Below are 56,575 nucleotides of genomic sequence, written 5' to 3'. Positions count from 1 at the left end.
CGACCGAGTCGACCGAGTCGACCGAGTCGACCGAGTCGACCAGGACACGGTGACCGACTTCCTGGTCGGGTTCGCCGGCTCGCAGGCCTGGAACGGCACCCAGCCGGAGCGGCCGGCGCTGCCCACCTTCGCCGCCTTCTGCCGCGCCGACGCCCGCCGCTTGTTCGCCCTCGCACACCGCCGCCTCGGCAGGTCGCGCTGACCGTCTGGTGCCGCCCTGTCGTTGCTTGCCCGACTTCACCATCGCGGGTCGCCGATGACCAGGTCCGAGATCCGACCGCCGGCGGAACCCAGCCTCCCCCCTTCATCACCGTGGGCAGCCGTTCCGGCCACCGACCGGCACACGCACTGGCCGACGGGACTGATTTTGGTCATACTTGTGACCATGACGATCGTTCCGCTGGGTGAGGCGAAGGCCCATCTCTCCGAGCTCGTTGGCCGGGTTCACGACCACCATGAGCGCGTGACCCTGACCGTGCACGGCGCACCCTCGGCCATGCTGATCGCGATCGAGGATCTCGAACGGTTGGAAGAGACGATCGCGATCCTCCGCGATGCGGACACGATGCGGCGGCTGGCAGAGTCGGACGCGGAGCTGGCGCGCGGCGAGATCGTCGACGCCAGCGAGCTGGAGCAGGCGATGCGTCGCCGGCACTCACGACAGTCGTGACCCACCCGGGCTCCGCGGAGCCATACCAGCTTCGTACCACGCCGACGGTTCGCCGGGCTCTCAGCGAACGGCTCCCGGAGGCCGTCGCGGTCGCCGCATACGAATTCATGACCGGGCCACTCGTGCAGACTCCGTACCGGGTCGGCAAGCAGCTCATGCCGCCGCTCGCCGATCGATACAGCGCACGACGCGGCACCTACCGGATCATCTACCGGATCGACGACCGCGCGCGGACCGTGACCGTCGTCGACGTCGACCACCGTCGAGACGTGTACCGCTGACCGGGCACCGCCGTGGACGTTCGGGTCGCCGGGCTAGTTGGCGGCGCGGGCGTCGGGGACGGAGTCGAACGTCGAGGGGGCGGAGAGCCAGGTCATCCGGTTCAGCGGCCAGTAGGTGGCGAACGCGCGGCCGACGACCGACGACTCCGGCACCGTGGACAGCATCACGTTGTGGCTCTGCAGGTAGTGCTCGCGCGAGTCGGACGAGTTGGACCGGTGGTCGCCCATCAGCCACAGCCGGCCCTTCGGCACCGTCACCGAGAACGGCGCCTCGCTCGGCGGGTCCTGCGCGCCCTGCGCGTTGCGGTAGATGTACGGCTCGTTGATGGCCTTGCCGTTGACGGTGATGCGCCCCTTGGCGTCGTCGTACGCCACCTTGTCGCCGCCGACGGCGATGACCCGCTTGATCCAGTCGCCGCCGTCGCCGGTCTCCTCGGCCCACTGGTGCGGCGCCTTGAACACCACGATGTCGCCGCGGTTCGGGTCGTGGAACCGGTAGCCGAGCTTGTACACCAGCACCCGGTCGTGGATGTCGAGCGTGTGCTCCATCGAGCCGGACGGAATGTAGAACGAGGCGGCGATGAAGGTCCGGACGCCGAAGGCGACCACGACGGCGACCACCACGAGGATGACCAGCTCACGCAGCCAGGACCCGGCGCGCTTCGACCGGGCACGATCGGATCCGGCACGCTCGGACTCGGCGTGCTTCGACTCAGCGTTGGACACGCTGGGAGAATACGGCAGCGACCCGACGTAGCCGCGACCGCCCGGCTGGGAGTTCCCTGTCAGTCTCATCCGACCGCGTCCCGTCGATCATGACGTCAGCAGCGCGGCAAGCGCTTGCCGTACCGGCCGACACCACGATCGACGCCAACGGGGTGGGCGGCGTCACGCGGACACCGCGACGACCCGACGCTGCTCCGGGTAGAAGCAGGCGTGCAGTTGTTCGGGGTCGCCGTGGTGCGCCAGGTCGGGACGCTCGGTGCGACACCGGTCGGTCGCGAACGGGCAGCGCGCCGCGAACAGGCAGCCGGCGTCGGACTGCGTGTCGGCCAGCGGCTCGGTCGGCGTCAACCGGTCGGCCCCCGGTACCTCCAGCCCGTGCAGCACCGGGATCGCCGACAGCAGGCACTGGGTGTACGGGTGGACCGGGTTGGCGATGATCGTCTCGGTCGGGCCGCGCTCGATGATCTGGCCACGGTAGATCACGTACAGGTCGCCGTCCGCGCCGATGTAGCGGGCGGTGGCCACGTCGTGCGTGATGAACAGGACGCTGACCCCGACGGTCTCCCGCAGCTCGCGCAGCAGCCGCAGGATGCCCAGCCGCAGCGAGACGTCGATCATCGACACCGCCTCGTCGGCGACCAGCGCCTCCGGGTCGACGGTCAGCGCCCGGGCGATGACGACGCGCTGCCGCATCCCGCCGGACAGCTGGTGCGGGTACCGGGACAGTACGTAGTCCGGTTCCAGCCCGACCAGCGAGAGCACCTCGCGCTGCCGCTTCGCGATCCACGACTTCGGCCGCCCGGTCTGCCTGGCGCGCAGGGTCAGCGGGTCGGTCAGGATCGCGTCGACCGTCCGGGTCGGGTTGAGTGCCGAGTACGGGTCCTGGTGGATCATCTGGATCCGCCGGAAGTACGGGTCGCGCTTGCGCCTGGACAGCGAGGTCAGGTCGACGCCATTGACCGACAGCGTGCCGGCGTCGTAGTCCTCCAGCCCGGCGAGGATGCGGCCGAGCGTGGTCTTGCCGCAGCCCGACTCCCCGATGAACGAGGCCGCACCGCCGGGCGGGATGTGGAAGTCGACCCCGCGCAGCGCCTGCACCGTCGAGCCGGCCAGCACGTTGCCGCGCGCCTTGAACGTCTTGACGATGCCGCGTCCCCGGATACCGTCACCGGCCGCCGAAACCACATCGTCCACTGTGGACTCGCTCATCGGCCCTCCTCCTTCGCCGGCAGTCCGACGAGGCACCAGGCGCGGCATCCCTGCCGCGCTCGCGCACGCGCGCTCATCGGCCTTCCTCCACCGAGACCTCGACCGGCAGGCCCGCCGCCACCGGATGGCAGGCGACCAACCGACCGGGCGTGATCTCACTCGCCACCGGGTCGGTGGTCTCGCAGTCCTCCCGCGGATCGGCCGCGTAGCGGGCGCACCGCTCCCGGAACACGCAACCCTGCTTCGGGATCGTGCCCAGCGTCGGCGGCCGGCCCGGCAGCGGCTGCGCCACCTCCGGATCGCCGGTCAGCCGCGGGATCGCGTTGATCAGGCCCCGGGTGTACGGATGCTTCGGGTCCTTCAGCACCTCGGTGGTCGGGCCCTGCTCCACCAGCCGCCCGCCGTACATCACGGCCACCCGGTCGGCGACCTCGGCGACCACGCCGATGTCGTGCGTGACCACCAGCGTGGTCAGCCCGCGCTCGGCGTGCACGTCCCGGATGATCGACAGGATGTTCGACTGCGAGATCATGTCCAGCGCGGTGGTCGGCTCGTCGAGCACCAACAGGTGCGCGTTGAGCACCAGCGCCAGCATGATGCCCACCCGCTGCCGCATCCCGCCGGACAGCTCGTGCTGGTACGAGTCGAGCACCCGGTCGCCGGACAGCCCCATCCGGGACAGCAGCTCCTTGGCCTGCCGTACCAGGGCGCGCTTGTCCTCGACGTGGTGCGAGCGGGCCAGGTCCAGCAGCTGCTTGCCGACCGTCTTCAGCGGGTTGAGCGAGTTCTGCGCGGCCTGGAAGACGTAGCCGATCTCGCCACCGCGCGCCTCGCGCAGTCGCTTGCCGGCCAACGACACCACGTCGCCGAGGCCGTCGATCTCGATCGAGCCGTCGGTGATCCGGCCCGGCTTCTGTACCGCGTTGAGCATGGCCAGCGCCATCGTCGACTTGCCCGAACCGGACTCGCCCACCAGGCCGGTGATCGAGCCCGGCGCCAGCTCCAGGTTGATCCTGGACACCGCCGGCAGCTCGCCGGCCGGCGTCCGGTACGCGACGGTCAGGTCGCTGATCCGCACCGCCGGGCCGACCTTCTTGCCGTCCACTTCGGACGGTTGGGTGACCGCAGTCATCAGTCCTCCCGCAGCCGGGGGTTGAACACCTCGTCCAGCGCGTCGACCAGCAGCACGACGCCCAGCGTCAGCAGCAGGATCGACACCAGCGGCGCCATCAGGTACCCCAGTCCGGCGCCGGTCTGGGTCACCCCGTTGGTGACCGCGAGCTGGATCATCACGCCCCAGTTGTTCGACGTGAACGGGAGCACGCCCAGGTAGAACAGGCCGACCTGGGAGTAGATGAACGTGGTCACGCCGATCAGCAGGTTCATCGCCACGTACGGGGCGATGTTCGGCAGCAGCTCGCGGGTGACGATGTGCCGGGTCGGCATGCCCAGACCGCGCGCCGCCTCGACGAATCCCCGCTCCCGCAAGGAAAGCGTCGCCGACCGGACCGAGCGGGCCAGGCCGCCCCAGCCGGTGAGCCCCAGTACCAGGCCCATCTGCAGTGCGGACGAGAACTTCCACACCGTGGACAGCACCAGCAGCAGCGGGAACCCGGGAATGGTCAGCACGAAGTCGGTGATGCGCATCAGCACCGAGTCGGGCGCGCCGCGCCGGTAGCCCGCGTACAGGCCGAAGGCGGTACCGATGAGCACCGTGATCAGCGCCGCGAACGCCGCGGCGACCAGCACGTACCGGGTGCCCGTGATCAGCAGGGCGAGCACGTCGGTGCCCTCGAAGTCGGTACCCAGCAGGTGCGACGCGCTCGGCCCGGCGAGGATCTGGTCGCTGTCTCGCGGCAGGTTGTCCGGGTACAGCCACGGGCCGACGATGCCGGTCAGGACGAACACCGCCACGATCGCGGCGCCGACCATCCGGCTCGGCTTGCGCTTGAGCACCTTCCACAGGTTGCGCCAGAACCCGGTCCGCCGGGCCGGGACCACCGCAGGCCCCGACACCGGCAGATCAACGGTCGTACTCATGCCGCCTCCGCGGTAGGGATTACGTCGGCGGTGCTGCCTGCCGCCTCCGCGGTAAGGATTACGTCGGCGGTGCTGCCTGCCGCCTCCGCGGTAAGGATTACGTCGGCGGGCATCATGTCGCTCCTCCGTGCCGCACCCGGGGGTCGATCGCGCTGTACAGCAGGTCGGCGGCGATGTTCGCGAGGATCACCGCGCCGGTGATCAGCAGGAACGCCCCGGACATCTCCGAGTAGTCACGGTTGCCGATGCTGTCGATCAGCATCGCGCCCATGCCCGGATAGTTGAACGCGTGCTCGATGAACACCGCGCCGCCGATCATGAAGCCGAGCGACAGCGCGAGCACGGTGAACAGCGGCAGCAACGCGTTGCGCGCCACGTACCGGAAGATGATCGAGGGTTTGATGCCGCGTAGCTCCGACGCCAGGATGAAGTCGTCCCCGAGCACCGACACCACGCTCGACTTCATCGTCAGCAGGTAGCCACCGAAGCTGGACAGCGCGAACGCCGCCGCCGGAAGCACCGCATGACTGATGATCGAGGCGAGGTACGGGCCGTTGAAGCCGGGGTCGATCAGCCCGTTCACCGGGCCGGTCGAGAACAGCTTCAGCTTCACCGTCAGGAACGTCACCAGTACCAGGGCCATCACGTACTGCGGGATGCCGTGCAGCAGCGACCCGATCAGCGACAGGATGCTGCCGACGTGACCCTCGCGCTTCATCGCGGCGATCACGCCCAGCACCACGCCGATCACGAAGCTCAGCAGGGTACCCGCGAGCACCAGACCGATCGTCCACTTCGCCGCGCCGAGGACCTCGGTGGTCACCGAGACCCCCTGCGCGGACACCGACTTGCCCAGATCGAAGTGCAGCAACTTCCACAGGTAGTCGCCGTACTGCGAGATCCAGGAACCGTGCGGCACGAACCCGTACGTCACCTGCACCTGGGCGCGCGCCTGTTCGGCGGACACGCCCTGCGCGAGCAGCTTCTCGTACTGGGTCTGCACCGGGTCCCCGGGCATCAGCCGGACCAGCACGAACGTGAACGTCGTGACGACCCAGATCATGACGACCCCGCGGACCAGGTGGCCCGCGAGGCGCCGGAGGAACGCAAGCACGTCGGCCCTACTTCTTCTTCTGGATGTAGCCGAGCTGCATCCACATGCCCGGGTGCAGCCGGAGCACGTCGGAGTCGTTCTTCGGGTAGTTGGTGAACCGGGACTCGTTCACGAACTGGATGTTCGTGTAGTCCCAGATCTGGATCGCCGGCAGCTGGTCGTTGCTGTAGGCGGCCAGCTTCGCGACGATCTCCTTCTGCTGCGCCTCGTTCGCCTGGGCCAGCTTGTTGGTCAGCTCGCCCGGGTTGATCGTGCCGAGGCCCGGGATCGTCGCCTTCTCCGCGCCGCCCATCCAGTTGCCGTTCTTGCCCGGCGCCGAGTGCTGCACGTTGGCGCCGAACTGGTTCCAGCCGTTCGACGGGCCGTACAGCCGGGCGTAGGCGTCGTGCGTGGACGGGCCGAGCGCGATCAGCCAGAAGCCCAGCTGGTACTTGCCCTCGGCGATCTCCGACAGGTACGTCGCGTAGTCGGCGGAGGTCTTCACCTCGGTCTTGATGCCGGCGTCGGTGAGCTGGCTGGAGATGGACTTGCCGCCGGCGATCCAGTCCGAGAAGCCGTTCGGCACCTGCAGCTGCAGGGTGAAGGGCTTGCCGTTGGCCTGGATCCACTGGCCGCCCTTCTTGCTCATGCCGGCCTTCTTCAGCTCCGCCTCGCCCTTCCCGGCGTCGTGCGGGTACTGGTTCAGCTTGTCCACCGCGGCCTGGCCGATCCACGCATTCGCCGCGTCGGAGATCAGGCCGGTGGTGGTCTGCGACGGCGCACCGCCGATCGACTCACCGATCTTGGTGGTCAGCTTCCGGTCGATCAGGTACGCCAGGGCGCGCCGGACGTGCACGTTGTCCAGCGGCTTGACCGACTGGTTGAACGCCAGCGCGGCCGCCACCGGGCTGAACCCGGAGATCATCTTGTTGCCCTGCTTGGCCAGGATCTTCTTGCGCACGTTGGCCGGCGTGGCGGTGTAGATCGCCGCGTCCAGCTCGCCGGCGATCAGGTAGTTCCAGATCTGCTCGTTGCCCGAGTAGTTCTTCAGCACCACCTTGCTCGGGGCGATCTTGTCCGCGTCGAAGAAGTGCGTGTTCTTGACCAGCACCGCCTCGCCCGGGTTGACCCGCTGCAGCACGAACGGACCGGCCGACACGTCCTTCTTCGGGCCGAACTCCACCAGCTTCTTGCCCAGCGCCTGGACCTTGCCCTGCGCCGCGGCCTGGTCCTTCTTGCTCGCCTTCGGGTCGGTGGCGGTCTTGATCAGATCCCAGATGTTCGCCGGCATCTGCGGCCCGTACACCGAGTTCGGGACGACCCACATGTTCAGCACGTTGCGCAGGAACGAGTTGTTCGACGAGCCCGGCGACTGGTCGAACTCGATCGTGTGCGCGTCGATCACCTTCACCGCGCCGACACCGCCGGCGGCACCCGGCGCCACCGCGAACGCGCCGCCGCCCTGGCTGAACGACACCGCGGCCGACGCCTTCACGTCGTCCGCGGTGACCGGCTTGCCGTCCGACCACTTCGCGTCGGGGCGCAGCTTCACGGTCAGCTTCAGGTGATCCGGCGTCTCGCTCCAGCTCGCCGCGAGCGCCGGGTAGAACGCGTTCGCGTCGGTCAGCGAGTTCTTCGCCCAACCGAGCTTCATCGCGTTGTAGCCCTGGAACGAGTTCGTCTTCTGGTTGTACGGGTTGATCGGCGCGTTCGCGTCGATCTCCGTCTCGATCGCGGTGAACACGTCCGCCGACGACGAGTCACTGGAGTCGGTGCAGCCGGCCGTACCCATCACGGCGGCGAAGCCGCCGGCCGCGGTGAGACCCGCGAAGGCCCTTCTCTTCATCTCTTCTCCTGGGGGGAACGGGGGGAACAAGCCACGTGAGGTGCAGGTAGGGCTACCGGCGCGCGCCGACCAGCAGGTCGGCCGCGGCGGAGAGGTTGACCCGGGCACCACCCCGGGTACCGAGGTATCTCCCGGCCGCGAGGGGCCGGTCGGCACCGGTACCGATGCCGACCACCACCGCATCCGGCCTGGTGGCGAGCACCGTACCCAACCGTTGCCGGGTGGTGGGCACCCGGTGCGCGTCCCGTACCACCACGACCAGGGGTTTTCCGGTCGCGGCGGCCAGCGCGTCGGACAACGCGTGATCCGCATCGCCGGTCGGCACGAGGGAGTCGGCCGGCGCGTTCGGCGCCAACCGGGTACCGGTGACGCGCGGGTCGCGCGCGTTCAGCATGGCGAGCAGGCTGCCGGCGGTGAGCTCGATGCCCTGGCGCGGCGGGCTGAGCTCCAGGACGTACGGCGCGGCATCGAGCCGGCCGATGCCGGGGTCGGCGACCAGCGCCCCGCGCGCCGCGGCGGCCATCTCGGCCGTCGTCGCCGCCGCGGTCGGATCGCCGGGTACCGGCCCGGCCAGCGCGCGCACCCGGGCCACCGCCTGCGCGACCCGCTCCGGCGACAGCGCCGGATGACCGACCAGGTGGTCGCGCACCTCGCGCTGCAACCGGAAGTCGCCGGTCATGCAGACCAGGTCGGCGCCGGCGGCGAGAGCCTGCGCGGCGCCCTCGGCGACGCCGACGCCGGCGGCGATCGCCGACATCGTCATCGAGTCGGTGACCACCGCGCCGCCGAAGCCCAGCTCGTCGCGCAGCAGCCCGGTCAGTACCGCCCGGCTCAGCGTCGCCGGTCCGTCGCACAGCCCTGGGTAGACCACGTGCGCGGTCAGGACGGCCCGGACGCCGGCGGCGATGGCCGCGCGGAACGGTACGAGGTGCGGTTCGAGGTCGCCGGTGACGGTGGGCAGCGCCAGGTGCGAGTCGACGGCGGTGTCGCCGTGCCCGGGGAAGTGCTTGGCGCAGGCGGCGACGCCGGTCGACTGCAGCCCGGTCAGGTACGCGACGACGTGCGCGGCGACCCGGTCGGGGTCGGCGCCGAACGAGCGGGTACCGATGATCGGGTTGTCCGGGTTGGTGTTGACGTCGGCGACCGGGGCGAGGTTGAGGTTGATGCCCAGCGCGGCGAGTTCGGCGCCGATCGCGGCACCGACCCGGGCGGTCAGCGCGGTGTCGTCGACCGCGCCGAGCGCGAGGTTGCCCGGGTGCGGCGCGCCGGTGGCCGCGTGCAGCCGGGTGACGTCGCCGCCCTCCTCGTCCACCGCGACCACGACGTCGTCGCCGGCGGAGCGGATGTCGGCCACGAGTTCGCCGAGCTGGTCACGGTCGGCGATGTTGCCGGCGAACAGCACGACGCCGCCGAGTCCGTCGGCGAGCCAGTCGCGCAGTGGACGCGGCAGCGTGTAGCCGTGCATGCCGACGAGCAGGCAGCGGTCAACGGTGCTGGTCACGCAGAGCATCCTCGCATCGCCGTAAGCTTTTGGCCCATGATCAAAGCTCACAAGAAAATAAATTTCTTGCCGGCTGCGCGTTGCACACGTGATCTCGGCACACCGTAGAGGATGATCCGGACGAGGGCCACCACATGCCCCGTGGGCGTGCGGACCGGCGCGGTCAGGCGCTGGCCGGCCGGGAGCGGCGATGGGCGTCGCGCAGCCGGCGCAACCGGCCCACCGTCACCGGGTCGGCGGCGAGCGCCGCCGGGGTGTCCAGCAGCGCGTTGAGCACCTGGTAGTAGTGCGTCGGGGAGATGCCGAACTTGTCGCGGATGGCCTGCTCCTTGGCCCCCGCGTAGCGCCACCACTGCCGCTCGAACTCCAGGATGCCGCGCTCACGCGGCCCCAACTCGTCGCTGTCCGGCACAGGTTCGTTCATCGCTCGCATTCAACCACGCACCGCCGACAACCCGCCGGAGCAGGCGGTCGGGCACCGAAACCGGGTCCGGACAGAAAAACAGCCCGCACGACGAGGGGGCCGCCCCGCCGTACGGGCTTGCGTACAGTTGCTCATTATTGTGGGTCACCGCGCACGCGTCAACGGTGACGACCACAGATGGTTACCGTGATCCACGCCTCACCGTCGGCCGGCGTCAGACCCGGATGACCTCCACCCCCGCGGTCGAGAACTTGTGCGTGAGCTCCTCGTTCGCGGTGGAATCGGTGACCAGGGTGTGCACCCGGTCGATCGGGCAGATCCGCGCGAAGGCGTGCTGACCCAGCTTGGACGAGTCCGCGACGATCACGATGCGTCGCGCCCGCGCTGCCATCAGCTGATTGATCGCCGCCTCGCCCTCGTTGTGCGCGGCGGCGCCGAGCGCCACGTCCACCGCGTCCACCCCGAGGAACGCGACGTCGAGCATCAGGTCGCGCAGGATGCCGGTGGCCAGCGGCCCGATCAGCTCGTACGACTGCGGGCGGACCACGCCGCCGGTGACGACGAGCTTCACGTGCGGCCGCACGATCAGCTCGTTGGCGATGTTCAGCGCGTTGGTGACGATGGTCAGCGCGGTGCCGTCGCCGGTGGTACCGGCGGCGAGATCGGGCCGGGTGGCGAGCGCCCGGGCCACCTCGGTGGTGGTGGTGCCGCCGTTGATGCCGACCACCATCCCCGGCGTGACCAGGGCCGCGGCCGCGGAACCGATGCGCTGCTTCTCCGGTGCCCGCTTCGCCGACTTGTACCGCAACGGCAGGTCGTAGGAGACCGCGCTCGCCACCGCGCCACCCCGGGTGCGGGTGATCATCTGCTGCTGGGCGAGCTGGTCGAAGTCGCGCCGGATGGTCGCCTGCGAGACGTCCAGGCGATCGGCCGCGTCCTCGACGCTGATCCGGCCGGATTCGGCCAGCACCTCGAGCAGTGCGGTCCAGCGCGCGTAGCGGTCCACCGGGGCCTCCCTACACTTCACCACGAGTACGCGTGCACAATGATGCGCGAAACAGGGGCACATCGTCGAAGGACATGCGCGAAGCTTACGCGCAACCGGCGCGAACCGATACTGCGCCGGCGGCGCCAACCTACTGGAGGGGCCATGTCGGACGCAGCAGGGAGCACCCCGGCGGTGCTGGACGAGATCGCCAGCCAGCCGGACTGTTGGCGCCGCGCCGCGGCGATCGCGGCCGACGCGGCCCGGGCACTGCCCGCCGACGGGGAGCGGGTCGCGGTCGTCGGCTGCGGCACCTCCTGGTTCATGGCCCAGTCGTACGCGGCCCGCCGGGAGGCCGCCGGCAAGGGCGTCACCGACGCGTTCGCCGCCTCCGAGATGCCGCTGACCCGCGAGTACGACCGGCTGGTCGCGATCAGCCGCTCCGGCACCACCACCGAGGTGCTGGAACTGCTGCACCAGCTGCCGCCGAGCGTGCCCAGCGTGCTGCTGACCGGCATCCACGACGCACCGATGGCGCCGCTGGCCGGCGACACCATCGTGCTGGACTTCGCTGACGAGCGGTCCGTGGTACAGACCCGGTTCGCCACCACCGCGCTCGCACTGCTGCGGGCCAGTCTCGGCGAGGACCTGACCGCCGCGGCCGACGACGCCGCCACCGCGATCGCCGAACCGCTGCCGCTGCCGGTCGACAGCACCGAGCAGGTCACGTTCCTCGGCCGCGGCTGGACCGTCGGCCTCGCGAACGAGGCGGCGCTCAAGTGCCGCGAGGCCGCGACGTTCTGGACCGAGTCGTACCCGGCGATGGAGTACCGGCACGGCCCGATCTCGATCACCGGCCCGAACCGCGCGACCTGGGTGTTCGGCATCCCGCCCGAGGGGTTGGCGGCGCAGGTGGCCGACACCGGCGGCACGTTCGTCGAAAGCGGGCTGGACCCGATGGCCGACCTGGTGCGGGCGCAGCGGTTCGCGATCGCCGTGGCCACCCACCGCGGCCAGGACCCCGACCACCCCCGCCACCTGACCCGTTCGGTCATCCTCAACCCATGACGCAGCAGAGCGCCGGCGCCGCCGGCACGGACGCGGAGCGGGTCGAGGTCGCCGTGGCGATCGACGTCGGCGGTACCTCGATGAAGTGTGCGGTGGTCGACGGGGCCGGTACGGTCCGGCACACCGAGCGGCACGACACCAACGCCGACCGCGGCCCGGACGCGGTGGTCGCGACCATCGGCGACGTGGCGGCCGGGCTGGCCGACACCGCCCGCGCGCGGGGACTGACCCCGCGCGCGGTGGGGCTGGTCGTCCCGGGCGTGGTCGACGAGGTGCGCCGGGTCGCCGGGTACTCGGCGAACATCGGCTGGCGGGACGTGCCGTTCGGCGAGCTGATCGACGCCCGGACCGGGCTGACCACCGCCCTCGGCCACGACGTACGGGCCGGGGCGGTCGCCGAGGCCCGGCTCGGCGCCGGTGCCGGCAGCGACAACGTGCTGTTCGTCGCCATCGGTACCGGCATCGCCGCCGGCCACGTGCTGTCCGGCGTGCCGTACCCGGGTGCGCACGGCGCACCGAGCGAGCTGGGCCACGTCCAGGTCGTGTGTACCGACGGGCCGCGGTGCGGCTGCGGCCGGTACGGCTGCCTGGAGGCGGTGGCGTCCGCCTCCGCGGTGGCCCGCCGGTACGGCGAGGCGGGCGGGGACCGGGTCGCCGCCGCCGAGGTGGTCCGCCGCGCGGTCGCCGGCGAGGAGCGCGCCGGCCGGGTGTGGCGGCAGACCGTCGAGCTGCTCGCGGACGGGCTGATCACCGCGATGCGGCTGCTGGACCCCGAGGTGATCGTGATCGGCGGCGGGCTGGCCGAGGCCGGCGCGGCGTTGCTCGACCCGCTGCACGCGGCGATCATGGAACGGCTCGCGTTCCAGACGATGCCGCGACTGGTGGCCGCCGCGCTCGGCGACCAGGCCGGCTGCATCGGCGCCGCGCTGCTCGCGCTGGACCGGTTCCATGCCGGGTTCGCCGCCGGCTCGCCGACCGGGCACTGAACGACACGCCGCCGGGTCGCCGACCGGGCGCTGAGCTGAGGAGCTGTGCGGATGCCGCTGTTGCACAACGCCCGGGTGGTGACCCCCACCGAGGTGCTGGACCGGGCGTGGCTGCGCGTCGAGGACGGGCAGCTCACCGAGCTCGGTACCGACGCACCACCGTCCACGGTGGACGACGTGGACCTGGGCGGGCACACCGTACTGCCCGGGTTCGTGGACATCCACACGCACGGCGGCGGCGGCGCCACGTTCACCACCGGTGACGCCGACCAGGCGCGTACCGCCGCGGCGTTCCACCGCCGGCACGGCACCACCACGCTGCTGGCCAGCCTGGTCACCGCGCCGGCCGAGCTGATGGCCGCGGCGACCACCGCGTACCGGCCGCTGGTCGCCGACGGCACCCTCGCCGGCCTGCACTACGAGGGCCCGTACCTGTCGCAGGCGCGCTGCGGCGCGCAGAACCCGGCGTACCTGCGCGACCCCGACCTGGACGAGCTCGGCGGGCTGCTGGACCTCGGCGGGGTGCGGATGGTGACGATCGCGCCGGAACGCGACGGCGCGCTGGACGCGATCCGGCTGCTGGTCGAGCGGGGCGTGGTCGCCGCGGTCGGGCACACCGACGCCAGCTACGAGCAGGTCGGCGCCGCGGTCGAGGCCGGCGCCACGGTCGGTACGCACGTGTTCAACGGGATGCGCCCGATCCACCACCGGGAGCCGGGGCCCATCGTCGCGCTGCTCGACGCGCCCGGCGTGACCTGCGAGTTCATCGCGGACGGGCACCACCTGCACGACGGCACGCTGGCGTTCGCGGTGCACGCGGTCGGCGCCGGCCGGGCCGCGCTGGTCACCGATGCGATGGCCGCCGCCGGCATGTCCGACGGCGAGTACGACCTGGGCGGCCAGGCGGTGACCGTCACCGGCGGGGTGGCCCGGCTGTCGGTCGGCGGCTCGATCGCCGGCTCCACCCTGACCATGGACGCCGCGCTGCGCCGGGCGGTCGGCGCCGGACTGTCCATCGTGGACGCCGCGCGGATGGCCGCGACCACCCCGGCCGCCGCGCTCGGCCTCACCGACCGCGGCGAGCTGACCGTCGGCAAGCGCGCCGACCTGGTGGTACTGGACGAGTTCCTCGCGGTGCGCCGGGTGATGCGGAACGGGGTGTTCCAGTGATCCTGACCGTCACCCTGAACGCCGCGCTGGACGTCACCTACCGCGTCGACGAGCTGCGGCCGCACGCCACCCACCGGGTACGGGCGGTGTCCGGCCGGCCCGGCGGCAAGGGCGTCAACGTCGCCGCGCTGCTGACCGCGCTGGACGAGCCGGTGGTCGCCACCGGCCTGGTCGGCGGGCCGACAGGGGAACAGATCCGGGACGGGCTGGCCGCCGCGGAGATCCCGGAGGCGTTCGTCCCGATCGCCGCCGACTCGCGGCGCACCCTGGTCGTGGCCGACGGTACCGACGCGACCGGGTTCTGGGAGCCGGGGCCGCCGGTGACCGAGGCGGAGTGGGACGCGTTCGTCAACCGGTTCCGCGGGCTGGCCCGGGTGGCGCGCGCGGTGGTGCTGTCCGGCAGCCTGCCCACCGGACTTCCGGACGACGCGTACGCGCAGCTGGTGGCGATCACCGCGGAGGCGGCCGTACCGTCCATCGTGGACGCTGAGGGCGCGGTGCTGGCGGCGGCGCTGCCGGCCGGACCCACCGTGGTGAAGCCGAACGCCGCCGAGCTGGCGTCGGTACGCGGTGGGGTCGTGCCGGAGTCGCCCGCCGAGGTGTTGGCCGCCGCGCACGCGCTGCGCGACGCGGGGGCCGGCGCGGTGGTGTGCTCGCGCGGACCGGACGGGCTGATCGCGAGCACGCCGGACGGCGCGTACCGGGCGGTGCCGCCGGAGACGGTGACCGGCAACCCGACCGGCGCGGGCGACGCGGTGGTCGCCGCGCTGGCCCGCGGTCTCGCCAACGGCACGCCCTGGCGGACGGTGCTCGGCGACGCGGTGGCGCTGTCCGCCGCGGCGGTCGCGGCGCCGGTGGCCGGTGCGGTCGACGGCAGCGCGTACGACCGGCTGCGGCGGGCGGTGGAGGTCGAGACCATGGTGCTGCCCGAGTCGCTGGCGGACTGAGATGTCCGGCCCCGCACCGCAACCACCGACCGCCGGCGCCGGCCTGCCGGTCCGCGCCCGACCGACCGCACCCGCCCGCCGGACGCCGGCCCGACGGGATCCGACGCAGAGGAGCCGAGAGCGATGCCGCTGACACCGACCGGTCGGCTGGTCGCCGACGCCGCCGCCGCGGGGCGCGGAGTCGCCGCGTTCAACGTGATCACCGTGGAACACGCCGAGGCGATCACGGCCGGCGCCGAGCGCGCCGGGTTGCCGGTGATCCTGCAGATCAGCCAGAACGCGGTGAAGTTCCACGGTGGGCGGCTCGGCCCGATCGCCGCGGCCACCGCCGCGGTCGCCGAACTGTCCACTGTGGACTGTGCGATGCACCTGGACCACGTCGAGGACCTCGCGTTGCTGCGGCAGGCGCCGGCGCACCGGTTCGGCTCGGTGATGTACGACGGGTCGACGCTGCCGTACGCCGAGAACGTCGCCGCGACGCGGGACGCCGCCGCGTACTGCCACGAGCACGGGCTCTGGCTGGAGAGCGAGCTGGGCGAGGTCGGTGGCAAGGACGGCGCGCACGCGCCCGGAGTGCGTACCGATCCGGCCGAGGCGCGCGAGTTCGTCGCCGCCACCGGGGTGGACGCGCTCGCCGTCGCGGTCGGTTCCTCGCACGCCATGACGTCCCGCTCGGCCAGCCTCGACCACGCCCTGATCGAGCGGATCGCCGCCGCCGTACCGGTACCGTTGGTGCTGCACGGCTCGTCCGGGGTGCCGGACGACGAGCTCGCCGCCGCGGTCCGGGCCGGCATGGTGAAGATCAACATCGGTACCGCGCTGAACATCGCGTTCACCGGCGCGGTGCGTACCGTGCTGGCCGGCGACGAGAAGCTGGTCGACCCGCGCAGGTACCTGGCCCCGGCCCGGGACGCGATGACCGACGCCGTCGCCCACTTCCTCACCGTCCTCGCCGGCTGATCCGGCCCGGCCGCGGCGTCGCCGCGGCCGGGCCGGATCAGGTCAGTTCACCGGCGGACGGTGGAGCCGCACCGGCTCGCCGAAGTGCGAGTACAGCGTCACCGACGGGATCGCCGTGGCGCCCTTCGGCGCCTCCCAGGACCAGAGCTGCTCCACGTAGCCGGTCTGCACGTTCACCCAGGCCTGGGTGGTGTCGTAGCTGCCGTCGCCGATGACCGGCTTGGTGCTCGTCACGCTGTACACGTCGAACTTCTTGCCGTCCCTGGTCTTTCGGCCCAGCAACCGGACCGGGCCCTCCTTCCGCATGTCCGCGAGGATGCCGGACATGGTGGCGGTGTCCTCGCCACCGCAGTAGAAGGAATCCCGCGGCGGCGGCTGGCTGCCGTCCTTCGTGTAGTCCTTCGGGTCGTATTTCTGCCAGTCACGGGAGCCTGCGCCGCCGACCGGCGCGCGTTCGTAGATGTCGTTGCCGAAGATCTCCACGGTCGGCTCGGCGCCGCCCGGCACCGACATCCAGCCCACCTTGCGCTTCGGGTCCCAGCCGCCAGAACAGTCCGCACCGCTCTTGCGCTGGCTCCAGTCGGCGTAGCTTTCCATCTGGAAACTCGTCCCGGCCGTCTTGGTCACCGCGTCGACCAGCCGCACCGGTACCGTCGCCGGCGCCGAGCCGTGAGTCGTTCCGGCGGTACCGGAGGGGCGCGGTGAGGCCCCGACGGCGCGGTGCCGGGCGGTGCCGCCGTCGTCGTGGCCGGACATCCCGATCGCGGTACCGGCACCGACGACGGCCACCGCCCCGATCGCGATCGCCGACCGGCCCACGGCGCGGGTGCGGCCGGCGGCCCGGCCCCGCCGTACCAGGTCGGCCAGCGGCGCGGCGCCGACCGGCTGGTCGTCGACCATGGCGTGCAGAGCGCGGGAGAGTTCGTCGTGCTCGTTCATGTGTTGGCTCCTTCGTGGTTCGGGGTGGCGAGCTGGGCGCGCAACTTCTCCAGCGCGCGGGAGTTCTGCGACTTGACGGTGCCGACGCTGCAACCCAGCGCCGCGGCCACGTCCCGTTCGGACAGGTCGGCGTAGTGCCGCAGCACCACCACCGCCCGCTGCCGCCGCGGCAGCGCGAGCAGCGCCCGGTGCAGTTCGTCGTGCTGTTCCGGCGTCGACGGGCCCGGCCGGTCCGGCGGCTCCGCCACCAGCTGTTCCCGGCGTCTGCGCCGCCAGCGGCTGATCCGGCCGTTGACGAGCATCCGGCGCAGGTACGCGTCCGGGTTGCCGCCCCGGCTGACCCGCCGCCACCGCGGGTACAGCTTCACCAGGCTGTCCTGGAGCAGTTCCTCGGCCCGGTACCGGTCTCCGACGAGCAGCGTGGCGACCCGCAGCTGCGGGCCCCAGCACCGTTCGACGAAGGCGGCGTAGTCCGCGTCGCCCGCTCGTTCGCTGTCTTCGCTCACACCTCTCCCACGTCGCACCGGGCGGCCAGGTTGGCTGGCCCGGCGAACCGGTCGTCCGGCCGGGCGGGCGAGCGGCGAACCGGTCACGGCCAGGGGCGGGTGGCCGGCGGTGGGCGCCGTTCCAGCAGCGGCGGGAGCGGCAGCGCCGACCACGGCACCCGGCAGACGATCCGGTAGACCAGCGCGCCCAGGGCAAGGCCGGCCAGGTCGTCGGTGAACCAGTGAAACCCCAGGTAGAGCGTGGAGCAGAAGACCAGTACCGGCGGCGCGGCGCGCAGCACCCGCCGGGCCGGCACCGGCAGGTACGGGGCGAGCAGCGCGGCGGCCAGCCCGTACCACACGATCGCGTTGACCAGGTGCCCCGACGGGTACGACTCCTGCCCCGGCACCGTGAACGCCGGCACCGGCCCGCCATGGTGCGGCGCCGGTCGGGCGGTGACCGCCTTGAGCGGCACCAGCAGCGCACCGGACAGGATCGCCGCGGCCACCGGCGGCAGCAGCGGCCGCACCGTGCGCCGGCGTACCGCGAGCAGCAGCGCCAGCAGCAGCACCACCGTCATGATCCAGCCGCCGTTGCCGACCAGGTTGACCGCGCGGGCCAGCCAGTACGCGGCGGGCGGGCGGTGCGCGTCGCAGAGGTCACGCAGCCAGCGGTCGAACCCGGTCAGCGGGCTCGCGGTGCGCAACGACACGGTCAGCGCGGCGAACCCGACCGCCAACGCCACCTCGACCCACCAGCCGGCCGGACGCAGCCGGGGCCGGTGCAGGATCTCGGTGCGGATCAGGGTCGGCCCGCCCGGTCCAGCGCCGCCGGCAGCGGAACGCGTTGCCAGGGGATCCGGGCCAGGACCCGGCACAGCAGCACCCCGAGCAGCAGCCCGGCGAGCGTGTCGGTCAGCCAGTGGTACCCGAGGTAGACGGTGGTGATGGAGGTGACCACGACCGGCACCACCCGGACCGCGGTGAGCACCGTCGCCGGCAGGTAGGCGGCCAGCAGGGCGGCGAGCACCGCGTACCAGACGATGGTGTTGACCAGGTGACCGGACGGGTAGGACTGCTGGCCCGGGGTGGCGAACAGCTCGACCGCGCCGTAGTGCGGGGCGGCCCGCTCGGTGCCGAGCTTCAGCGGCCCGACCACGCCGTAGGTGAGCAGCTCCGCCGCGAGCACCGGCAGGACCGGCCGGGCGGTCCGCGCCCGGACCGCGAGGACGATCGCGATGACCAGGGCCAGCACCGCGAGCGGGGTGCCCTGGCCGAGGTGGTTGAACAGCCAGGCGGTCCAGTACGCCGCCGCCGGCCGGTGCCCGTCGCTGACGTCCCGGACCGCCACGTCGAGCCGCAGCAGCGCCGGCCACCACAGCAGCGCCGCGGTGATCGCGAGGAAGCCGCCAAGCAGCGCGGCGTCGACCCCCCAGGCCCGCGGTACCGGCCGGATCGCCACGACCGCCGAGCCGGAACTCACCGGCGTCCCCGCTGTGTCATCGCGCGCTCCCTCGCCGTCGGCCACCGACAGCGACCGTACCCGGCGGCACCGGGAGCATGCCGGCGATGACGCGAATCGGCCCGGATGTCCTCTTCGGGCATCCGGGCCGACCGGTCGGTGCCGCGGTTACAACAGCGACTTGATCTGCGGGTAGATCAGGTCGATGCGGACGCCGCTGTTCGGGCAGCCGCCGAGGTGGTGCAGCGCGATCACCCGGTTGGTACTGCGGGCGATGACCGGCGAGCCGGACGCGCCCGGCGCGGTGTCGCAGCGGTACCCGGTGTCGGAGTTGCTGGCGTACCCGTCGATGGTGGCCTGGTCGATCTGACAGGTCGAGTTGTTCTCCCCGTCGGAGGCGATGGCGAGCTTGGTCGGGTCACCCTCCGGGTGCTGCGGGATGTACACCTGCTCGCCGGCCTTCGGCTTGCGGATGTCCAGCCCCAGGTAGCCGAAGTGCTTGATGGACGCGAAGTCCGACACGCTGAACAGCGAGTAGTCGAGCGTCTCGTCGGTGCGCAGCAGCTTGTCCGCCGGTACCTTCGTCACCGGCGCGATCTCGCTGCCGCCGCAGCTGGAGCACTGGTAGTTGAACCAGACCTCGGTGTTGGACGTGTCGGCCTGGTCGCCGAGGCAGTGGTGGTTGGTGAGCATCCGGTCGTCGGCGGTGACCCGCCACGCGGTGCACAGCGTGGTGCCGTTGATCAGCAGCCGCGCCACCGGCAGCGAGTGCTGGTACTCGACCGGGTGGCTGGTCTTGTAGCAGACCGCGTCCTGCGCGTCGTCCGAGCCGCACACGCTCTCCGGTCGCCGGCCGCCCTCGGCGAGCCGTTCCTTGTGCTCCCGGTCGGCCCGCTGCGAGGCGGTGAACCCGTGCGCGACCTTGTCCACGTCCACGCCGAACTTGCCCAGGCCCGGGCCGGGCAACGTCTTGTGCAGCGTGACGACCGCGGTGTCGCCGGTGATCGACATCGCCCAGAAGCCGTCGGAGCCGCTCACCGTGCTCGGCGAGTCCTTGGGCAGCTTCAGCAGTCGCGGATCCCCGCGGTACGTGTAGCTCTGCCTGCCGGACTCGTCGGAGACGGTGACCCAGTCGCCGGGGCGTACCAGCAGGCGGGCGAAGTGCACCTTGACGTAGTCGGCGCCGGGGTAGCTGAACCGCGTGGTCGGGCTGCCCGAGTAGTCGACGTGCCGGGTCACCGAGTCCTGGCTGCCGGCCTCCTCCACGCCGACCGCGGCCGGCTCGGTGGCGGACTCGGTGTGCCGGGCCCGGCCCGTACCGCCGGCGTGCGACCCGGACGTCGCGGCGTCGCCGTGGCCGGTGTGCCGTCCGGTGGTCGCGTTCGCGGCGTCGTGCGCGCCGGTACGGGCGTCCGACCCCCGGTGCGCCGCCGCCGTGGCGTGCGGCGTGGAGCCGGCCATCAGGTGCCCGATGACGGGACCTCCGGCGGCCGCATCGCTGCCCACCGCGAGCGCGGCGACCGCCACCCCCGCGGCGACGAGCAGCCCGGTCCGACGACGTGTCATGTACCGCTCCCTCCTTGGAGGTGCCGCCGGCAGGGCCTGCCGACACCTCTGAACGAACGCCGGCGGTGTGCCGCGGCCGGCGCGGCGGCCACCGACGGTGGTCTCCTCAGAGGCGGTTAACGAGCGGCCCGGGGCGAAAGATGCGGTAAGTGGCTGTAGTACCACTCTGTGGAGTCATCGGGGCGGGCGGCGACGAGCGCGACGATCCTCACTGTCCCGATGGGCTGCCACCGGCCCCGTACCGGCGGCATGCTGAACACCGTGCACATCACCTCCGCGTTGACCGATCCGGCGCTGCTGGACCTGCCATGGGAGACGCCGCTCGCACAGTGGCCGGCCGACTGGCTGGTCGCGCTGCCCCGCGGCATCTCCCGGCACGTCGTGCGCTTCGTCCGGCTCGGCGACGTGGTGTACGCGGTCAAGGAGACCGGCCAGCGGGTCGCCGACAAGGAGTACGGGCTGCTGCGCGGGCTGGAACGGCTCGACGCGCCGGCCGTCGCCGCGGTCGCCATCGTGTACGACCGGAAGTCCGACGACGGCGAACCGCTGGAGCCGGCGCTGATCACCCGGCACCTCCAGTTCTCCCTGCCCTACCGCGCGCTGTTCTCCCACACGCTGCGGCCCGACACGATGAACCGGCTGCTCGACGCGCTCGCGGCGCTGCTGGTACGGCTGCACCTGGCCGGGTTCTTCTGGGGCGACTGCTCGCTGTCCAACACGCTGTTCCGGCGCGACGCCGGCGCGTTCGCCGCGTACCTGGTGGACGCCGAGACCGGCGCGCTGCACAACCAGCTGTCCGCCGGCCAGCGCGACGAGGACCTGGAACTCGCCCGGGTCAACATCTTCGGCGAGGCGCTCGACCTGGAGGCCGGCGGCTACCTGCACCCGTCCATCGACCCCGAGTGGGTCTCCGAGCAGGTCGTCGAGCGGTACGAGGGGCTCTGGCACGAGATCACCTACGAGCAGGTCATCGGCCGGCGCGAGCGGCACAAGCTGGAGTCGCGGATCCGCCGGCTCAACGACCTCGGCTTCGACGTCGCCGAGATGTCGATGAGCACCACCGAGGCCGGCGACGCCTACCGGGTGCGGCCCAAGGTCGTCGACTCCGGCCACCACGCCCGCCGGCTGCAACAGCTCACCGGCCTCGACGCCGAGGAGAACCAGGCCCGCATCCTGCTCAACGACCTCGACACGTACCGCGCCGCCAACGGCCTGCACGACGAGCAGATCGCCGCCGCCCGCTGGCTGACCGACGTGTTCGAGCCCGTCGTCGGGGCGGTCCCGGCCGAGCTGCGCGGCAAGCTGGAGCCGACCGAGCTGTACCACCAGCTGCTCGACCACCGCTGGTACATGTCCGAGGAGGCCGGCCTCGACGTCGGCATGCACATCGCGCTGATCTCGTTCCTGGACAACGTGCTCGCGCACAAGCCCGACGAGCAGTCCGTCCTCGGCGAGAACGTCGCCGCCTCCTGAGCCTCGGCGCGGTCTGCCCGCCGCCGGAGGAGGTTGTCGCGCCGGTGGGCCAGGTGGCCGGGCTGGTGGGCAAGGTAGCCGCACTGGTGGGCAACGTTTCGGACCGCAGACAGCCCCCACCCGCCCTGGGGGGCACCCCGGCGCCAATCCTACCCATCGACGGGTGCGGATCAGCGCCTGTCGGGGCGTCCTGTGGACAGCGCGGGGGCCTGTGGACAACCGCAGCGAGCCGCCGGGGACCCTCGCGCGGGCTGCGTCCCGCTGCACGGCCCGGTAGGTTGCGGCGACATGAGACTTCGCAACGTACTGGCGGCCACCGCGGTCGCCGCGGGCGTGCTGGCGACGGCCGTACCGGCGGCCGCGCAGCCCGGAGCCCAGCCGCGGCATCCTGGCCAGCACCAGCCGTCCTGGCGGCTGGTGCACACCGGCGGCGGGCAGTTCCGCGGCCTGGCCGCGGTGAGCTCCCGGGTGGCGTGGGTGGCCGGGGTCGGCGGCGTGGTCATGCGCACCACCGACGGCGGGCGTGACTGGCAGACGGTGTCGCCGCCGAACGCGGCGGAGCTGGAGTTCCGCGACATCGAAGCGACCGACGCGTACCACGCGGTCGCGTTGTCGATCGGCCCCGGCGAGGCGTCCCGCATCCTCGTCACCGACGACGGCGGCGCGCACTGGACGACCGCGTTCCGCAACACCGACCCGGACGCGTTCTACGACTGCACCGCCTTCTACGACCGGTGGCACGGCCTGGCCATGTCCGACCCGGTCGACGGCCGGTTCCGGATCCTGTCGACCGCGGACGGCGGGCACCACTGGCGGCTGCTGCCGGCCGCCGGCATGCCGCCCGCGCAGACCGGCGAGGCCGGCTTCGCCGCCAGCGGTACCTGCCTGGTGACGATCGGCCGCACCGCGTTCCTGGCGTCCGGCGGCGGCACCGTGTCCCGGGTGTACCGGTCGGACGACCTCGGCCGACACTGGCGCTACGCCGGCACGTCGGTACCGAGTTCGGCGTCGGCCGGGATCTTCTCGCTGGCGTTCCACGACCCGCGGCACGGCGTCGCGGTCGGCGGCGACTTCGCGAACCCGGACGCCGCGCCGAACGCCGAGGCGATCACCGCGGACGGCGGCCGCAGCTGGACCGGTGTCGACGGCCCCGGCCAGTACCGGTCCGGTGCGGCGTTCCTGAACCGGCACACGGTGCTCGCGGTCGGCCCGACCGGCAGCGACGTGTCGACCGACGGCGGGCGCAGCTGGACCCGGTTCGACGACGGCAGCTTCGACGCGGTGCAGTGCGCGCACGGTTCCTGCTGGGCGTCCGGCGTGGACGGTCGCATCGCGGTGCTGGACCGCTGATCGGACGGCGGACGGCCGGGTGACCTCCCGACCGGCCGCCGGCGCGGCGGCTCGACCAGGCACGCCCACCGGCCGCCGGCGCGGGGCCAGGCACGCCCACCGGCCCCCGGGCTCGGGGCCAGGCACGCCCACCGGCCCCCGGCGCGGGGCCTGGCCCGGTACGCCAGGCCGGCCGGGCGGCGCGCCGAACAGGACGGGTACGCCCGGGGCGGCCGCGCGGCGTCAGAGCTCCACGAGCACGTCGTCGAGCGGCTTGCGTTCGATGTCGGGTACCCGCGCGTCGGCGGCGGGATAGCCGACCGGCACCACCACGTACGCGCGTTCCTCCGCCGGCCGCCCGCAGACCTCGGTGAGGAACCGCATCGGGCTCGGCGTGTGCGTGAGCGTGGCGAGCCCGGCCTGGTGCAGCGCGGCGAGCAGGAACCCGACCGCGATCCCGACCGACTCCTTGACGTAGTACGGCCGCGGCGTGTCCGGCCCCTGGTGCACCTCGAACACCACGATCAGTGCCGGTGCGTCGGTCAGGAACGGCTTCTCCGGGTCGGTACCGAGCGGGGCCAGCGCGGCGAGCCACTCCGGCGAGGCCCGCCGGGCGTAGAACTCGCGTTCCTCCACCTCGGCGGCCTCCCGGATCCGACGTTTGGTGTCCGGGTCGGTGACGACGACGAACCGCCACGGTTGCAGGTTCGCGCCGCTGGGTGCGGTGGCGGCGGCGCGGATCGCGGCGGCCAGCACCTCCCGCGGTACCGGCCGGTCGTCGAACTCGCGGATGGTACGGCGGCGCGCCATCGTGTCGGCGAACGCGCGGGCTCGGGCGACCGCCTCGTCGTCCGGTACGTCGAAGCGTGGCGCGGGGATCGTCGGGTAGCCGGTCATCTCGGTCCCTTCCGCAGGCTGATGGGGAACCCCTTCGTCGGCTCGCGCGGCCGAAGGTTCCCCGACAGTCTCTCGGTCGGGCCTGCCTGGAACCACCCAACCGGCTCGGCCGCGGTCAGTCGCCGTCCTCCGGGGTGCCCGGTGACTCGTCGCTCGCAGCGAGCAGTCGGCCGAGCCCGGCGCGGGTGGCCAGCACCATGATGCGCTCCCCGGCCCGCAGCCTCTGGTCCAGCGCGGGCGCCCAGGTCCACTCCCCGTCGGTACCGCGCAGCGCGACGACCCGGCTCTCCCCGGCCACGTTGCCGATGCGTACCGCCTGGCCGGCGAGCTGCGCGCCGGCGGACACCGGCAGGTCGGCGATGACGAGCACCCGGCGGCCGACCGGGATGGTGTTGATGACCTGCCGCTCCACCAGTGCGGCGGCGAACACCGGCGCGGCCAGGTAGGCGACGCTGCGCGAGGTGGTGATGCCGAACTGCTCCTCCACCCGGGCGGCGAGGTCGGCGTCGAACAGCCGCAGCACCACCCGCAGGTCGGCGCGGGTCGCCGTGGCGTTCAGCGCGATCTCCAGGTTGGTGACGTCGTCGCTGGTCACCGGCACCAGTGCGCGGCAGCTGTGCAGGTTCGCCTGGCTGAGCACGTCGGACCGGGTGGCGTCGCCGCGGATCACCGGGATGCCCCGCTCGCGGCACAACGCCAGGCCCGGCCCGTGGTCGCCGCTCTCGATCGCGACGACCCGCTCGCCCATGTCGTCGAGCTGGCGCACGATGCGCTCGCCCACGTCGCCGAGACCGGTGACGATGACGTGGCCCTCCCGGTACACCGGGGCGGACTGTTGCGCGGCGGTCAGCCGGGCCCGCACCACCCAGTCGACCAGCGCGGCGGTGATGGCCGGGATCAGCGCGACACCGCCGATCATGGTGACCGCCTGGATCGCCTCCTCCAGGCCGGAGTAGCCGCGGTCCGGGTCGCCGGCGCCGGCGATGGTGAGCACCGTGTCGTACAGCGAGAAGCCGAGCGGATCGCCGAGCACGCCGACCCGCAGCACGATGCCCAGCACGATCAGCCCGAGCAGCACGCCGACCGCGATGGCGAGGCCGCGCCGCACGCTGCGCCGCAGCGCCTGCCGCATCCGGTACGAGGTGCGGGCGCGCGGGCCGGACCGTTCGCGCTGCCCGTCGGCGGTGGCGAGGACCAGGTCGTCGGGCCGGCTGCTGTTCGGCAGCAGGCTGAGCGGGCCGGTCGGCTCGGCGGCCCCGGCGAGCGCGCAGACCACCGAGTCGGCCGGTACGTCCCGGCGGCGGGCGGTGATCAGGGTGCGGGTGGGCAGCCGGATCGGCGCCGGCCGGTCGAGTGCGGCGGCGACGAACGCCGGCGCCGCGGTGCTGGCGTCGTGCAGCGCGGTGCAGTCGGCGAACAGCTCGTGGATCCGGTACCGCAGGTTCGCGTTGGACATCCGGATGACCAGCCGCAGCTTCGGGCTGACCTCCTGGGCCCGCAGCGCCGCGTGCAGGTTGCCGACGTCGTCGTCGGCGACCAGCGCCAGCGACCGCGCGGTGCGCAGGTCGGCCTTCTCGAACACCTTGCCGTCCAGCCGGCTCGACTCGATGATCTCCACGCCGTCGAGTGCGGCGATGTCGCCGGCCCGGTTGTGCCCGATCGACTCGACGATCGACACGACCGACTCGCCGTGCCGGGTGGTCAGCTCCTCCACCAGCCGGTACGCCAGCTGGTTGGCGCCGCACACCACGATGCGGCCCCGGCGGGGACGCTGCCCGAACGGCAGCGAGATGGGCAGGACTCGGCGGGTGGGCGGCACAGGGCGATGGTAACCAAGATCGCTTTCGCCGCCATGTCTCCCGACGCGGCACAGACCCCCCGGCCGGTCGGCATCTCGACGCGACGGGGAATGTGTCGCGTAACCCATCCCTGGCACTTGCACGTTATGTACGTGGGTAGGCACAATCCGTGCCCGGAGCTCTCTTGATCCGACGAGGAGGTGGCGGCGGGATGGCATCCGCGATTCTGCCGGTACCTCCGTGTGGAGGTGCAGTGCACCAGGGGCGTACGGCGTCCGGCGCGCGGGCAGGCGCTGCCGGCACCGTCCATACCAGCCCTGGCGCAGCTACCGACGGCCCCATGCCACACGGCGACCGTGGCCGGGTCGAGCCACCACGAGGTGGATCCAGAGCGCTCCGAGGAGAAAACCGCGGAGCGAGCAGATCGACGACCGACCCCGCCATCCGGGTGTGGATCGGTTCGGACGTACCGCACCCCGGGCGCGCCGGGGCGGGCAGCCAGCCCGCCACGGGCTGCCCCGCGCCCGGGAGGTACCTCGCGCTCTGCTCGCACACGACACGCGGTCGACTTCACCTTCCGCTCCATCACGGGCACGTGCCGGCATCGCGCCGCCACGTGCCGGTCGCTCGCTCCGCGGGTACGCGTGCCGGCACCGCCGGCGCAAACCAATCACGTACCCGATGCATTGAGGACATAACGATGAACCGCAAGTGGATCTACCGCGCGATGACCGCGGCTGTCGCCGTCGGCGGCATGCTGCTGTTCGGTGCGGCGTCCGCCGACGCCAGTACGCAGGTGGCGGCGGCCGACAAGCCGGCGGCGCTGGTCAACTCCGGCGGCGTCACGCACCCGGTCATGGTGCAGCACGACCCGGCGAGCCAGCTGGGTCAGTTGGGTCTGCCGATCACGGGTGGCTTCATGCACCCGGACACGGTGCACCCGGGTGTCGCGCAGCCGGGCACGGTGTTCAACGAGTCCGCCAGCACGCCGGAAGGCCTGCCGGGCATCTCGACGGGCAACCCGCCGACCAACGGCACCAAGGTCGACGTGCCGCAGCTGACCGGCGCGGCCGCTCCGGTGGTCAAGCCGGTGCAGTCGCTGGCCGGCCCGGCCGCGGGACCGCTGTCCGGGCTGACCGGCACCGAGTCCGGCGGACCGACCGATCTGGCCGACCCGAGCGGTCTGCCGGTCGTCGGACCGCTGCTGTCCGGCGCGACGCAGGGACAGCAGGCGCCGGCGCAGCAGCCGCCGGCGGCAGCGCCGCAGGCACCGGCCGCGCAGGCGCCGACCGGTGAGGTCGGCCCGACCGACAGCAACACCACCGAGTCGGCGTCGCTGCCGCTCGGCTCGGCTCCGCTGCAGGCGGAGCCGGTGCCGTTCAGCGGGGCGCCGCTGCGGGCGGTGCCGGTGTTCAGCACCGAGGACGGGTTCACCATCGGGCAGAACAACCAGCTGCCCACCGACGGACTCGTCACCAAGGCCGGCAGCGGCCTGGGCAGCACGGTGGGCAAGCTCACCGGCGGCCCGAGCCTGTCCGGCCTGCCCGGTACCGAGTCGGCCACCGAGGGTTCGCCGGTCGACTCGCTCGCCGGTGGTGCGAACGTCGCCGGCCTGCCGGTCGGCGACCTGACCGGCCCGGTCACCAGCCAGCTGGGTTCGCTGCCGGGCCAGGAGGACGGCATGCTGTCCACCGGCGCGCCGGCGGCGGCACCGACCGGTACCACCCGGAGCGGTGACGCACCGGCGGGTGTCTCGCCGGCGAACCCGGACCAGCCCACCACCGGTGGCGCCCCGGGTCTCGGCTCGGACCCGCTGTCCACGGTCACCGGCCTGGTCGGCGGCCTGGGCGCGTAACGCCACGTAACACGCCGGGGCGCCCCTTCCGCACCAGCGGGAGGGGCGCCCCTTCGTCTCGTCCACGGGTCGGGTCTGTCCACTGCGGACGTGCTCGGCCCGGCTCGGTCGGTCAGCCGCGCCAGAGGGTGAGCATCATCGACTCGACCGCGATCTTCGGCTTGACGTTCGCGGCGATCGCGTCCCGGCACTCCAGTACGGCGGTGAGCCGGCGCAACGTGGCGGCCGGCTCCCAGCGCTGCGCCGCCGCCGCGGTCAGCTCCGTCGCGTCCGCGTGCACCATCGGCACCGGCGCGGCCAGCCGCGTCACCAGCACGTCCCGGTAGAAGCCGGCCAGGTCGGTCAGCGCCCGGTCGAGCGCGTCCCGCTGGGCCCGGGTGGCGCGGGTCTTCTGCCGCTTCTCCAGCTCCTTGAGCTGCCCGGCCGAACCCCGGGCGGCGCCGGCCGAACCCTTCCCGGTACCGCCGGCGCCCAGTGCGGTGGCCAGCTCGTCGCGTTCCTTCGCGGACAGCTCCGAGTACTCGTCCGCACTCTCCCGCTCGGTCGCGGCGACCAGCTCGCCGGCCGCGTCGAAGCAGGCGGCGAGGCTGGTCAGCTTGCGCGGGATGGCGAGTACCGCCTGGCGGGTGGCCTGCGCGACCTCGTCGGTGGCGAGCTTGCGGGCCCGGCCGATGTGCCCCTGCGCCGCCGCGGCGGCCCACGCCGCGATGGCCGGATCGGTACCGCCGTCGGCCGCGAGCGCCGCCGCGACCGCGTCCACCGCCGGGGTGCGCAGCGTGACCACCCGGCAGCGGGACCGGATCGTCACCGAGATGTCGTCCGGGTGCGTGGACGGGGTGCACAGCAGGAACACCGTTCGCGCCGGCGGCTCCTCGATCGCCTTGAGCAGCGCGTTGCTGGCCGCCTCGGTGAGCCGGTCGGCGTCGGCGATGACCAGGATCTGCCACCGGCCGGACGACGGCGCGCCCTGCGCCCGCAGCACCAGCGCGCGCATCGCGTCGACGCCGATCGTCAGCCCGTCCGGCACCACGAACCGCACGTCCGCGTGGGTACCGGCGAGCACGGTGTGGCAGGACCGGCACTCGCCGCAGCCGCTGTGCTCGCACTGCAGCGCGGCGGCGAACGCCCGGGCCGCACCCGAACGTCCCGAGCCGGGCGGGCCGGTGAACAGCCAGGCGTGCGTCATCGCGTGCGCCGGTGCACCGCCGGGCCGGCCGACGCTCGCCGCGCGGCGCAGTACCGCCACCGCCTCCGGCTGCCCCACCACCGTGTCGAACACGTCCGCCATGGTCGGTCAGCGCTTCCGGCGCGGTCGCCGCCGGCGCAGGTCGCCGGTGCGGGACGGCATGATCATGGTCTCGTCGTCGTACTCGGGCTGCTCCGGCTGCGGCGCCCACGGGTCGAAGCCGGGGGTCACCGCCGGGAACACCGTCGTCTCGGTCGACGACCGCCACGGGTCGCTCGGCTCGGACACCACCGGCAGCACCGAGGTACCGTCCGGCCCGGTCGCCGGCGCCGACTCGTCCCGGACCCGTGGCAACACGCTCGTCTCGTCCGCCGCGCCCGCCTCGTCGGTCACCTTCGGCAGCACCGTCGTCTCGTCGACCACCTTCGGCAACCCGCTCGGCTCGTCGCCGACCTTCGGCAACACGGTCGTTTCGTCGGCGGTCGTCGGCAGCACCGTCGTCTCGTCGGACGAGACGCTCGCTTCGTCGGGCAGCCTGGACAGCACCGTCGTCTCGTCGGCGGTCTTCGGCAGCACCGTCGTCTCGTCCGACGGGCCCTCGGACGAGACGCTCGCCTCGTCGGGCACCCGGGACAGCACCGTGGTCTCGTCGGAGACCTTCGGCAGCACCGTCGTCTCGTCCGACGGGCCCTCGGACGAGACGCTCGCCTCGTCGGGCACCCGGGACAGCACCGTGGTCTCGTCGGAGACCTTCGGCAGGACGCTCGTCTCGTCCCGTGTCGATGGCGCGCCGGTCTCGCCCCCGGCAGCCGGTGCGATCGTCGGCCCGTCCGGCGTCGTCGCTTCCCGGTCCGAAGCACCGCGGGTCGCGGTGCGACCCTCCGGCTGGGCGCTGGCGGCCGACCGCGACCCGGCTTCCGCCGACGTGCCCGTCGTCGAGGTCGCGTCCGGCAGGCCGGGGCCCGTCGGCGGCAACACCGCGGTGGCGTCCGGCCGCGGTGCCGACCGGTCGCCGGGCGCCGCACGGTCGTCACCCGAGGCCGTGATCCGGCCGTACCCGGTGCCGGTCGGCTCGGGCCCGCTCGGCTCCTCGCCGGCGGAACCCGACCCGCTACCGCCGGGCGACGCCGGCACCGGGCCGGCGGCACCGGACGACGCCGGCCCGGGCTCGGCGGTCGACCCGGTGTCGGTGTCGTCGTCGGTCGGCTTGAGCAGCCGGGAGACCCGCTCCCGGACCCGCTCGGCGAGCTGCTCCTGGTCGAGCGTGGCGTCCAGCACCAGGTAGCGGGCCGGGTCGCGCTCGGCCAGGTCGAGGAACGCCTGCCGGACCCGCTCGTGGAACAGGATCGACTCGGCCTCCAGCTTGTCGGCCGTGCTGCGGGCGGCGGCCCGCGCCAGCCCGACGTTCGGGTCGATGTCGAGCAGCACGACCAGGTGGGGCCGCAGGCCGCCGGTGGCCCAGTCGGACAGCCAGCCGATCTCCTCCGGCGGCAGGGTGCGGCCGGCGCCCTGGTAGGCCAGCGACGAGTCGACGTACCGGTCGCTGACCACGACGGCACCGCGCTGCAGCGCTGGCCGGACCACGGTGGCCACGTGGTGCGCCCGGTCGGCCGCGTACAGCAGCGCCTCGGCCCGCGGCGACACGGTGGTCTCGCCGGCATCCAGCACCAGCCCGCGGATGCGGGCACCGACCTCGGTCGCGCCCGGTTCGCGGGTCACCACCGCCTCGTTGCCGTGCACCCGCAGCCAGGCGGCCAGCTTGATCACCTGGGTCGACTTGCCGGCACCCTCGCCGCCCTCGAACACCACGAACAGGCCGCTGCCCTCGGGCGGCTCCGGCCGGCCGAGCGGACGGCCCCGGATCGAGGAGATGAGGTCGGCGAGCAGCGGCACGCCGCGCTTGTCGTCCATCTGCCGCAGCGCGGCGAACCCGGCGAACACCCCGACCACGCCGGCGGCCAGCAGCAGCACCCGGGTGGAGCTGATGCTGACCGCGACCGGGCCGAGCGACAGCACCCGGGACGAGCCGATGCCGACCAGCACGCTGGACGCGGACAGCGTCAGCAGCAGCACGCCCTGCACCGACACCTGGATGAACGAGTACACCCGGCCGCGCATCGCGTCCTCGATCTCGACGCCGAGCAGCGTGATGCCGTTCAGGAAGGCCATCCCGGCGCCGGCGCCGACCACGACGGTCAGGAACGCCGCGACGAACAGGTGCGGGGCGATCGCGAGCAGGCCGACCGCGCCGGTGGCGAGGATGATCGACAGCCCGAACCAGCGCCGCCGGGACAGCTGCCCGACCAGCTTGGGGCCGGCGCCGATGCCGATCCCGAGGCCGACGAACAGCAGCGCGAACAGCAGGAAGAACGACGCGTCGCCGCCGCCGAGCGACTTCGCGTACGTCCGGCCGGCGCCGATCACGACGCCGGCGGCGGCGAACGCGCCGAAGATGCCGAGCACCAGCCCGCGCGCGAACCGGAACCGGGCGATGTAGCGCCAGCCGTCCACGAACTGGCGGAGCATGCCCTCTTCGGCCTTCTCCGGCGCCTTGTCCCGATGCCCGGAGATCTCCTTGATGCCGAACCACACCATCAGCGCGGTCGCCGCGTACGTCAGGGCGTTGAGCATCAGCGCCACCGAGTACGACGAGCCGAAGCCGAGCGCGCCGATCAGCCAGTTGAGGAACGCCAGGACCAGGCCGGCGAGGATCGGTGTCACGCCGTACGTGGTGGCCATGGCGAGCTGGTTCGCCCGCTCCAGCCGCTTCTTCGGCACCAGGTTGGGTACCGACGCCTCCTTGGCCGGCGCCCACATCATCTGGCAGGTCTCGATCATGAAGGTGGCGACCGCGAGCCAGGCGGCGGTGACCACGCTGCCGGCGAAGATGCCGACGATCGGGATCGACGCGTACAGCACGAAGCGGGTCGAGTCGCAGATGACCATGGTGCGGCGGCGGTCGAACCGGTCCGCGAACACGCCGGCGATCGGCCCGAGCACCAGCGCCGGGATCAGCCGAACCACGATCGCGCCGGAGAACGCGGCGCCCTGCGCGGCCGGGTTGGAGAACAGGCTGGAGGCGAACGTGCTGGTGGCGAGGATGCCGAGCCAGTCGCCGATGGAGGAGAAGCCGAGCACTATCCAGAGCCGGCGAAACGCCCGGAGCCGCAGGATCGCCTTGAGTTCGGCGATGCCGGACAGCTCGCTGCCTGCTGGCGCCTCGGCTCCGCCGGTGCCCGATCGCTCCTGCGCGGGATGCGTGGCGATGACTGACTCCTCCCCCGTTGCGGGCGGGGCACCGGTGGCACGGTGCCGGGCCGCCGGCTGCGCGGTCGACGACGGGTCCGTCGGGCCCTCGCGCGTGCATTCCACTGTATCGGTGGGTTGTTCAGGGTAGGTGCGCGCGGAGGCCGGCGGCGGCGCGCCCCGCCGCGTGGAGCGGTGAGCGTCACCACGGCGGCGAATTCATGAAGAGATCTCGCGTTTGGTCGGCTCCGGCGCTACGTTTACCGCCATGGAGCAACGGTCGTGAGCGCCACGCTGCGAGACCGCCTGGACGCGGCGACCGCCGAGCTGGACCCGCCGTTCGCGGTGGTCGAGCTGGCCGCGTTCCGCGCCAACGCGGCCGAGCTGCGGGCCCGCGCGGCCGGCCGGCCGATCCGGGTGGCGAGCAAGTCGGTGCGCTGCCGGGCGCTGCTGTCCGCGGCGCTGGCCGAGCCGGGCTTCGCCGGCATCATGGCGTTCACCCTGCCCGAGGCGGTGTGGCTGGCCCGGTCCGGCCACCCCGACGTGCTCGTCGCGTACCCGAGCGTGCACCGCGCGGCGATCGCCGAGCTGGCCGACGAGACCCTCGCCGAGCGCGTCACCGTGATGATCGACTCACCGGAGCAGCTCGATCTGATCGACTCGGTGCTGCCGAGCAACCGCCCGCCGGTACGGGTCTGCCTGGAGCTGGACGCGTCCTGGCGGCCGCTGTTCGGTGCGGCGCACATCGGGGTCCGGCGCTCGCCGCTGCACACCCCGGCGCAGCTGGCCCGCGCCGCCCGTACCGTCGTCGCCCGGCCGGGGTTCCGGCTGGTCGGCGTGATGGCGTACGAGGCGCACATCGCCGGGCTGCAGGACCACCCGCCGGGCCGCCCGCTGTACGGCGCGGTGCTGCGCCGCATCCAGCACGTGTCCCGGTCCGAGCTGGCCGCCCGGCGCACCGCCGCGGTCGACGCGGTACGGCAGGTCGCCGAGCTGGAGTTCGTCAACGGCGGCGGCACCGGCAGCGTGCACAGCACCGCGGCCGAGCCGGCGGTCACCGAGATCGCCGCCGGCTCCGGCCTGTACGGTCCGGCCACGTTCGACGGCTACGCGGCGTGGCGCCCGCATCCGGCGGCGTTCTTCGCCCTGTCGGTGGTGCGCCGGCCGGCCCCGGGCGTGGTCACGGTGCTCGGCGGCGGCTGGGTGGCCTCCGGGGTGCCGCGCGCCGACCGGCTGCCGCGGCCCACCCTGCCGGCCGGGCTGCGCTACGTCGGTACCGAGGGGGCCGGCGAGGTGCAGACCCCGCTGACCGGGCCTGGGGTGCGCGAGCTGGCCGTGGGCGACCGGGTCTGGTTCCGGCACGCCAAGGCCGGCGAGCTGTGCGAGCGGGTGGACGAGCTGCACCTGGTCGACGGCGACCGGATCGTCGACACCGTGCCCACCTACCGCGGCGAGGGCCACGCCTTCCTCTGACCGCACCAGCGTATGGGGCGTCAGACGGTGACGTAGGTGGCGAGGTACTGGCGGATCAGCGCCTTGGCCTCGGTGATCACCGCCGGGTCACCGTCGGGGGTCCGGCGGAAGGCGAGCTTGATCAGCGCGTCGCCGGTCTCCACCGCGATCGCCAGGGCGAAGTCGAGCCTCTCGTCGGCGACCAGCTCGAACCGCTCGACGAGCACGTCGCGCAGCTTGCCGACGATCACGTCGTTGTTGTCGCGGGTCTCGTCCAGCAGGTGCGTGTCGACGATGTCGCCGAAGTGCAGGCCACGGAAGCCGGGCGTGCCGCGCTGCATCTCGACGTACTCGTCGATGACCGCGTCGACGCCGTCCCACCAGTGCTGGAAGCCGCCCTCGGTGAACCGGCGGGAGATGCGCTGCAGGTACGTCTCGAGGTTGCGGACGGTGACCGCCTGCACGACGGCGCGCTTGTCCGGGAAGAACTGGTAGACCGAGCCGATGGCGACGCCGGCGCGCTCGGCGAGCAGCGTGGTGCTCAGCCCGTCGTAGCCGAGCTCGTCGACGAGTTCGGCGCAGGCGTCGAGCATCCGCTGCACCCGTGCGGCGCTGCGTTCCTGGACCGGAACGCGCCGCAGCGGGGCGCCGCCCTTCCGCCCGGCGGTCTGCCGACCCTGCGCCACCGTCACCGCCCCCTCACCGTGCGCCGCGAACCCCGGGCGAGCAAGCGTCCAGGGTGGTGCGGAACCGCCCACCAGACCTAGGATCGCACCACCTCGTGCCGGCCCGGTCGCGGACCGCACGGCGGCTCGTCGTCGCCGACCGCGGGCGGGCCCGAGTCGCGTTGTCCATCATGCCCGACCGATCTTGACGGCGTTGACGTTGCCAGACATGAGGAGTATTCACCTATCATGACCCGGCGGATCCTGGCGACGGCGCTCGGCGTCCTGTTGCTCCTCGACGCGCTGCGCGTCTTCCTGCCCTCGCTCATCACGATCTTCGGCGACGCGGGCAGCACCTCACCGGCCCTGCTCGGCGGGTTCGCGCTGGCGTGGTTCGCCGCCGGCCTGGTCGCCGCCGTCGTCGGGCGCTACACGTACGGCGGGGTGATCCGCGCCGCCGGGGCCGCGGCGCTGCTCGCCGGGCATCTCGCGCTGCTGTTCACCGACGGCGGCCAGCCCCAGCTGTACGCGGCGGCCGTCGCCGTCGCTGGCGGCTACTGGTACGTCACCGGGGACGCACTGTCCGGCGCCCGGCTGGCCGCGACGGACAAGACCCCGCCGCGGCTGGTCGGGTCCTGGCACGCGGTCGGCGTCACCGCCGGGCTCGCCGCCGGTACCGTGCTGGACACGCTGCTGCGCACCGAGGACCTGATCTGGCGCACCGGTGCCGGCTGGCTGCTGCTGCGGATCGCGCTGCTGGTCGCGTTCGCGGTCGCGGCGCTCGCCACCGTGGCGCTGCGGGCCCCCGCCGGCGCCCCCGCCAAGCGGTACTGGTCGGCCGTCGGCCCGGCGATCCTGCTGTACGGGGTGCTCACCGGCGCCACTGCCCGCGCCGGTGCCGGCACGATGCCCGCGCCGCTCGCGGTGGGCCTGGTCGCCGGCGCCGGCGTACTGGCGGTGCTCGTCGCGGCCCGCCCCCGGCTGACCGGTACCGCCTGGGTGCCGGCGGTGGCGCTGCCGGTACTGGTGCTCGCCACGTTCCCGACCACCGGCGGCGGCCTGGCCCCCTGGTACGGGCCGGTCGCGCAGGCGCTCGGCGCGCTGGCGCTGGCCGGCTGCCTCGGCTGGGCCGGGCTGCCGGCAAGCGGCGCCGGCTCGCTCTGGCGGGGTCTCGCGGCCGGCGGCGGGCTGTTCGGCGCGGGCGCGCTGCTGTTCGGCTACTACGCCGCCTACGACGCCTCGATCGGCTTCCCGAACGGGATCCTGCTGCTGGTCGCGGCGCTGTGGATCGGCGCGGCCGCGGCGCCGTGGCGGCCGGTGCGGGCGACCGTACGGCAGCGGCCGGCGACGATCGTGGCGATCCCGGTCGTCGCCGTCCTGGCCGGGGTGGCCGGGGCGCTGGTGGTGCCGTCGCTGCCGGCGGTGGCCGACGCGTCCGGCAGCAGGCTGCGGCTGGTCACCTACAACATCCGGATGGGGTTCGACCTGCGCGGCCGGTTCGCGGTGGCCGACGTGGCGGACGCGCTCGCCGCGCAGCACCCGGACGTGGTGCTGCTCAACGAGGTCGACCGCGGCTGGTTCCTCAACGGCGGCCACGACGACCTGGTCGCGGTGGCCCGCCGGCTGCACCTGCGGTACGAGTTCGGGCCGGCCGCCGACCAGGTCTGGGGCGACGCGGTACTGACCCGGCTGCCGGTCCGGCAGGTGCGCCGGGTGGCGCTGCCGGACGAGGGGCCGACCGGCGCCGGTGCCCTGGCCGTCACGGTGTCGCTGGGCGACACCGACCTGGCCGTGGTGGCGACGCACTTCCAGCCGGCCGGGGACACGCCGCCGCAGGCGCAGGCGCGGGCCGCGGCGCGGCTGGTCCGCACCCTCGGCCCGCGGGTGGTGCTGGCCGGCGACCTGAACGCCGCGCCCGGGTCGCCGGCGCTCGCGACGCTGAAGTCCGCCGGGCTCAGCGAGCAGCGGTCCGTGCCGTCCTATCCGTCGAATCACCCGGTCAAGCACATCGACCACGTGTACGCCACGAATGCCGTCACCGTCTCGGACACGGTGGCGGTGCGCACCACCGCGTCGGATCATGTACCCGTAGCCGTCGACCTGGAGGTGCGATGACCAGTCCACAGTGGACGAACTGGGCCGGTAACCAGCGGGCCGTGGCGCAGCGGGTCGCCGAGGCGGGCGGCGCGGAGCAGGTCGCCGAGATCGTCGGTCGGGTACGCGAGTCGGGCGGCACGCTCAAGGCGGTCGGCTCCGGGCACTCGTTCACCGGCGCGGCCCGTACCGACGGGGTGCGGCTGGCGCCGGCGAGCGGGCGCTACACGGTCGATCGGGAGGCGAAGCGGGTCACCGTACCGGCGGGAATGCCGCTGCACGAGCTGAACCGGGTGCTCGCCGCGGTCGACCTGGCGCTGCCGAACCTGGGCGACATCGACCGGCAGACGATCGCCGGCGCGATCTCCACCGGTACCCACGGCACCGGGGCGAAGCTGGGCGGGTTGGCCACGTTCGTCGCCGGGCTGACGCTGGTCACCGGCACCGGCGAGATCGTGCACGCCTCGCCGACCGAGAACCCGGACGTGTTCGAGGCGGCCCGGCTGGGCGTCGGCGCGGTCGGCGTGCTCACCGAGCTGGAACTGTCCTGTGTGGACTCCTTCCCGCTGCGCGCGGACGAGCGGCCGATGCCGCTGGACACCGTACTGTCCACTGTGGACGAGTTGGCCGCGGCCAACGACCACTTCGAGTTCTACTGGTTCCCCTACACCGAGCTGACCTCGGTGAAGCGCAACAACCGGCTCGGCCCAGACGAGGCGCCGCACCCGCTGCCGAAGTGGCGGCACCTGCTCGACGACGAGCTGCTGTCCAACACCGCCTTCTCGGTACTCTGCAAGCTGGTGCGCCGCGCGCCGGCGCTGGCGCCGCGGGTCAACGGGCTGTCCGCCCGAGCGCTGTCGGCCCGCAGCTACGCCGACCGGTCCGACCGGGTGTTCTGCACGCCGCGCCGGGTCCGGTTCGTCGAGATGGAGTACTCGGTCCCGCGCGAGGCGCTGACCGAGGCGTTCGCCGGGCTGCGCCGCGCGGTCGAGACCTGCGGCGTGCACATCGCGTTCCCGGTCGAGGTACGGGTCGCGGCCGCCGACGACGTCTGGCTGTCCACCGCGCACGGTCGGGACGCCGCCTACCTCGCGGTGCACCAGTACGTCGGGATGGCGTACGAGCCGTACTTCCGTGCGGTGGAGGCGGTGCTGCGCGACCTGGACGGCCGGCCGCACTGGGGCAAGCTGCACTGGCGGGACGCCGACTCGCTGCGGGCGACCTATCCGCGGTTCGACGACTTCGTGGCGGTGCGCGACCGTCTCGACCCCGATCGCGTGTTCGCCAACGACTACACCCGCCGGGTCTTCGGCGACTGACCCACCTGTCAGTCCACTGTGGACTCAATGGTCCGGTTCGGGTCTCGGCGCCCGGCCGAGGTCACCGGATCGGATCAGCCGCACCGGATCCGATCCGGGTCTCCGGGTCCGGTCACGGAGTCCAGGTCGGGGTGCGGCCGGCGAGGGCGACGACGCGGTCGAGCAGCGGCGCGTCGTCGGCCACCGGTACCGGCGGGGCGAACAGCCCCTCCTGCCCCTTGCCGCCGGTGCGCTCCACCGTGGCGCTGACCCAGTCGTGCGCGGCCCGCAGCGCCGGCTCGTCCGCCCGGTACGGCGCGCCGATCGCGCGGGCCAGATCCCAGCCGTGCAGGACGAGCTCGTCGGTGACGATCTGGCCGGCCATCGCGCCCGGCATCTCCTGCCCGAAGAACTGCACCGTGCCCTCCCACGCCGCCGGCAGCTGCCAGGCGTCGGCCAGCTCGTCCAGCACCCGCGGGAGCACGTCCCGCCAGTCGGCCGGCAGCTCGGTCGGCCGCGGGCCGCCGGGGATGGTCTGCTTCTGCGCCAGCATCCGGAACCCGACGGTGAGCTGCGCCAGGTGCGCGAGCAGCTCCCGCACGGTCATCTCGGTGCACGGCGTCGGGCCGTCGAGCTGGTCGTCGCGTACCCGACCGACCAGCCCGGCGACCTCGCGCGTGATCGGCTCCAGGTCCACCGCCATGACTCCCCCTCGATTCGCCGTACCGGGCCGTGCCGGTTTCATGATGGCAGCCGGCACCGGCCCCGGCAGCGCGGGCCCGACCGCCGCGCGCCGCGGCGCAGCAGCTCGCGCAGCGCCGCCGGCCCGGCGCCGGCGGCGGCCGTCCGGTCACGACGGCGGGGTCGGTGCCGGCGGGCGTCCGGTCACGACGGCGCGCTCGATGCCGGCGGCGGGCGTCCGGTCACGACCGCGGGCGGCGGCGGGGTCAGCGGCGGGCGGCGAGTTCCAGCCCGCCGCGGGCGAGCGCGATCACCTCGGGCAGCAGCGCGGCCTCGTCGAACGCCCGCTCCGGATCGGACAGCAGCACGCTGGCCGCAACCTGCTCGCCCCGGTTCGTACCGGCGAGGAAGTTCACCGTGAGCACCCCCGGCTCGCTGCCGCCCTTGTACCAGACCAGCGGGAAGCGGCGCCGGTCCAACCCGATGTACTGGTCGTTGGTCGACATCGCGGTGCCGAGCGGCGCCATGCCGCCCCCGCGGTACCGGTCGGCCAGGCCGGCGAGCGCCCGGCAGACGTCCGCCGGCGTGCCGAACCACTCCAGCCCGTTGACCCGGCGCGGCGTCGTCCACGGCGTGACCGCCGACAGCGGTACCCGGTCGAGCCGCGCGAGCTGTGCCCGGCGGGCCGGTACCGCTGCCCGCTGGTAGGCGGCGGCGACCCGCGGGTACTCGTACCCCTTGAGCACGAACAGCTCCCGGGTGGTCAGGAACGGCAGGTCGGCGGCGGGGCAGGCGTTGCCGAGCCGGCCCAGTTCGCGTTCGACCCGGCTCCGGCCGACCCGGTGGATCAGGTGGTCGGCCGCGGTGTTGTCGCTGATCGAGATCATGTACCGGGCGAAGTCGGCGAGGGTGAGCTCGGTGCCGGCCGGCCGGTCCTGCAGCACTCCGGACGGCAGGCTCTTCCAGTCGTCCCGGATGGCCAGCTTCTCCTGCCAGCCCGCCCGCCCGGCGGCGATCTCGTCGGCGAGCGCGCCCAGCACGTACAGCTTGAAGGCGGAGCCGAGCGGCCGGCGGGTGTCCGGCGCGATGCCGTGCACCACCGTGGTGCCGCCGCCGCGGCCGATCCGGGCGGCGGCGAACGACACGTTCGGTGCCAGCGCCCGGGCCCGCCGGTCCAGCTCCGCCCAGCTCCGCGGCGTGTCGTGGTACCCGGCGAAGTGCAGGCCGGCGATCAGGTCGGTGTCGTCGACCTCGACCGTCACCACCCACCGGTTCGCGCCGGCCGCGGCGAGCCGCTCTGCCTTGGTCGCGGTGTCGGTCAGCGACCGACCTGCGGTCAGCGGGCCGATCCCGGCGAGCACCTCGTTCAGCGCGTCGACGCCGCCGACCGCGGCCAGCGTGTCGGCGGCGACGTGCGCGGCCAGCTCGTCGTCCGGCACCGGGGCCCGCCCGGTGGCGCCGATCAGCCAGCGCAGCTGCCGGTCGGCGGCATGGTCGGTGCGCCTCGGGTCGGCGCCGGCCGGTGTACTGACCGCCACCCCGACCGCGGCCGCCAGCGGCAGCGCGAACCCGACCGCGGACATGATGCCGCGCCGATCGATCCCCATGAAGCCTCCTCGATTCTCGGCCCCGCGGACACCGGGGCTGGAGAGGCCGTGGGGCCCGTGATCGGCTGCGCCGGCCGAAGATCCCACAGCCTCTAGATCTGTGCGACGGGGAGCACGAACAGCCCGGCGATCGCACCGCCGTCGTCGTACGCGACGCGCAGGGTGGCGTCGCCCGCCTCGCAGCGGACCGTCACGTCCACCACCGTGTGCCGGCCGATGCGCCGGACGAACGTCGTGCCGATCCCCTCGTACCGGCCGATGCTGTCGGTCAGTTCGGCCCACACGGCGGCGAGCTTCGTGGCGTCGACCGCGCCCGCCATCCGCGCCGAGAACCGGCTCACCACCGCCGACCACCGGCCCTCGCTCAGGTCGACCAGCACCCGGACGGACCGGTCGGCGGCGTCCGGCAACGGCGCCAGACCGGTGTCCGAGCGCTCACCGGGCCGGCCGAACCGCTGGTACGCCGCCTGTCGAGTGGTCCCCAACGTCTCACCGATCACCTCCCAGGTCTCGCCGGCCGACCGGGCGGCACGGACCGCCCGGTGCAGCCGGCGCTCCGCGGCGCGCAGCGTGTCGTGCGCCGCGATCACCTCCGTCAGCGGGTCGTGCTCCCCGGTGTCAACCGTCTCCTGACGATCGTGCGGTGTCAACTTCTCCTTCACGGTCGCCCGCTCGCGCCGTGCCGCGCTCCGGCAGGTGGCGCCGCAGTAGAGCCGCGCCCTACCCTTGGATTTCTTCTGTACCAACGATTTCCCGCAATGCCGGCATCGCGCCGGCGCGTCGCCACCCACCACCGCCCACCCCTCTTTCCGTGCCGCACGGAATGCTAGTACCGGCGGCACGGAAAACAAAGCGTGCCGGCTTGCCGCGGATGGCAGGATGGGCGCGTGCCGTCCCTGATCGAGCCCGTCGTCCCGGCCGGACGGATGTCCGGCACCGCCCAGCCCCTCCTGACCGAACCGCCCACCAGCGCACCGGCGCGCAGCGCGCGGACCGGCGGCGAGCCGACCGGTACCGAGCCGGCCGACGGCGAACCGAACGGCAGCGCACCGCTCACCAGCAAGCCGGCCGGCGGCGAGCCTGCGCGCGGCGCGCCGACGATGCGAGGCGAGTTGCTGCTGCGGCCCTGGCGGGATGCCGACGCGCCCGCGCTGGCGCGCGCGTACCGGGATCCGGCGATCCGGCGCTGGCACGCACGGTCCATGAGCGAGGACGAGGCGCGCGACTGGATCCGGCAACGGGCCGAGCGCTGGGCCGCCGAGACCGGCGCGGACTGGGCGGTCACCGCCGGCGGCACGCTGGTCGGCCGGGCCGGGCTGCGTACCGTCGATCTCGCCGAGGGCCGTGCCGAGATGGCGTACTGGACGCTGCCGGCCGCCCGCGGCAATGGTCTCGCCGGCCGGGCGCTGGGCCGGCTCACCCGCTGGTGCACCGACGAGCTCGGGCTGCACCGGCTGGAACTGTTGCACGCCATCGAGAACCCCGCCTCCTGCCGGGTCGCCGGGAAGTCCGGCTACCGGTACGAGGGCACGCTGCGCCAGGCGGTCCCGCACGCCGACGGCTTCCACGACATGCACCTGCACGCCCACCTCGCCACCGACCCCACCTGACCGGTACCGGGAAATGCGGTTGCCGCCCGCGGCGGCGCCGTGGCTAGGTAACCGGCATGGACGACACCGAAGCCGTGCCTCGGCTGACCCGGCTCACCTTCCACGGCCCGCTCGGCGAAGCGCGCGCGGGCGCGATGGTCGACCGGCTGGCCCGGACGCGGCCCGGCACGATACTCGACATCGGTTGCGGCTGGGCCGAACTGACGCTGCGGATCCTCACGGCGGTACCGGCGGGGACCGCGGTCGGCATCGACCACAGCGCCGAAGATCTCGCCCGCGGCCGGCGCAGCGCCGCGGAACGCGACCTGGCCGACCGGGTCGAGCTCGCGGAGGAGTCCGGGTACGACACGGCGCGCGGCCCCGCCGACCTCGTACTGTGCCTCGGCGCCAGCCACGCGCTCAGCGACGCCGCCCCACCGCGACACACCGCCGAGGCGCTCGCGCGGCTGCGCCGGCTCGTCACGCCGGGCGGCCGGGTCCTGCTGGGCGAGGCGTTCTGGGCCCGCACGCCCACCGCCGGCGAACTCGGCGCCATGTGGCCGGACGCGCATGCCGGCGAGCACCACGATCTCGCCGGGCTGGTCGACGTCGCCACCGCCGCCGGTTTCCGGCCGGAGTGGATCGAGACGGCGAACGCCGACGAGTGGGACGAGTTCGAGTCCGGCTATCTGGCCGATGTGGAGGAATGGCTGGCCGCACGACCCGGCGACGCGTTGGCCGCCGAGACCCGTACCTGGGTGGATGCCCACCGGGCGAGCTGGCTCCGCGGCTACCGCGACGTCCTCGGCTTCGCCTACCTCACCCTCATTCCCGCCTGACCGGTGCCGACCAGCCGGCGGGTCAGGGGTGGGCGGCGAGGTGGGTGAGGGTGGTGGTGACGTGCATGCCGACGTGGCGGTAGAGGTCGAGGGCGCCGGTACGGGAGTCGGTGGACAGCTGCGCGCGCCGCGCGCCGCGGGATCGGGCCGCGCCGAACGCCTCGGCGAGCAGGGCCCGGGCGAGGCCCCGGCCGCGCTGGTCGGCCCGTACCGCGAGCTGGTTGACCCAGGCGTCGCCGTCGGTGTCGAGCAGGTGGCAGGCGCCGACGATCTCGTCGCCGTGCCCGACCACGAGCAGTTGCTCCGGCCGGAACCCGGGCCGGTCGAGCACGCCGGCCGCCCAGTCCTCGTACCGGGTGGGGGTGCGGTCCGGCCACTCGGCGAACGCGTCCTCGATGGTCCGGTAGGCGGCGCGTTCCTCGCCCGGCCGGTACGGGCGGATCGCGTACCCGGCCGGTAGCGGCGCCACGGGGATCGCCGCGCCGGCCGGCAGTTCCAGTACCCAGCTGGTCCACAGCGGCGTGTAGCCGTGGTGCCGCAACAGGTTCACCGCGTCGACGGCACGCTCCGGTACGGTCTGGCCGACCAGGTCACTGCCCACCTCGCGGGCGCGCCGCCGGGTCCAGCCGAGCAGCGCGGTGCCGATGCCGCGGCCCCGGTGGTCGGGATGCACGTACGCCTCGGCCCGCCGGCCCTGGTAGACCTCGGCGTAGCCGACCAGCCGGTCGCCGTCGAGCACGGCGAGCGTGTCGGCGCCGATGTCGAAGCTGGGTCGCTGCCAGTCGCCGACGAGGTCGGCCTCCTCGATGACCACCTCACCGAGGTCGACCCGTTCGCAGTCGGCCATCAGGGCGGTCACCGCCGCCGCGTCCGCCGTGGTCAGCGGCCGGATGGCCAGCCCGGCCGGCATCGTCGTCGTCACCCCCGCAGCATGCGCCGACCGACCCGGAACGGCACCGGAATTTCGGCCGCCGTCGCGCGAGCGCACCCGCTTCCGGCGTCGACCGCCGGCACATCGCTCCGCCGGCACGCACGGACCACCGGACGGTCGGTGCCGGGGCGGTACGGCCAGCCGGCCGAGCCGGCCACTGCCAGCTCGGCGCGGCCGAGCCCGGCTCAGCGACGGGTGCCGCGGCTCAGCAGGGCGGTGAGGAGCGCGCCGAGCAGGGCCACCGTGCCGGCGATCAGGAACAGCCGGTCGAGCCCGGCGACGTACCCGGCCGACCCGCCGTGGGCCGCACCGAGCTGGTGCGCGAAGACCGCGCCGTAGCCGGCGATACCGGTACTGAAGCCGATCTGCTGGAAGGTGTTGTTGACGCCGGAGGCCATGCCGACCCGCGACGGCTCGACGACCGAGACGGCCAGCGCGCCGAGCGGCGGCAGGGTGAGCCCGACGCCGACCCCGACGACCAGGAAGCCGGGTACCAGCGCCGTCCAGCCGGTGGTGGGGCCGAGCCGGCACAGCAGCAACAGTCCGGCACCGAGTACGACCAGCCCGGCGGCGACGAGCCGAGCCACGCCGAACCGGTCCATCAGGGTGCCGACCAGCGCGCCGACGAGCAGGATCGGCGCGGTGATCAGCAGGAACCGCAGCCCGGTCTGCAGCGCCGAGTAGCCGAGCGGGCCCTGGAACCAGAGCGACAGGTAGACGTACAGCGGGAACAGCGATCCCTGCGCGGCGAGCGCGGCGACCTGGGCGCCGGTGAACCGGCGGCGGCGAAACAGCGCGAGGTCGAGCAGCGGCGCCGGATGCCGGTGCTCGACGAGGACGAACGCCACCAGTCCGACGACCGCGCCGGCGAACAGCAGCAGCACCTGGGCGCTGTCCCAGCCGGCGTCGTTTCCGCGCAGCAGGGCGAGCACCAGCAGTACCAGCGCGGCGCTCAACGCGGCGGCACCGCCGAGGTCCAGCCGCTGGCCGCGGTCCGGCCGCGCCTCGTACCGCAGGCTGACGGCGGCGAGGACGACGGTGACCGCCGCGATCGGCAGGTTGAGGAAGAAGATCCACCGCCAGCCCAGCCCGGTGGTGATCGCGCCGCCGAGCAGCGGGCCGGCCGCCGCGGCGACGCCGGCGACCGTGCCGCGGATCGCGAACGCGGTGCCCCGCGACGGGCCCGGATAGTACCGGGCGATCAGCGCCAGCGTGGTCGCGAACATCAGCGCGCCGCCGGCGCCCTGCACGGCGACGGCGCCGACGAGTACGCCGGTCGTCGGGGCGAGGCCGCTGGCCAGCGAGGCGACGGCGAACAGCGTCACGCCGGTGACGAACACGGTGCGGTGGCCGAACCGGTCGCCGGCCGAGCCGCCGATCAGTTGCAGCGCGGCGAGGGTCAGTGCGTAGCCGTCGACGACCCACTGCAGCGTGGTCTGGTCGCCGCCCAGATCGCGGTGGATGGCGGGCAGCGCCACGGACACGACCGTGGCCTGCAGCAGCAGCATGAAGACGGCCAGCGCGACGGCGACGACCGGCCACCAGCCGGCGAGCGGGCCGGCGTTCGGTTCGGGTGGGGCCGCGGCGCCGGCCGTGCGATCAGCTTCGGTAGACATGCCGCGAGCGTCGTTACTGGCCGACGAATGCTCCAGCCATCAGCACGCTTCTGCCGGATCTCGACACGAGCTAGCATCCGAGGCATGGAATCGGTCGTGCTCGACGAGATCGATCTGAGCCTGATCCACGCGCTCACCATCGACGGGCGCGCCCCGTTCAGCCGGATCGCCGCGGTGCTCGGGGTCTCCGACCAGACCGTCGCCCGGCGGTACCGGCGGTTGCGCCGCGCCGACGTGATCCGGGTGGTGGGCCGGCTGGACGCGCGGCGGCTCGGGCACGTCGTCTGGGCGCTGCGGCTGCGGGTCGCCCCGGGCTCCGCCAACGCCGTCGCGCGGGCGCTCGCGAAGCGCCCCGACACCTCGTACGTGCAGGTGGCGTCCGGCGGTACCGAGGTGTTGTGCGGCACCGAGGCGAGCAGCGAACACGACCACGCGCAGCTGCTCGAACAGCTCACCGAGACCCGGCCGGTCCTCGCGATCAGCGCCCAGTGCGTGCTGCACGTCTTCCGCGGCGGGCCGGCCGCCTGGCCCGCGCTGACCACCGCGCTCGACCCCGGGCAGGCCGCGCGGCTCGACCCGTACCCGGGGGCCGCGCCGACCGAGGTGGTGCTCGACGACGGCGACCGGGCCCTGCTCGATGCGCTGAGCGTCGACGGCCGGGCCGCGCACGCCACGATCGCGCACGCGACCGGCTGGCACGAATCGACCGTACGGCGCCGGATCGACGCGCTGCGCTCGGCCGGCGCGCTGTTCGTCGACGTCGACATCGACGAGCGGCTGCTGGGCGTGCATGCCAACACGCTGTTGCTGATGAGCGTCGCGCCGGCCGCGCTGAGTTCGGTCGGCGAGGCGCTCGCCGAGCACGAGCAGGTCGCCTTCGCCGGGGCGACGACCGGCGCCACGAACCTGGTCGCCAGCCTGATGTGCGCCGACGTCTACGCGCTCTACGAGTACCTGACCGACCGGCTCGCCGCGATCCCCGCGATCAGCGCCATCGAGACGGTACCGATCGTGCGCACCGTCAAGCGCGGCAGCATCTTCGGCGGCTGACCCGCGGCCCGGGGTCAGCCGGTGACGCGGGTGGCCTCCACGTCGGCGTGCGGGACGAGTTCCTGGTGCAGGACGAGGACGCGGTCGCCGTCCCGGTCGGCGAACCGGACGTCGACGTTGAGCACCCGGGCCCGCCAGCCCCCGTCGGTACCGGCGGTCAGCGGCACCGACGGCTGCCCGGGCACGGTGAGCGTCAACCCCGCGTCCGTCTCGGCGACCAGGAACTCGTCGTCCCCGCTGGCGTACCGCCCGGCGAGGTCGCCGGCCGCCACCGCCGGGGTGGGCGCTGCCGGCGCGGCCGGCCAGCCGTACTCGCGCCGCAGTGCCGGCAGCAGCACGTCGGTGATCAACTCGTACCCGTAGTCGCCGTTGGCCATGACCGCGGCGCCGCTGCCGTCGGCCAGGTGGATGCCGGCCCAGCTGCGGTACCCCTCGTCGGTGCCGCTGTTGCCGACGAACGCCGGTTCGCCCGGCTCGGCGATGGTGACGCCCAGCCCGTACGGGACGTTCGGGGCGCCGCGGGCGAGCATGGCGCGGGCCGACTGCTCGGACAGCAGCGCGCCGGGCGCGCCGGCGACGCTGGCCCGGATCGCGGCGAAGAACCGGGCCAGGTCGGACGCGGTGCTCCACAGCCCGGCGGCGGCCATGTCCGGATAGGTGTGCCAGCCGCCGGCGACGGGGGCCGGGCCGGGCCGGTGCCCGGCCGCCGCGTTCGCCGCCCGGGCCCGGTCGAGCGGCTGGGCGAACGTGCTGTGCACCATTCCGGCCGGCTCGAACACCAGCTCCCAGGCGAGGGTGTCGAAGTCGAGCCCGGTCACGTCGGTCAGCGCCAGCTGGGCGATCGTGTACCCGCCGCCGGAGTACCCGTGGCGCACCCCGGGCAGCGCGGTGACCCGCACCGGCGCCGAGTTGCCGTGGCCGTCGAGCAGGTCGGGCACCGACGGGACCGGCATCCCCGGCGGGTAGCCGATCAGGCCGTGCACGGTGGTACCGGCGGTGTGCGCGAGCAGCTGGCGCAGCGTGACGTGCGGCTGCCAGCCGTCGTTCGCGGGGACCTGCCACGACTTGAGCAGCTCGTTCACGTCGGTGTCGAGGTCGAGCACGCCCTCGTCGGCCAGCCGCAGCACGCAGGCGGCGGCGATCGACTTGCTGATGGAACCGGCCTGGAACAGCGTGTCCGGCTCGACCGGGGCGTCGCTGGTGACGCTGCGGCGGCCCATGGTCCAGGTTTGGGTCACCTCGCCGTGTTCCAGCAGTGCGAGGGAGATTCCGGGTACGTGGTGGTCGGCGAGGGCCGCCGCGAACCCGAGCGGGTGGTCGGACCTCGGCCGCTCCAGCTGGTACCGGTCCAGGAACCTCGGCATGTCCCCCATGACGCCCTCCACGCTGCGCTCGGCTTCGTCTCGACGTGTGACACCGTAGTGACATCATATAGACGCCGTCAATGCCATCATGAGACATCGTTGACTCGCTGACCGTCGGGCACGGCCGGACGATCCGGGCTTTGCGCAGGTCAGCTAGGGTTTACGGCCGCCGCAGGGTGCGGCCGAGCAGACCGCGAAGGACACGATGTTGGGACCCGATCCGACCGCCGTACACCCGCTGGCCGCGCACGAGCGGGTGGTGTTCCTCAAGCCGCTGGTGACCGCGCCGCACCTCGTCGTCGGCGAGTACACCTACTACGACGATCCGGACGGCGCCACGCGGTTCGAGACCCGCAACGTGCTCTACGCGTACGGGCCGGAACGGCTGGTGATCGGCAAGTACTGCGCCATCGCCACCGGCACCAGGTTCCTGATGGCCGGCGCGGCGCATCTGACGATGGGCGTGTCGACGTACCCGTTCACCATGTTCGGCGGCCGATGGACCGAGCAGACGCTGGACATCGTCACCTCGATGCCCAGCCGCGGCGACACCGTCGTCGGCAACGACGTCTGGTTCGGCTACCAGGCGACGATCATGCCCGGCGTGACGATCGGCGACGGCGCGATCATCGCGGCCGGCGCGGTCGTCACCGGTGACGTCGCGCCGTACACGATCGTCGGCGGCAACCCGGCGAAGCCGATCCGGCAGCGGTACGACGACGCCGCCGTCGAGCGGCTGCGCCGGGCCGCGTGGTGGGACTGGCCGGTCGAGCTGGTCACCGAGCACGCCCGCACGATCATGGCCGGCACCCCCGCCGACATCGAGCGCATCGCCGCCGACCGCGCCCGCTGAGCCGGGTCAGAGGGTGTAGCTGAGGGTGAGCACCTGGAACTCGCGCTCCATCGCGCTGCCGGCGATGGAGGCGAGTTCCCCGGTGCCGGAGTGCGGCACGATGCTGCCGTCGCTGCGCTGGTCGGCGCCGTCGGCGAGGCCGTGGTGCTGGATCACGAACGTACCGCGGCGGCCGTCCAGGACCCCGTCGATGCGCTCCGACGCCACGTACCCGCCGCCGGCCGCGCCCTGCGCGGTCAGCACCTCGGTGACGCCGGTGCCGTCGATGGTGCCCTGGTACCGCTTCTGGATCCGCACCCGCGTCAGCTTCGGCCCGTCGGCCGGCACGTCGTACTCGGTCTCCTCGAAGCTGACGATCTCGAACTTCGCCTCGACGGTGCGTTCTGCCTGCTCATCGGCCATGCGGAGAGGCTAACCGGCCCGGCACGCACGGCCGGGTCGGGGGTCAGCGGAGCGCCTTCTCCAGGCTGGTGGCGAGGGCGACCGGGGTCTCGTACATGGCGTAGTGGCCGGCGTTCGGGAACGTCTCCAGGGTGCAGGACGGGAACTGGGCCAGCCAGGTACCGCGCATCGCGTCCGGTCCGAGCGCGGCGTCGTGCTCGCCGGCGATCACCGTCACCGGCACGGTCGGCGCCGGGACGTCCGCGGCGAAGTCGCCCTTCGCCCACGGCCGCAGGTAGGCGCCGAACGCCGTGCGGGTCGAGTTGTCGACCGAGTGCCGCACCATCGAGTCGAGCCAGGTCTTCGAGTGCCGGCCGCCGGTGGTCAGATCGATGATCGCGTACCGGTTCTCGTCCCGCTCGGCGGCGCCGTCGAACAGCGCCCAGCTCTGGTCGTCGAACGGCAGCGCGGACGCCGGTACCGGGCTGACGCCGACCATCGCGGTCACCCGCTCCGGCGCGTCCGCGTACACCTGGAGCATCGCCTTGCCGCCCATCGAATGCCCGAGCAGCGCGTACGTGTCCCAGCCCAGCTCGTCGGCCAGCTCGCGCGCGTCGGCGCTGATCTCGGCCATCGTGTACTCGCCCGGCTCGTCCCGCCGCGCGCCGTAGCCGCGGTAGTCGACGAACGCGTAGCTGTAGGAGTCCTGGTCGATGAGCTCGGGCAGCCAACCCCAGCCGCGGGCGGAGCCGAACCAGCCGTGCAGTGCGAGAACCCTCGTCGGCCCGGAGCCGACCACCGTCGCCGGAATCGCCATGCCGCACATTACCGCGCCATCGCCGATCCGGTACCGCCGTGCGCCCGGTCCCCGCGCTCGCGGCCCCGGCGACGACCGGTGCTACCGGTCCCCGCGGTCAGACGGTGTCGGTCTTGACGGCGGCGACGAAGGCGTGCCAGCTGGGCGCGGCGACGCAGAGCATGCCGCCGTCCGGGTCCTTGGAGTCCCGCACGTGCCACCGCTCCCCACCATCGGCAACCTCGACGCACGCACCGCCGGAACTGCCGCTCTGGCTGGACTTCCGCCAACCCGAGACAGCTACCTCGACGCAGTTGCCGCCCTCGCTCCCACTGCGGCTGCTCTTCCACCAGCCGGAGACTGCGACCTCGACGCACTGGCCGCCAGAACTGCCACTACGACCGCTCTTCCACCACTGCGGACTCATCGCTCTCCCCTGATCCGCACGATCTCGTCGGCCAGCTGCTCCGGTGCAAGGGCGCGCCCCGAGCAGCCGCTCGGCGACCACCGACACCGTCCACAGTGGACAACGCCGTCGTACCGGGGCAATGCGGCCCGGAGCCGGCGGGCGCGCGGCCGAGGTCAGTTGTCCGAAGTGGACTTCTTCGGGGCTGTCTTCTTGGCCGGCGCCTTCTTCGCGGTGGCCTTGGCCGCGGTCTTCTTCGCCGCGGTCTTCTTGGCGGCCGTCTTCTTGGTCGCGGTCTTCTTCGCGGCGGTCTTCTTCGCCGCCGTCTTCTTCGCGGCCTTCTTGCGCGGCGCCGGGCCCTGGGCCCGCTTGTCCGCCAACAGTTCCGCGGCACGGTCCAGCGTGATCGACTCGGCGGTCTCGGTACGCGGCAGGGTGCGGTTCGTCTCGCCGTCGGTGACGTACAGCCCGAACCGGCCGTCCTTCACCACGATCGGCTTGCCGGTCGCCGGGTCGTCGCCGAGCGTGCGCAGCGGCTCCTTCGGCGCCGCCCGCCGGCCCCGCCGCTTCGGCTCCGCGAACAGATTCTCGGCCTCCTCCAGGGTGACCGTGAAGATCTGCTCCTCGGACTCCAGCGACCGCGAGTCGGTGCCCTTCCGGATGTACGGCCCGTACCGGCCGTTCTGCGCGGTCACCGGCTCGCCGTCCGCGCCGGTACCGACGGTGCGCGGCAACGACAGCAGCCGCAGCGCGTCCTCCAGCGTCAGCGTGTCCATCGACTGCGACGAGAACAGCGACGAGGACTTCTCGCCGGACGTCACGTACGGACCGAAGCGGCCGGACTTGGCCGTGACCGGCTCGCCGGTGGCCGGGTCGGTGCCCAGCTCGCGGGCGCCCGAGTTGGTCTTGAACAGCTCCTCGACCTTCGCCGGGGTCAGCTCGTCGGGCACCACGTCGTCCGGGATGGACGCGTTGCGGCGCGGCCCGTCCGGGTTCGGTTCGGTGTCCTCGTCACCCGGGGTGCGCCGCTCCAGGTAGGGCCCGTACCGCCCGACCCGGACGACCACGTTGCGGCCCTCGTCGTCGGTGAACAGCGGGATCGAGTTGATGCCGCGCGCGTCGATCTCCGACAGTTGCTCGGTGACCAGCCGCTTCAACCCGCCGGAGCGGGCGACCGTGCCGGCCTCCGCCGCGTCGTCGCCGAAGTAGAAGGAACGCAGGAACCCGAGCGTCTGCACCCGGCCGTCGGTGATCTCGTCCAGGTCGTTCTCCAACCCGGCGGTGAAGTCGTAGTCGACCAGCCGCGGGAAGTACTTCTCCAGCAGCTGCACCACCGCGAACGCCACGAACGACGGGATCAGCGCCTGGCCGCGCTTGAACACGTACCCGCGGCGCTGGATCGTCTGCATGATCGAGGTGTACGTGGAGGGCCGGCCGATGCCGAGCTCCTCCAGCGCCTTGACCAGCGACGCCTCCGTGTAGCGGGCCGGCGGCTGGGTGGTGTGCCCGGTCGGCTCCAGCGCGTCGGCGGTCAGCGACTGGTCGCGCACCAGGTTCGGCAGCCGCCGCTCGGCGTCCTCGGCCTCGGCGTTCTCGTCGTCGGTCGACTCGACGTACGCGCGGAGGAAGCCCGGCTCGGTGATGGTCTTGCCGGACGCGGCGAAGTCGGCCGACTCGCCGGTCGCCGACACCGCGTTGATCCGCACCGACACCGAGTTGCCGACCGCGTCGATCATCTGCGAGGCGATGGTGCGCCGCCAGATCAGCTCGTACAGCCGGAACTCGTCCGGGGACAGCTCGTTGGCGAGCGAACCCGGGGTGCGGAACTGCTCGCCGGCCGGCCGGATCGCCTCGTGCGCCTCCTGCGCGTTCTTCACCTTGCGGGTGTACTGCCGCGGCTCGGCCGGCACGTACCGGCTGCCGTACAGCTCGGCGACCTGCGACCGGGCCGCGGACAGCGCGGTGTCCGACAGCGTCGTCGAGTCGGTACGCATGTAGGTGATGTAGCCGTTCTCGTACAGCCGCTGCGCCACCCGCATCGTGGTCTCGGACGAGAACCGCAGCTTGCGGGACGCCTCCTGCTGCAACGTCGAGGTCATGAACGGCGCGTACGGCCGGCGCCGGTACGGCTTCTCCTCGACCCGGGTGACGGTGAACTCGCGGCCGTCGAGCCGGGCGGCGAGCCCGCGCGCACCCTCCTCGTCCAGCGGGATCGCACCCGAGTTGGGCCGCACCCGGCCGGTGGCCGGGTCGAAGTCGCGGCCGGTGGCGACCCGGTCACCGTCCAGCGCGATCAGCGTCGCGCCGAAGGTACGCGGGCCGTCCTTCACGTCGGCCGCCGCCACCGCGAGGGTCGCCTGGATGTCCCAGTAGTCGGCGGAGTGGAACGCCATCCGCTGCCGCTCGCGCTCGACCACGATGCGCGTCGCCACCGACTGCACCCGGCCGGCCGACAGCTTCGGCATGATCTTCTTCCACAGCACCGGGCTGACCTCGTACCCGTACAGCCGGTCCACCACCCGGCGCGCCTCGTACGCGTCGACCAGGTGCTGGTTGATGGTGCGCGGGTTGGCCACCGCCGCCTGGATCGCCGGCCGGGTGATCTCGTGGAACACCATCCGGTGCACCGGCACCTTCGGCTTGAGCAGCTGCTCCAGGTGCCAGGCGATCGCCTCGCCCTCGCGGTCCTCATCGGTGGCGAGGAAGAGTTCGTCGGCGTCCTTGAGCAGCCCCTTGAGCCGGGTCACCTGGGCCTTGCGGTCCGGCGAGACGACGTAGAGCGGAGCGAAGTCGTGCTCCGGGTCGACGCCGAGCCGCGCCATCGGGGTGCCCTTGTACTTCTCCGGCACCTCCTTGGCGCCACTGGGCAGGTCGCGGATGTGGCCACGGCTCGCCTCCACGACCCACCCCGGGCCGAGGTAGCCCGAGATGGTCTTGGCCTTCGCCGGGGACTCGACGATGACCAGCCGGTTGCTGCTCTCGGATCGCGGCACGGTACTCCAGTCAACTCATCAGGTGACGCGCCGGCGACGTTGCGCCGCCAGTGGGACAGAATGACACAGCGGTCCTAGCCGGTGTGCCCAGAGGTTGTCAAACGTAACGCGCCGCTCGCCACCGGGTTGCGCGGGACACGCACGCGCCGACATACCTCCTTAACCAGACATATCACGTCAGTCGGCAGCGACCGCCGCGGTCGGCACCGGCATACCCGGCGAAACCGGATCATCGGCCGGGCGATGCTCCGGCTCCGGAGCGGGCTCCGACTCGGGAATAGTCGCCAGCCGCTCCGCCGCCAGACACGCCCGACCCAGCCCCACCCGGATCCCGACCGCCTCCATCCCACACTTGATCAGGTACATCTGGGGCACGTTCGCGATGATCACCGCCACCAGGTAGACCGGAGTGTCCTGGAGTATCCCGTAATAGAGCAGCGGCGTGATCAGCCACAGGACGAACGCGTAGAGCACGTTGCCGGGCAGCCACGACGTGTACTTCTGCACCCCCGGCACGGTCGCCGGCACCGTCGACAACCCCGCCGCGCGGGCCCGCCGCAACACGGCACGGGCGTACCCGCAGACGACGGCGTTGCAGAGCATGACCAGGGTCATCCCGGACGCCACGCAGATCAGCCACCAGCGCCGCTCCACCACCACCGGCAGCGCGATCGCCACCGGCGAGGCCACCACCGTCGCCCGCATCGCCACCTCGGCCGCCACCGCCAGTACCGACAGGCGACCCGCGCGGCGCCCGGTGACCAGCGGCGTCAACCCCGCGAACAGCCCCTGGTAGTACTTCGCGCAGACCAGCACGAAGGTGAACGCCGCCGCGAGAATCAGCAGGTTGTGCCGCGGATCCGGCACCGGGTAGTCGGCCGCCCGGAGCCCGTCCAGGAACGGGATGCCGTCCGGCCCGGTACCGGTGACCCGCTGCGCCACCGACAGCGCCGGGCCACCGAAGTCCAGGCCCAGCTCCCGCAGCACGTACGTGAGGACGAGCAGGCCACCCAGGTAGGACAGCGTCGCCGACAGCAGCGACCAGCCGAGCAGCCACCGCAGTCGCATGTTCTTCCGGTGCTCGGCGTAGCTGCGCTGGGCCCGCCGAACCGCCAGCAGCCGGCGCTGCCGCCGCGGCGCCCCCGAGAACGGGTGGAACAACCCGAGCAGGTTGTCCCGCACGTCCGCGCGCGCCGGCCGGACCCGCTCCGCGGACGCGGCGCGCAGCGCCGTCAACTCCTCGGCGAACCAGCCGCCGAGCTGCTCGTACAGCGGGCTGGTCTTGTCCGGACGGAACAGCAGCAGCCGGCGGCCCGGATCCGCGTCCAGCAGATCCTCCAGAAACCGCGCCATCAGCGGCGTCTCGGCGTAGAAGTCGTCCGGCACGATGCCGCGGTCGGCCGGCGCGCCGGTGCCGAGCAGCACCAGCAGCTGGCCCAGCGAGTACAGGTCGGCGCGGTCACCGGCGCCGTCCCGCCGCACCTCGGGCGCCACGTACGGCAGATCCGGGCCAGCGTCGCCGGGCAGCGCCTGCGCGTACAGGTAGTTCGCGCCCAGGTCGAGCAGCGTCATCGTCACCCGGCCGGTACCGGCGGCGTCGGCCGGCGCCTCCGCCACGATGATGTTCGACGGCGACAGGTCCTGGTGGGTCAGCCCCACCTTGTCCAGCTCCCGCAACGCCTCGAACAGCGCCCCGCCGTACCGCTCCAGCAGGTCGAGCCGGAGCGGATCACCCGGCCGCGGCGGTGGCTCGTCGGCCAGCCGCTCCGCCAGCGTGCGCCCCGGCACGAAGTCCATCAACACCCAGCTGTCACTGGACGCCCACAGCCGCGCGAGGTGCCGCAGCCCGTCCTCGTCCCGCTGGTAGCGGGCCAGGTAGCCGCGGGTCGCCCGCTCGATCGTCGGGATCTCCAGGTACGGCAGGATCAGGCACTTGAGCGCGAACCGGCGCCGGGCCCCCTGGCTCACCCCGCGCCGGGCCCCGCTGACGATGAACGACGTCGTCCCGTGCCGGTGGAAGGCCAGCGTCGCCGGATCGATCGCGGCCCACTCCTGCGCCGCGGCCTGATCGCCGGCCGGCTCGTACAGCTCCAGCAACGCGGCGCGCACCGGCGGCATCGTCAGCAACGGCCGGCACAGCGACGCGCAGTCGTGCCCGATCCCGGTCGCGCCGCCGCCCGGCGCATCCGCCCGACCGCTCCGGTACGAGCGGTACCGCTGCGAGTGGTCCAGCGCCAGCATGGTCAGCAGCAGCACCGCGAGCCGCCCGTACAGCTTGTCGTGCCGCAGTGGGTGCGGTTGCCGGCAGTGCACCGCGAGCCGGGCGATCGTGTCGCTCCAGCCCCGCTCGTACCGCGACTCGAACGCCCGGCGGTCGGTCGGCACCGACCGCAGCAGCGCCCGCCACGTCGCCACCGACGCGCTCCCCCAGCCGGGCAGCGAGAGCCGGTCGTCAGGAAGCCTCCCGAGCAGCACCGCCAGGTCGACCTTCACCAGCCTCGGCATCCGCCACCTCCTCACCTACCGGAACGAACCTCGGCACCGTCGCGAACCCCGCGCCGCGGTACCCGGACAGCACCCGGTACGCCTCCTCGTACGCCTGCCGGGCCGCCACCAGCAGCGCGCCGGCACTGCGCTCGAACGACGCCACCCCCCGCGGCGGCAACACATCCAGCACCGCCGGCAACCGGTCCGGTGGGTCGGTCGCGGCCAGCAGGGCGCGGTCCTGCTGGTACTGCCGGACCGCGCGGCACCGGGGTCCGACCAGCCGGCGGTCCAGCGTCGCCAGCGCCGCGGTCACCGCCAGCTCGACCGGCGCGTACGGCCCCGGCACCGGGCCCGGGCGGCGGCTGCTCAGCGACAGCACGTGCGTGCAGCCGTCGCCGAGAGCCAGCCGGTACGGGTGGATGGTCAGCATCGCGCCGTCGATCGCCGGGCCCGCGCAGTCGGCGACCCCGCGCGACACCACCGGCAGCCAGGCGCTCGCCCGCAGCGCCGCCACCAGCTCGGCCGCATCGCCGAACCCGCCGCGCAGCTCCGTACCGGGTGGATCCAGCCGGGTGATCGCGACGTGCAGCGGGGTGGCCGAGCCGAGCACGGCGGCGAAGTCCAGCGGCTTGCGCCGGCACAGCACCTCGCCCAGCGCGAAGTCGAGGTCCATCATCCCGGTGCGCCAGCGCCGCACCGACAGGAACGCCGGCGACACCAGGTCGTCGTAGTAGGCGGCCAGGTTCCGCCAGGACCGGCCGGCCAGGAAGTATGCCGCGTTCAGTGCACCGGACGAGGCGCCGTACACCCCGTCGAACACGTCGCCGAAGCCCAGATCCTCCAGCGCCGTGAGCATCGCGCCGGACAGCACCCCGCGCATCCCGCCGCCCTGCACGGCCAGCCCCACCTTGTACCCGTCGGCCCGGTCACCGCGCGCCCGCCGCTCGCGCAGCACGCGGCAGACCGGATGGTCGAGCCGGACAGCCAACGCGTCTCCCGACATTCGGCGCCATACAACGCAGTCGAGGGTAGCGTGGCCGATCACCCCGGCAGTCCCGTCACGCCGCCCGGCGCGACCTGCCGCGTCACCGACCGACCCCGGTTGGGGGCGACGTCCGCCCTGGCCGGCCCGGGGACCGCCGGGCGACCCGCACGTTCCGACGGCCCGGGACGGTCGGGCGCTCGACGGTGGTCGCGGTCCGGCTGCCGTCAGGCGGCCCGGGGGTCGCCCGGCGATCCGCACGTTCCGACGGCCGGGACGGTCGGGCGCTCGACGGTGGTCGCGGTCCGGCTGCCGTCAGGCGGCCCGGGGGTCGCCCGGCGATCCGCA

47 protein-coding genes and 2 pseudogenes are annotated in these 56,575 nt (G+C 73.2%); 18 read left to right on the top strand and 31 right to left on the bottom strand.

Annotation, left to right across the window (positions count from 1 at the left end; genetic code table 11):
* From NUM_RS02780 to NUM_RS02770, 3 genes are all read left to right on the top strand, one after another.
* The coding region (locus tag NUM_RS02780) for a hypothetical protein (RefSeq protein WP_207122930.1) at nucleotides 1-202 on the top strand (202 nt) is incomplete at its 5' end.
* Nucleotides 203-385: 183 nt separating this feature from the next.
* On the top strand, nucleotides 386-670 hold the full coding sequence (locus tag NUM_RS02775) for a type II toxin-antitoxin system Phd/YefM family antitoxin (protein ID WP_207122929.1): 285 nt from the start codon (nucleotides 386-388) through the stop codon (nucleotides 668-670).
* A gap of 107 nt (nucleotides 671-777) precedes the next feature.
* Nucleotides 778-951: a type II toxin-antitoxin system RelE family toxin gene (locus NUM_RS02770; protein WP_207122928.1), complete on the top strand. Its 174-nt coding sequence runs from the start codon at nucleotides 778-780 to the stop codon at nucleotides 949-951.
* A 33-nt stretch (nucleotides 952-984) separates the two neighbouring features.
* Here NUM_RS02770 and lepB read toward each other — a convergent pair whose 3' ends face one another.
* From lepB to NUM_RS02725, 9 genes and pseudogenes are all read right to left on the bottom strand, one after another.
* Entirely contained in the window at nucleotides 985-1,677 is a 693-nt protein-coding gene (gene lepB / locus NUM_RS02765) for a signal peptidase I (protein ID WP_370466918.1), read from the bottom strand.
* A gap of 162 nt (nucleotides 1,678-1,839) precedes the next feature.
* On the bottom strand, nucleotides 1,840-2,886 hold the full coding sequence (locus NUM_RS02760) for an ABC transporter ATP-binding protein (RefSeq protein WP_207122926.1): 1,047 nt from the start codon (nucleotides 2,884-2,886) through the stop codon (nucleotides 1,840-1,842).
* 73 nt (nucleotides 2,887-2,959) lie between these two features.
* Nucleotides 2,960-4,018 (bottom strand): ABC transporter ATP-binding protein, encoded by a 1,059-nt coding sequence (locus NUM_RS02755; RefSeq protein ID WP_207122925.1) that lies wholly within the window; start codon nucleotides 4,016-4,018, stop codon nucleotides 2,960-2,962.
* Nucleotides 4,018-4,926, bottom strand: coding sequence for an ABC transporter permease (locus NUM_RS02750; RefSeq protein WP_207122924.1), 909 nt, complete (start codon nucleotides 4,924-4,926; stop codon nucleotides 4,018-4,020). Before NUM_RS02750 ends, NUM_RS02755 begins: the two co-directional genes overlap by 1 nt.
* Before the next feature lie 112 nt (nucleotides 4,927-5,038).
* Nucleotides 5,039-6,040, bottom strand: coding sequence for an ABC transporter permease (locus NUM_RS02745; RefSeq protein WP_225918291.1), 1,002 nt, complete (start codon nucleotides 6,038-6,040; stop codon nucleotides 5,039-5,041).
* 7 nt (nucleotides 6,041-6,047) lie between these two features.
* Entirely contained in the window at nucleotides 6,048-7,865 is a 1,818-nt protein-coding gene (locus NUM_RS02740; RefSeq protein WP_207122923.1) for an ABC transporter substrate-binding protein, read from the bottom strand.
* 52 nt (nucleotides 7,866-7,917) lie between these two features.
* Entirely contained in the window at nucleotides 7,918-9,375 is a 1,458-nt protein-coding gene (gene nagZ, locus NUM_RS02735) for a beta-N-acetylhexosaminidase (RefSeq protein ID WP_370466917.1), read from the bottom strand.
* A 154-nt stretch (nucleotides 9,376-9,529) separates the two neighbouring features.
* Nucleotides 9,530-9,760 (bottom strand): annotated as a pseudogene (locus tag NUM_RS02730) (DUF3263 domain-containing protein); the annotation flags it as partial.
* A 244-nt stretch (nucleotides 9,761-10,004) separates the two neighbouring features.
* A complete protein-coding gene (locus NUM_RS02725) occupies nucleotides 10,005-10,796 on the bottom strand; it encodes a DeoR/GlpR family DNA-binding transcription regulator (RefSeq protein ID WP_030446834.1) in 792 nt (263 codons plus the stop codon).
* 144 nt (nucleotides 10,797-10,940) lie between these two features.
* On the opposite strand from NUM_RS02725, the gene NUM_RS02720 reads away from it, so the two are divergent.
* From NUM_RS02720 to NUM_RS02700, 5 genes are all read left to right on the top strand, one after another.
* A complete protein-coding gene (locus NUM_RS02720) occupies nucleotides 10,941-11,843 on the top strand; it encodes an SIS domain-containing protein (protein ID WP_207122920.1) in 903 nt (300 codons plus the stop codon).
* On the top strand, nucleotides 11,840-12,829 hold the full coding sequence (locus NUM_RS02715; protein ID WP_207122919.1) for an ROK family protein: 990 nt from the start codon (nucleotides 11,840-11,842) through the stop codon (nucleotides 12,827-12,829). The genes NUM_RS02720 and NUM_RS02715 overlap by 4 nt, the downstream gene beginning before the upstream one ends.
* 51 nt (nucleotides 12,830-12,880) lie before the next feature.
* Nucleotides 12,881-13,999 carry an N-acetylglucosamine-6-phosphate deacetylase gene (nagA, locus tag NUM_RS02710; RefSeq protein ID WP_207122918.1) on the top strand — a complete coding sequence of 373 codons (1,119 nt, stop codon included), beginning with the start codon at nucleotides 12,881-12,883 and terminating at the stop codon, nucleotides 13,997-13,999.
* Nucleotides 13,996-14,946, top strand: a complete 951-nt coding sequence (locus NUM_RS02705) for a 1-phosphofructokinase family hexose kinase (RefSeq protein WP_207122917.1) — start codon at nucleotides 13,996-13,998, stop codon at nucleotides 14,944-14,946. Before nagA ends, NUM_RS02705 begins: the two co-directional genes overlap by 4 nt.
* Nucleotides 14,947-15,069: 123 nt before the next feature.
* Nucleotides 15,070-15,906 carry a class II fructose-bisphosphate aldolase gene (locus tag NUM_RS02700; protein WP_207122916.1) on the top strand — a complete coding sequence of 279 codons (837 nt, stop codon included), beginning with the start codon at nucleotides 15,070-15,072 and terminating at the stop codon, nucleotides 15,904-15,906.
* 42 nt (nucleotides 15,907-15,948) lie between these two features.
* Here the strand turns inward: NUM_RS02700 and NUM_RS02695 are convergent, their stop codons facing one another.
* The 5 genes from NUM_RS02695 to NUM_RS02675 form a co-directional block, all read right to left on the bottom strand.
* Nucleotides 15,949-16,845, bottom strand: a complete 897-nt coding sequence (locus NUM_RS02695) for a hypothetical protein (protein ID WP_207122915.1) — start codon at nucleotides 16,843-16,845, stop codon at nucleotides 15,949-15,951.
* The gene (locus NUM_RS02690; RefSeq protein ID WP_207122914.1) at nucleotides 16,842-17,351 is read right to left on the bottom strand and encodes a SigE family RNA polymerase sigma factor; all 510 of its coding nucleotides are present in this window, start codon (nucleotides 17,349-17,351) and stop codon (nucleotides 16,842-16,844) included. Before NUM_RS02690 ends, NUM_RS02695 begins: the two co-directional genes overlap by 4 nt.
* Before the next feature lie 83 nt (nucleotides 17,352-17,434).
* A complete protein-coding gene (locus tag NUM_RS02685) occupies nucleotides 17,435-18,076 on the bottom strand; it encodes a phosphatase PAP2 family protein (protein ID WP_225918290.1) in 642 nt (213 codons plus the stop codon).
* Nucleotides 18,077-18,132: 56 nt separating this feature from the next.
* Nucleotides 18,133-18,813, bottom strand: a complete 681-nt coding sequence (locus NUM_RS02680; RefSeq protein ID WP_207122913.1) for a phosphatase PAP2 family protein — start codon at nucleotides 18,811-18,813, stop codon at nucleotides 18,133-18,135.
* A 147-nt stretch (nucleotides 18,814-18,960) separates the two neighbouring features.
* The gene (locus NUM_RS02675; RefSeq protein WP_207122912.1) at nucleotides 18,961-20,358 is read right to left on the bottom strand and encodes a trypsin-like serine peptidase; all 1,398 of its coding nucleotides are present in this window, start codon (nucleotides 20,356-20,358) and stop codon (nucleotides 18,961-18,963) included.
* Between the two features lie 219 nt (nucleotides 20,359-20,577).
* Between NUM_RS02675 and NUM_RS02670 the strand changes: the two genes are divergently transcribed.
* Together NUM_RS02670 and NUM_RS02665 are read left to right on the top strand one after the other, a co-directional pair.
* Complete coding sequence (locus NUM_RS02670; protein ID WP_207122942.1) at nucleotides 20,578-21,831, top strand: DUF4032 domain-containing protein; 1,254 nt, start codon at nucleotides 20,578-20,580, stop codon at nucleotides 21,829-21,831.
* Nucleotides 21,832-22,119: 288 nt separating this feature from the next.
* Nucleotides 22,120-23,181: a WD40/YVTN/BNR-like repeat-containing protein gene (locus NUM_RS02665; protein ID WP_225918289.1), complete on the top strand. Its 1,062-nt coding sequence runs from the start codon at nucleotides 22,120-22,122 to the stop codon at nucleotides 23,179-23,181.
* A gap of 222 nt (nucleotides 23,182-23,403) precedes the next feature.
* Here the strand turns inward: NUM_RS02665 and NUM_RS02660 are convergent, their stop codons facing one another.
* Both NUM_RS02660 and NUM_RS02655 read right to left on the bottom strand, forming a co-directional pair.
* Complete coding sequence (locus NUM_RS02660; RefSeq protein WP_207122911.1) at nucleotides 23,404-24,057, bottom strand: nitroreductase family protein; 654 nt, start codon at nucleotides 24,055-24,057, stop codon at nucleotides 23,404-23,406.
* 115 nt (nucleotides 24,058-24,172) lie between these two features.
* Nucleotides 24,173-25,876 carry an NAD-binding protein gene (locus NUM_RS02655; protein WP_207122910.1) on the bottom strand — a complete coding sequence of 568 codons (1,704 nt, stop codon included), beginning with the start codon at nucleotides 25,874-25,876 and terminating at the stop codon, nucleotides 24,173-24,175.
* A 680-nt stretch (nucleotides 25,877-26,556) separates the two neighbouring features.
* Between NUM_RS02655 and NUM_RS02650 the strand changes: the two genes are divergently transcribed.
* Nucleotides 26,557-27,711 carry a hypothetical protein gene (locus tag NUM_RS02650; protein WP_207122909.1) on the top strand — a complete coding sequence of 385 codons (1,155 nt, stop codon included), beginning with the start codon at nucleotides 26,557-26,559 and terminating at the stop codon, nucleotides 27,709-27,711.
* Nucleotides 27,712-27,823: 112 nt separating this feature from the next.
* Here NUM_RS02650 and NUM_RS02645 read toward each other — a convergent pair whose 3' ends face one another.
* On the bottom strand, nucleotides 27,824-28,999 hold the full coding sequence (locus NUM_RS02645; protein ID WP_207122908.1) for a DNA polymerase III subunit delta': 1,176 nt from the start codon (nucleotides 28,997-28,999) through the stop codon (nucleotides 27,824-27,826).
* Between the two features lie 1,107 nt (nucleotides 29,000-30,106).
* Nucleotides 30,107-32,071, bottom strand: a pseudogene (gene tmk / locus NUM_RS02640) (dTMP kinase); the annotation flags it as partial.
* Between the two features lie 354 nt (nucleotides 32,072-32,425).
* On the opposite strand from tmk, the gene NUM_RS02635 reads away from it, so the two are divergent.
* The gene (locus NUM_RS02635) at nucleotides 32,426-33,616 is read left to right on the top strand and encodes an amino acid deaminase/aldolase (protein WP_207122907.1); all 1,191 of its coding nucleotides are present in this window, start codon (nucleotides 32,426-32,428) and stop codon (nucleotides 33,614-33,616) included.
* 20 nt (nucleotides 33,617-33,636) lie between these two features.
* On the opposite strand, the gene NUM_RS02630 is transcribed toward NUM_RS02635, so the two are convergent.
* Nucleotides 33,637-34,188, bottom strand: a complete 552-nt coding sequence (locus tag NUM_RS02630) for a TetR/AcrR family transcriptional regulator (protein ID WP_207122940.1) — start codon at nucleotides 34,186-34,188, stop codon at nucleotides 33,637-33,639.
* A gap of 321 nt (nucleotides 34,189-34,509) precedes the next feature.
* Here NUM_RS02630 and NUM_RS02625 point away from each other — a divergent pair, with 321 nt between their 5' ends.
* Both NUM_RS02625 and NUM_RS02620 read left to right on the top strand, forming a co-directional pair.
* Nucleotides 34,510-36,375: an endonuclease/exonuclease/phosphatase family protein gene (locus NUM_RS02625; RefSeq protein ID WP_207122906.1), complete on the top strand. Its 1,866-nt coding sequence runs from the start codon at nucleotides 34,510-34,512 to the stop codon at nucleotides 36,373-36,375.
* Nucleotides 36,372-37,673: a D-arabinono-1,4-lactone oxidase gene (locus NUM_RS02620; RefSeq protein WP_207122905.1), complete on the top strand. Its 1,302-nt coding sequence runs from the start codon at nucleotides 36,372-36,374 to the stop codon at nucleotides 37,671-37,673. Before NUM_RS02625 ends, NUM_RS02620 begins: the two co-directional genes overlap by 4 nt.
* A 112-nt stretch (nucleotides 37,674-37,785) precedes the next feature.
* Here NUM_RS02620 and NUM_RS02615 read toward each other — a convergent pair whose 3' ends face one another.
* The 3 genes from NUM_RS02615 to NUM_RS02605 all read right to left on the bottom strand — a co-directional run bounded on the left by NUM_RS02615 (nucleotide 37,786) and on the right by NUM_RS02605 (nucleotide 40,602).
* A complete protein-coding gene (locus NUM_RS02615; protein ID WP_207122904.1) occupies nucleotides 37,786-38,355 on the bottom strand; it encodes a TIGR03086 family metal-binding protein in 570 nt (189 codons plus the stop codon).
* Nucleotides 38,356-38,599: 244 nt separating this feature from the next.
* On the bottom strand, nucleotides 38,600-39,940 hold the full coding sequence (locus NUM_RS02610; protein ID WP_207122903.1) for a serine hydrolase: 1,341 nt from the start codon (nucleotides 39,938-39,940) through the stop codon (nucleotides 38,600-38,602).
* 92 nt (nucleotides 39,941-40,032) lie between these two features.
* Nucleotides 40,033-40,602 carry a DUF3887 domain-containing protein gene (locus NUM_RS02605; RefSeq protein ID WP_207122902.1) on the bottom strand — a complete coding sequence of 190 codons (570 nt, stop codon included), beginning with the start codon at nucleotides 40,600-40,602 and terminating at the stop codon, nucleotides 40,033-40,035.
* Between the two features lie 225 nt (nucleotides 40,603-40,827).
* On the opposite strand from NUM_RS02605, the gene NUM_RS02600 reads away from it, so the two are divergent.
* Both NUM_RS02600 and NUM_RS02595 read left to right on the top strand, forming a co-directional pair.
* Entirely contained in the window at nucleotides 40,828-41,550 is a 723-nt protein-coding gene (locus NUM_RS02600; RefSeq protein WP_225918288.1) for a GNAT family N-acetyltransferase, read from the top strand.
* 56 nt (nucleotides 41,551-41,606) lie between these two features.
* Nucleotides 41,607-42,368 carry an SAM-dependent methyltransferase gene (locus NUM_RS02595; protein ID WP_207122901.1) on the top strand — a complete coding sequence of 254 codons (762 nt, stop codon included), beginning with the start codon at nucleotides 41,607-41,609 and terminating at the stop codon, nucleotides 42,366-42,368.
* A 22-nt stretch (nucleotides 42,369-42,390) separates the two neighbouring features.
* Here the strand turns inward: NUM_RS02595 and NUM_RS02590 are convergent, their stop codons facing one another.
* Both NUM_RS02590 and NUM_RS02585 read right to left on the bottom strand, forming a co-directional pair.
* The gene (locus NUM_RS02590) at nucleotides 42,391-43,290 is read right to left on the bottom strand and encodes a GNAT family N-acetyltransferase (RefSeq protein ID WP_207122900.1); all 900 of its coding nucleotides are present in this window, start codon (nucleotides 43,288-43,290) and stop codon (nucleotides 42,391-42,393) included.
* Nucleotides 43,291-43,484: 194 nt separating this feature from the next.
* On the bottom strand, nucleotides 43,485-44,915 hold the full coding sequence (locus NUM_RS02585) for an MFS transporter (RefSeq protein WP_207122899.1): 1,431 nt from the start codon (nucleotides 44,913-44,915) through the stop codon (nucleotides 43,485-43,487).
* 84 nt (nucleotides 44,916-44,999) lie between these two features.
* On the opposite strand from NUM_RS02585, the gene NUM_RS02580 reads away from it, so the two are divergent.
* Entirely contained in the window at nucleotides 45,000-45,965 is a 966-nt protein-coding gene (locus NUM_RS02580; protein WP_207122898.1) for an Lrp/AsnC family transcriptional regulator, read from the top strand.
* Between the two features lie 14 nt (nucleotides 45,966-45,979).
* Here the strand turns inward: NUM_RS02580 and NUM_RS02575 are convergent, their stop codons facing one another.
* Entirely contained in the window at nucleotides 45,980-47,338 is a 1,359-nt protein-coding gene (locus tag NUM_RS02575) for a serine hydrolase domain-containing protein (RefSeq protein WP_207122897.1), read from the bottom strand.
* Nucleotides 47,339-47,534: 196 nt separating this feature from the next.
* Here NUM_RS02575 and NUM_RS02570 point away from each other — a divergent pair, with 196 nt between their 5' ends.
* Complete coding sequence (locus NUM_RS02570; RefSeq protein ID WP_207122896.1) at nucleotides 47,535-48,182, top strand: CatB-related O-acetyltransferase; 648 nt, start codon at nucleotides 47,535-47,537, stop codon at nucleotides 48,180-48,182.
* Nucleotides 48,183-48,188: 6 nt separating this feature from the next.
* Here NUM_RS02570 and NUM_RS02565 read toward each other — a convergent pair whose 3' ends face one another.
* The 6 genes from NUM_RS02565 to NUM_RS02540 all read right to left on the bottom strand — a co-directional run bounded on the left by NUM_RS02565 (nucleotide 48,189) and on the right by NUM_RS02540 (nucleotide 56,233).
* Complete coding sequence (locus NUM_RS02565) at nucleotides 48,189-48,584, bottom strand: DUF3224 domain-containing protein (RefSeq protein WP_207122895.1); 396 nt, start codon at nucleotides 48,582-48,584, stop codon at nucleotides 48,189-48,191.
* Nucleotides 48,585-48,627: 43 nt separating this feature from the next.
* A complete protein-coding gene (locus tag NUM_RS02560) occupies nucleotides 48,628-49,380 on the bottom strand; it encodes an alpha/beta fold hydrolase (RefSeq protein ID WP_207122894.1) in 753 nt (250 codons plus the stop codon).
* 97 nt (nucleotides 49,381-49,477) lie between these two features.
* Nucleotides 49,478-49,786 (bottom strand): DUF397 domain-containing protein, encoded by a 309-nt coding sequence (locus NUM_RS02555; protein WP_207122893.1) that lies wholly within the window; start codon nucleotides 49,784-49,786, stop codon nucleotides 49,478-49,480.
* Between the two features lie 155 nt (nucleotides 49,787-49,941).
* Nucleotides 49,942-52,758 (bottom strand): type I DNA topoisomerase, encoded by a 2,817-nt coding sequence (gene topA / locus NUM_RS02550; RefSeq protein WP_207122892.1) that lies wholly within the window; start codon nucleotides 52,756-52,758, stop codon nucleotides 49,942-49,944.
* Between the two features lie 177 nt (nucleotides 52,759-52,935).
* Nucleotides 52,936-55,263, bottom strand: coding sequence for a protein kinase family protein (locus tag NUM_RS02545; RefSeq protein ID WP_207122891.1), 2,328 nt, complete (start codon nucleotides 55,261-55,263; stop codon nucleotides 52,936-52,938).
* Nucleotides 55,211-56,233, bottom strand: a complete 1,023-nt coding sequence (locus NUM_RS02540; protein WP_207122890.1) for a patatin-like phospholipase family protein — start codon at nucleotides 56,231-56,233, stop codon at nucleotides 55,211-55,213. The genes NUM_RS02545 and NUM_RS02540 overlap by 53 nt, the downstream gene beginning before the upstream one ends.
* Nucleotides 56,234-56,575: the final 342 nt, after the last annotated feature.

This window comes from Actinocatenispora comari, from assembly GCF_017312725.1.
GTDB classification, from domain to species: Bacteria; Actinomycetota; Actinomycetes; order Mycobacteriales; family Micromonosporaceae; genus Actinocatenispora; species Actinocatenispora comari.
Note: the sequence above shows the minus strand (reverse complement) of the source record. Positions and strands in the feature narration are given on the sequence as shown.

Bases quoted from the DNA above. Each gene is read 5' to 3' on its own strand.
- NUM_RS02740 (WP_207122923.1), bottom strand. From the start codon at position 7,865: ATGAAGAGAAGGGCCTTCGCGGGTCTCACCGCGGCCGGCGGCTTCGCC.
- NUM_RS02660 (WP_207122911.1), bottom strand. From the start codon at position 24,057: ATGACCGGCTACCCGACGATCCCCGCGCCACGCTTCGACGTACCGGAC.
- NUM_RS02720 (WP_207122920.1), top strand. From the start codon at position 10,941: ATGTCGGACGCAGCAGGGAGCACCCCGGCGGTGCTGGACGAGATCGCC.
- NUM_RS02630 (WP_207122940.1), bottom strand. From the start codon at position 34,188: ATGCTCGACGCCTGCGCCGAACTCGTCGACGAGCTCGGCTACGACGGG.
- NUM_RS02625 (WP_207122906.1), top strand. From the start codon at position 34,510: ATGACCCGGCGGATCCTGGCGACGGCGCTCGGCGTCCTGTTGCTCCTC.
- NUM_RS02560 (WP_207122894.1), bottom strand. From the start codon at position 49,380: ATGGCGATTCCGGCGACGGTGGTCGGCTCCGGGCCGACGAGGGTTCTC.
- NUM_RS02770 (WP_207122928.1), top strand. From the start codon at position 778: ATGACCGGGCCACTCGTGCAGACTCCGTACCGGGTCGGCAAGCAGCTC.
- NUM_RS02580 (WP_207122898.1), top strand. From the start codon at position 45,000: ATGGAATCGGTCGTGCTCGACGAGATCGATCTGAGCCTGATCCACGCG.
- NUM_RS02645 (WP_207122908.1), bottom strand. From the start codon at position 28,999: ATGGCGGACGTGTTCGACACGGTGGTGGGGCAGCCGGAGGCGGTGGCG.
- NUM_RS02695 (WP_207122915.1), bottom strand. From the start codon at position 16,845: ATGAACGAGCACGACGAACTCTCCCGCGCTCTGCACGCCATGGTCGAC.
- NUM_RS02620 (WP_207122905.1), top strand. From the start codon at position 36,372: ATGACCAGTCCACAGTGGACGAACTGGGCCGGTAACCAGCGGGCCGTG.
- NUM_RS02775 (WP_207122929.1), top strand. From the start codon at position 386: ATGACGATCGTTCCGCTGGGTGAGGCGAAGGCCCATCTCTCCGAGCTC.
- NUM_RS02650 (WP_207122909.1), top strand. From the start codon at position 26,557: ATGAACCGCAAGTGGATCTACCGCGCGATGACCGCGGCTGTCGCCGTC.
- nagZ (WP_370466917.1), bottom strand. From the start codon at position 9,375: ATGCTCTGCGTGACCAGCACCGTTGACCGCTGCCTGCTCGTCGGCATG.
- NUM_RS02545 (WP_207122891.1), bottom strand. From the start codon at position 55,263: ATGCCGAGGCTGGTGAAGGTCGACCTGGCGGTGCTGCTCGGGAGGCTT.
- NUM_RS02615 (WP_207122904.1), bottom strand. From the start codon at position 38,355: ATGGCGGTGGACCTGGAGCCGATCACGCGCGAGGTCGCCGGGCTGGTC.
- NUM_RS02585 (WP_207122899.1), bottom strand. From the start codon at position 44,915: ATGTCTACCGAAGCTGATCGCACGGCCGGCGCCGCGGCCCCACCCGAA.
- NUM_RS02750 (WP_207122924.1), bottom strand. From the start codon at position 4,926: ATGAGTACGACCGTTGATCTGCCGGTGTCGGGGCCTGCGGTGGTCCCG.
- NUM_RS02755 (WP_207122925.1), bottom strand. From the start codon at position 4,018: ATGACTGCGGTCACCCAACCGTCCGAAGTGGACGGCAAGAAGGTCGGC.
- NUM_RS02610 (WP_207122903.1), bottom strand. From the start codon at position 39,940: ATGGGGATCGATCGGCGCGGCATCATGTCCGCGGTCGGGTTCGCGCTG.
- NUM_RS02670 (WP_207122942.1), top strand. From the start codon at position 20,578: ATGGGCTGCCACCGGCCCCGTACCGGCGGCATGCTGAACACCGTGCAC.
- NUM_RS02675 (WP_207122912.1), bottom strand. From the start codon at position 20,358: ATGACACGTCGTCGGACCGGGCTGCTCGTCGCCGCGGGGGTGGCGGTC.
- NUM_RS02715 (WP_207122919.1), top strand. From the start codon at position 11,840: ATGACGCAGCAGAGCGCCGGCGCCGCCGGCACGGACGCGGAGCGGGTC.
- NUM_RS02570 (WP_207122896.1), top strand. From the start codon at position 47,535: ATGTTGGGACCCGATCCGACCGCCGTACACCCGCTGGCCGCGCACGAG.
- nagA (WP_207122918.1), top strand. From the start codon at position 12,881: ATGCCGCTGTTGCACAACGCCCGGGTGGTGACCCCCACCGAGGTGCTG.
- NUM_RS02565 (WP_207122895.1), bottom strand. From the start codon at position 48,584: ATGGCCGATGAGCAGGCAGAACGCACCGTCGAGGCGAAGTTCGAGATC.
- NUM_RS02700 (WP_207122916.1), top strand. From the start codon at position 15,070: ATGCCGCTGACACCGACCGGTCGGCTGGTCGCCGACGCCGCCGCCGCG.
- NUM_RS02575 (WP_207122897.1), bottom strand. From the start codon at position 47,338: ATGGGGGACATGCCGAGGTTCCTGGACCGGTACCAGCTGGAGCGGCCG.
- NUM_RS02760 (WP_207122926.1), bottom strand. From the start codon at position 2,886: ATGAGCGAGTCCACAGTGGACGATGTGGTTTCGGCGGCCGGTGACGGT.
- NUM_RS02555 (WP_207122893.1), bottom strand. From the start codon at position 49,786: ATGAGTCCGCAGTGGTGGAAGAGCGGTCGTAGTGGCAGTTCTGGCGGC.
- NUM_RS02595 (WP_207122901.1), top strand. From the start codon at position 41,607: ATGGACGACACCGAAGCCGTGCCTCGGCTGACCCGGCTCACCTTCCAC.
- NUM_RS02665 (WP_225918289.1), top strand. From the start codon at position 22,120: ATGAGACTTCGCAACGTACTGGCGGCCACCGCGGTCGCCGCGGGCGTG.